Source organism: Acidovorax sp., assembly GCF_021287135.1.
GTDB lineage: Bacteria > Pseudomonadota > Gammaproteobacteria > Burkholderiales > Burkholderiaceae_C > Acidovorax.
Genome location: NZ_JAJTBB010000069.1, coordinates 1 through 55,362, shown reverse-complemented (window position 1 = coordinate 55,362; position 55,362 = coordinate 1). Strand labels below are relative to the sequence as shown.

Below are 55,362 nucleotides of genomic sequence, written 5' to 3'. Positions count from 1 at the left end.
CCGTGTCCAGCACTTTGCCCAGAAAGGGCCCTCCGTTCTTGACGGGGATCAATACGGAGGCGCGTATGTCAGTCATTGTCTAGTGGGTAGCCGCTGATCGTGCCGGGGAACTTCCCGAACTGTGAGCCCACGGCATCGCTGCGGTGCAGGGCTGCGGTTGATCTGCAAAACCAACCATTGTAATGTGAGCCCCTTTGCGGACCCCGCCCCGCAGCCCATACAGCCCTTCGCGGCAGCGATTATTTTGCTGCAGACTGTTTCGCAAACAGGGCACGGATGGCGGCACCGTCCAGTTCTACGCCATACTTTTTGAACAGATCTTCGCGAATTTTCCTGCTGGCTTCCTGCCGACAGAAGGTGACGGCCCGTGTCGGCACGGAGACCGCTGCAGCCTCCCATGTGAGTTGCTGCGCTTCGCGTTTTTCATTGACCTTGAAAAGGTACGCAAAATCCCCCTCGCGCAACGGGCCTACCATTTCACCTTCCTTAGCAGTAGCAAGCACGCGCAACACGCTAGCATCCTCCTCAAACAGCGTAATCCAGCCGAGGTCGCCCTGCGGGTCCAGCTTGTAGATCCCCTCGGCCTGCTTTGCCACCTCCTCGAAAGTGCTCTTGCCCGTGGCAACGGCTTGCACCTCCTTTAGCAGCCAAGCAGTTGCAGGCTCACCTTCAACGACTTCACTCGCCGGCAGGATGATGCGGCTCAGCCGGGCCATCGCAGGAACGCGAAATGCCCGAGGATGCTCCTCAAAGTACTTACGCGATTCAGCCTCGTCCGCGGGGGGCTTGCAAGCCGGTGCGAGCTTGGTGTAAACCGCTTGCGCATACACGTCGTCAAATCGTAGCTCACCCCTGCCCTCGTCACGGGGCACGCCGATGGCGGCCCCCTCCAGCATCAGCGCCCGAACCAGCGCCATTTCACGCAACGTCGTCTGCACTCCCCAGATGTTCCGGCCCGACGCCCGCAGATCTACCCGCCGCTCCAGATAAACAGAAAAGTCATCCTGGGTGATCGACTCGCCGTTGGACAGTTTGACCAAGGGTTCAGCCGCCGCAGTTACAGAAGCCATGGCCGAGAAAGCAACAGCCACTGCCATACGAAACAAAGTCCCATTCTGCAAAAGTTGACGCATAGAAGTATTGAAAAAGCAAGTAATCACAAACGTTGGACCGCGCGATCCCACAATGGGCCATAGATCACATCCACGACCGCATCCGCAGAGTTGAGCACGACCATGTCGCGCTCGCCATCCCCATCCAGATCGATCAGTTGCAGGCCCGTAGAAAAACCGCTGGTCTTTATCCATCGCGTCTCCAGCACCCTGCCCTCGGGATCCAGCCGCTGGAGGTACAACTTGCCGTCCTCGCCCCAGGCGACTAGATCGTCCGCGAGAGGTGCAACCGCGACGCTGCCCGTCAGAGGGGAAGCGATCCATTGGAGTTCCCCGGTTTGCATATGGATGCGCGCATTGCGCCCTCCCGTCTCAAGGGCTACGTACAGCCACTGACCTGAAGGCGATGGGCGCACCTGGCGCGCCACAGCATCAAAGCTGGCAAGCACGCGCGGAGCTGCCAAGGGGTCGGTTTCAGACACGGCCACCACCTTGCGATCGTCCAGGCACGCGGCCGCGGTCCCTCCTCCCGAGGCCCCCGGAAGCTGAATCACCCCGACCGGATGCCATGGCGCCTCGCACCAACGAGTCCTCTTTACAGAGGCGGCCTGACGGTTGTCTTCGTACCAGTCGACCCACGCGACGTCTTTACCGCTGTAGGGCGTAGCCAACAACTTGTAGTGCCCCTGTGATGCACTGACCAGGATGACATCGCGGGGCGCAAAACCTACGTGCGCTTGGTGGACTCGCACCATGCGGCCGTTTTCAATACGGAAAAAATCCAGACTTCCCGCATTTTCCACTGCAGCTACCACCAGATCGTCTGACAGCCATTTGGCAGAATCAGGATGGTAAGCCAGGGGCTGGCGGTCCAGTAGCCGCGAGCCCCGGCCCTCAAACTGGTGCAATGCCAATCGCCCTTCCTCATGCTCAACAAGAACCAACCTGCAGCCTGAGGCCACCGTGCACCAGGCCTGGCCTCCCCATGCCATAGGCGCATCAAGGCTGATTCGGGTAGGCCCACCAAAAGGCGCTTGGGCCGCTGGGGGTAATGAATTATTGACCGGCTCAGAAACCGGGAGTGCCTGACAAGCAGCCAGCACAGAGACTGCAAGCCCCCCCAACCAACCCAAGCGAACAGAACGGAACAACTGCATAACACCTCCAGAAACCAAAAAAAATGGCGCCAAGCGGCGCCATTCTTTTTCTAGACGATGCCCCTGAGGGCATTGTCAGATTGCATATTTTTCCTTCACACCGCTGCACCAAGGCGCAGCAGTGCAAGAGAAAAATTAGTTGTGCGAACCCAGGACGGACTGCACAGCACCGAAAGCAGGTGCGCTGATCAGGCTGTACGTGAACATCGAACCACCCACGTCGTACAGAGCACCGGAAGTAGGTGCGCCGACAGCACGGGCAGCAACAGGGCTCCATTCGATGAAGCCGTCGGTGAAGTTGGCAGGACGGCCAGGAATGGTTTCGGGGTTGAAGAACGACAGTTCGGCTTCAGCCAGCGAGAAGTTCACAGACTTGCGGTTCTGTGCAGCGTCGTACATGTTGACCGTGTGCGTGCCACGGTGGCTGCCGGTCGACCACACAACGATACGGGTTTCCAGGCCAGCGTCCAGGGCGCTGTCCACAGCGTAACGCATGCTGAAAGCAGGCGTAGCGGAAGGACCGACGGGCACAGTACGTGCACCAGCAACGCTCACCAGACTGTCAGGACCCAGGTTGGTCAGATCAGCACCGGTACCCGAGAACGTCAGGTTGCCATCGATCACGGGCACGAAAGCCACGTCTTGAGCAGCGGTGTTCACATGGAACGCGCTGCCGCTGATCAGGCCGGTAGAGCCGGTGGTACCCACAACAGCGTTGCTGGTTGCGCAAGCAGCAGCAGCGCTGGATGCAGCAGTGGTAGCGCCGACGGCGAACACCAGGTAGCCACGCGTGCCAGCCAGACCTTGGCCGGATTGTTGCGACCAGATGAAGGGCTCGTAGTCCTTGTTGGTCATTGCGAAGCAACCGTCGGTGACGTGGTTGGAGTTCGCATCGAAGAAGGTCCAGAACACGCCAACCGTGCCGCCGGATTGGTTGACGATACCCACAGCGGTGGTGTCGGTGTCGCCGTTGTGGATCACGTTAGGAACCACGAAACCATTGCTGAACGTACCCACGGTGTACGCCTGCGCCACACCAGCACTCAGCGCAGCGGCTGCAACGGCTGCCATTGCAAATTTTTTCATCTTCTCAGTCCTTAGATAATTGAAGGAAGCTTTCCCACCCTGTGCGGGATCTGCAACCCATCCGTACTCCGTTTGGGTTGGTGCAATCTTATACTGATACCTTCGATTTTTTCAACCAATTTCCGCCAGAAACCCAACGCATGCTTGTTTGTTGCACTCAAACAACGAAGTGTCACTCGGGTGTTGGAAAGAACGAACTACGGCGCTGCACATGGTGCCACACGCCACCGATCTTGCGCCACTCATCTTCGACGGTGGATTCCTGCCGCCGCACTCTCAGCAGGGGCAACGAGTAGCGAGCCCACACGTTGAGGATGGCGCGGTCACCTTCAATGCTTTTCACGCCACGCACTTCCACGGCGTCAAATGCAATCCCGCCGCGCTTGAGATACGCCTCCAGGGTAGCGCTGGGATCCTTGGAAAGCTCCTCGTAGGCCCAGGCCCCGACGCGGTCATTGCTGCGAATCAGCGCCCAGTAGGCTTTGGCGCGCTGGAGCAGCGCCGCTTCACTGCCTTCGCTCGAAGCGGCAACGCCGCCGGTGGCAGCGCAACCACCCAAGCCAGTCATCAGCACGGGTGCCGCCAGGATCAGATGACGGCGGCTGATAGTTGGTGTCATGTAATGGATCTCCTGGTTGACTATCGTTTATATATATGTGTGGAGTCGGAGCAACATGCTCCGGCCCCAACGTCCCGCTTCAACGCCACGGTTGCAGCGGGGTGTCTGCCGGCTTGATGCCCATGGGCTGGGCTTGCAAGGACAGAGAACGCATGCGCTCCCGCATTTCGGCACTGGCAGAACGCAGTTGATCGTCATCTTCCAAGACACGCGGCGTCATCAAAACCAGCAGTTCTGTGCGGTCTCGCGTGTTGGTCGTGGTCGAGAACAAGGCGCCCAGCAACGGGATATCTGCCAGCCCGGGCACGCCCGAACGAGATCCACTGTCGTTTTCGCGGATCAACCCACCCAACACGATGGGTTCGCCCGAGCGTACGGCGACACGGGTCTGAATTTGCCGTGTCTGGAAAAAACGTTGTTGTGTCGCGGTGTCTGTCTCACCCACGTCGGTCACCTGTTGAGAGATGTCCAACGTGATCAACCCCCCTGCATTGACCGAGGGCGTAACGGCAAGTACCACCCCAGTGTCTTTGTAGACGATGGACTCTGTGACCAGATTGCCAGTGGTGACAGAGGTCGACGATTTGATAGGCTGCTGCCGACCGACCTGAATGGTGGCACTGTGGTTGTTCAGAACCAATAACGACGGATTGGATAGCAGCCGCACCTGGGATTTGTCACTGAGCGCATTGAGGGTGGCACGCACCGCATTTGCCTTGTTGATGATGGTGTAGGAAAAGCCCGGCTGTTTGGCCGAGATATCGCCACTCTTATTCATGTTCAGCAATGCCCGCCCCTCGCGCCCATTGCTGAGGTCGTTTTGCAAGTACCACTCCAAACCGTAGGAAAGATTGCCCGTAAGGCTCACCTCCACAATGCTGGCTTCGATCAGGATCTGCATCGGCGCCTTGTCCAGTTCGCGCAACGCCTGCTCGATCCGGCGGTATTCGGTGCGCGGCGCACGAATCAGCAGCGCATTGCGCTTCTCGTCCGCAACCACGCGCACATTGCCTTCCAACTGGCTGGTTGACGTGAGCGATGTGTTGTTCGAGGCCGTCCTGTTGCCCGTCACGCCGAACGCGGTGCCCATGGAACTGGTGCCCGACCCTGTGCTGCCGCTGTTTCCGAGCGCACTGGTATTGCCCGTACCGAGACCGCCCCCAAGACCGACCCCTTGCCCAAACTGCGTTGGCGCCGCCCCGGCTGCCACCCCCCCAGAACGGGCTGCCCCCGACTGACCGCTGAACAGGCCGTTGAGCATTTCCGCCAGTTGCAGCGCCGATCCGTTCTGCACGGGATACACGAACAGCCCGGCCTCCATGGCATCGGTGGGGCGGTCCAGGCGCCGGATCCAGGTTTCCACCTGTGCCAACAGATGGCTGCGCGGCGTGACCACCACGATGGCGTTGAGGCGTTCCACCGGGAACAGGCGAATGAGCCCGCCCAGCGGGTTGGCGATCTGGGCGCCCATGCTGCTGGCCGCGCCCGCGCCTCCACTGCCGCCCGCAACGCCAGCGGCACCTGCGGGGGCTCCGCCTGAGGACGAAGCGCCTCCGCCGCCATAGGGGTCAGACGACTTGTCATTGCCCAGCATGGCCTGCAGTGCATCGCGCACCACGTTGACATTGGCGTTTTCCAGTACGAAGACGCCCAGGGACATGCCAGAGAGGAAGTCAACGTCGAAGGCTTCCACCATTTCAAGCCAGCCGCCCAGTTGCGCCTTGCTGCCCTGCAACACCAGCAGGTTGCGCATGGAGTCCACGTAGACAATGGCTTCCCGCGGCGCCAGGGGCGCGAGGATCTTGGCCATCTCGGCCGCGGCAATGTGGTTCAGCGGCACGATGACCGTGCCGGCGCCCGCGAGGTCTTTGAATTTGGAAGACCCCACCACCGGCCGCGCGCCGATGGTGACCGTGCGTTTGGTCACGTGGTACACGCCGGCGTTGTCGCGGACGATGGCCAAGTCGTGTGGCAGGAGGACGGCGTCCAGCACGTCCAGCACCTGGCTGCGCGCCAGCGGTTGCCGGGTGCTCAGGCTGACCACGGTTTCACCGCCTGCGTCGATGGTGTAGTTCAGCTTGAGCAGGTCGCCCAGCAAGGCCACAGCCAGATTGCTGACAGTGACGTTCTCGAAATTGAGGGAAACCTTGTCGCCGCGGGCCAGGACGGGGTCCACTTTCGGTGCTACATCACCCTTGACGAACTGGTCGTTGCCCGGGAACACCTTGCTGGTGGAAGTTGTCGGCTTTTTGGCTGGGTCCTTGGCCCCGTCTTTGGCGGCGGCATCTGCCGGCGCGGGATTAGGGACTGCAGGCGCTGCAGATGCTGGCGTCACGGGGGCGGGCACTGCCGCAGGCGCCGCAGTCTTGGTATCCGCGGGGGAGGACGGCGCAGCAGCTGGCCCACCTTGCGTGCTGGCACAGCCCGAAGCCAGCAGCGCCAGCAAAAGGATGGATGGCCGAATGTTCATAGAAATTGCTCCGAAAAGGTGTACCGCAAGGGCTTACCGATTGTTGGGTGCGGGGCGGCGTGGCCGCTCTCCGACGGGGCTGCCACCGGCTTTCGCGGGCGGCGGCGCGCTCCCGGCCTCCAGTGGGCGCTCCACCCGCTGATCGTCGGCCGAGATGAAAAGTGCCTTGCGGCCGTCAAAAGAATCGATGCGCCAAGGTTTGGTGTCCGCAGTGATCTTGAGCGTGCTGCCGTCGGCCCGTTGCAACACGGCGACGCGCTCCTTGCCCGACTCGAACACCGCCGTCAGACGGGACTGCATCAGTTCCGTCACCAAGCTGGTCTTCTTCTCTTCCACGGCCACGGGGCGCCGGGCGGACCACAGCACGGGCCGTTCCACAGCCTGCTTGGCGCGGACCTTGATCGCCTGCGGCATGGGCTCGACCTTTGGAAGATCGGGCTTGCGCGGGGCGGGCGGAGACCAGCGGTCTTTTTCGGCATTCCACCAATACGCGCTGGCAGCCAACGCTGCCACACCCACAACGGGGCCCAGGTACCAGGACTTGATCATGGCTTGGCCTTTTCTGGCGCCAGCGGGGCCTCCAGTTGCAACGTCAGCCGGGCGTTCTGCGGGCCCGGCCCGGCCGCGGTGCCCTCACGCGTGATATTGGCGGTGCGCACCCAGAACGGGGGGCGGTGCGTCTGCAGGCTTTCCATGAAGCCCACCAACTTGACCCACTCGCCACTGACCGTTGCCGTCAGGCGTATGCGCGCGAGCTTCCCGCCCTCCCCGGGCTCCAGTGCCACTTGCGAGGACACGAGGGTGCTACCGGAGGCGACGATCAATTGCCGCAGTTTCTGCTGCACGTCGTTTTGCGCGGTTTCGCCCGCTGGGTGCAGCATGGGCGCCACGGCGCCACTGGCGGCGCCGAGCAGCGTCTCGATCTCCTCGCCGGCATTCACGACCCCTTCCAGCCGCTCACTGCGGGGCTCCAGCTGTTGCAGCGCGTTGTCATAGCGGACCCAGAGGGTCCGGTAGACCAGTGCCGCGCCCGTCAGCACCCCGACCAACAGTACCAGCAACAGCACGATTGAGCGGCGGCGCCACACATTCATCTTCATGGTTTTGCTCCCTCGCCGCGCCACCGCATTTCAAAGGTGAAGCGCTCCTTGTTCAGGGTTGCGTCCCGCACGCTGGCACCCGTGGCACGCACGTCGGACAGACCGGGCTGGCGCCCCAGTTGCCCGATCAGTTCGGAGGCGTTGCCCGTGAGGCCCGTCACCCGGATTTCATTGCCGTTGACCTCGATGCGGTCCAGCCAGGCGTCGGAGGGAATGGCTGTGGACAATGCCTCAATCACGCTGGCCAGCGGCAAATCCGAGTTCACGCTCTTGCGCAATTCCTCCGCCAGTTCGGCCTGATGGCGCAGTTCATCCATCTTCTGGCGCAACGGGCCCGCTTTCGGCTCAAGCATGCTGACGTGCTCCACCGCGCGCACCACAGCCTGGCGCTTCAGCACCAGGGGCATCAGCGCCGGCAGCGAGAGCGCGGCCAGCACAAGCGCTACCAGCGCCATGCCGCCCCAGTCCATCCAGCGCTGGCGCGCGTCCAGCTTGCGCCATGCTGCTGCGCGCACAGGGTATGCCCGTCCTTGGCGCACCAGGTACACCGGGGCGCTCTCCGGCAGTCCTTGCTGCTCCACCTGCTGGGCCAGGGTGTTGCGTCGGCACATGCCCCACTCGACCGACCAGCCGCCTTGGGCCTGAGGCTCGGCATGCCAAGCCGCCACAATCTGCTCCGGCGGCATGGGAGACACCCGCCACAAGGCTTCCTCGATGCCGCCAGCCAGGGCGCGCCGCGGCATGTCGGGCAGCTGCAGCGTGCCCCAAAGGCAATCCGACTCGCCCACCAGCAGACAGGAGGCCTTGCCGCTACCCGACCGCGGACGGGCGCGGGTGCCTGTGACAGACCACCGTGTGCCATCCGTGGCCACGGCCGCTGCAGACATGGCGGGCCAGGCGCCATGTTCCATCAAAACCCGCTTGAAATCGCCAAAGCCCCAGGCCATGCGGTCCAGCATGGTCTGTGCGCGAAGAGAGAGCTGCCCCCAACCTGTCATGGCTTGAATTCCTGTTCCGACTTGTTTAAGCGGCGCGTCGGCTCCAACGAGAGCATCGTCCAAGGCGTCAATCCGCCAGGCCGTTCTCCGAGGTCAACCCATGCTTCCCTTTGCCACCATCGATCCCCCTCGGTCCGGACATACGCCTTGAGGCGCATCGTCTGGCCGCCGCTCGAGCGGGCAGGCGAAAAGAACTCGGCAGCGGCTCCGCTCAGAAGCACGCCAGCCCGGTTCTCGGGTGGGGAATGTTGAATGCGCGCCCCCAAGCCAGGTTGCCCTGTGAGGGCGTCGATCAAGGCGGGGGGAGCCGAATCGATCTCGATGCGTTGCTGCCCGTTGATACCCAAATGGGGGGCGATTATCTCATACAGCTCCGGGGTCATTCCCAGCACGGAGCGCAGCTCGGAGATGTCGTCCAAGGCCCCATTTCGCGGCAGAGTGGGCCAGCCGGCCGCACGGTATTGCGCCGCCTCCGCGCCGCCCACGCCCCCCGGCGCATCGTCCGGGTCGATGAAGTCGTGCACGCGCGAGGTCATGATGGCCGCTTCGCCAGCCGACAATCCGCCTGCCCTCTGGAAGAGGGCTTGCAGCAGAGGTTCGCTGGCCACGTTCACGTCCACAAGGCCGCCCGATGGGGTGACCTCGACCCACACCTCCACCCCCCCGAAGGACTGGCGCTGGATTCGATAGTGGCTCTCCGGCCCGCGCTCCACCATCATGCGCTGCGTCGTGAGCTGGATTGCGGCATCGAGCACGGACTCCGCCCGCAGCCGCTCCAGGTCCAGCCCGGCGCGCAGGGTCTGCTGGCGTATGCCCCGTGCGCTGGCCATGACGACCAGAGACAACGCTGCCACCAGCCACAGCACCAGGATCAATGCCGCCCCCCTGCTGCGCAGGGCTTGGTTGGGTGCGGTCATCATCGGGCCCTGATCAAAGGAAATATCAGGGGTGGCCAGTCCCCCTGCGCATCGCCAATGTCCAGGCGAATGCGTGCCGGGTACGCGGGCTTGGCAGCGTCCCACTGCTGCGTCCACTGACCCGTCTGCCCGTCTTGGTAGTGCCACTGCAAGGTGCGCACATCGGCCATCAGCGTTTCACGCAAGGCCTGCTTCCAGTCCAGGTCCATGAGGGCGCCGTCATACGGAACCGCCTCCACCGACAGGTCCACGCTGCCGTTGTCGTGGCGCAAGGGGTTCATGCGGAACACGTAAAGGCCGCCCGCCTCGCCCCGCTCCGGCAGCGGGGCCACCCACAGCAGGCCGGCGGCATTGCCGCTGAAAAAGTTAACAAAAGTGTTTTCATTGCGCCGGCTCAGCAGGCGCAGGGCATCAAATTTGCGCCCGAGCCACTGGCTGACCACCAGCATGCGTTCGGTGCGCTCGACCACGCGCTGGTTGCGCTCTTCGGTCCGCCCAATCACACCGACCCCGGCAAACATGAGCGCCACCACGGCCGACGTGACGGCCAGGCCGATCAGCAACTCCAGCAGGGTAAAGCCCCGGGACGAGGTACGCGCGGCCCGGGTCATGGCGCACCCCTGTAGGGTTTCCAGGTGGTCCAGGTGGACACCGGCACGCCGTCCTTGCGGACTTCCACCGTCACCCTGGCAGCCTGCAAGGGCCCGCCGGGTGCGGGGCGGCCATCTTCTTCCATCACCGGGACCTGCTCCGGCGCCACCTGGATATGCCATTGCCACGGGCCGGACTGGCCCGAGTCCTGTCGTATCAGGTCTTCCGCGAAGGTTCCCGCCGCCAGCGCCGACCGCGCGACCAAGGTGGCTTGCACGCGCGCCTCCACATCCACCACGTTCTTGGAACCTTGCCCCACGCTGCGGTAGAGACTGGCGAGCGCAATGGAGGCGATGGCCATCGCTACCAACGCTTCCAGCAGGCTGAAGCCCCGCACCCTGCGTGCAGAAGACAGCCGTGGTGCAAGAGGCGCCCGCCACGCGGAGCCAAGGGACAGCGCAACGTTGCTCATGACTGCGCCGCGGCTGCGGTTTGCTCCAGCGTTCCGAAAAGCCAGTTCACGCGGAACGCAGTGCCCAGGGCGCCCCGCAGCACAGCGATCCGGCCGCCCCGGGCGCCGCCGTCGGAATTGAAGACAAAGATGGGCTGCCCTGCCACTTCCGGCGCATTTTGGCGCGCGCGGGTACCGCGCTCAACGGCCTGCCATTGCACGGACAAAGGTTCCGGCACCTGCAAGGCGGGAGCACCATCCACCAGAAGCTGCCGGCTGCCCGGCTCGTAGCTGACCGTGACGGGACGCCCTTCCTGCACGCTGAGCGTGCGGGCCCTGTTGAGCTGGCTGGCCACGTCCCGAACGGTCTGGCTGTACCGCGCCCGGTCCAGGTAGGCCTGGCCGCTCAGGCCCGCCACCGTGGCCGCGATGGCGGCCACCACCAGCACGATCAACAGCTCCAGCAGCGTAAAGCCGGCGCCACGGCGCTGGGACGCCCGCAGCGACGGGCGCGCGCAAAACGGACCAGGAGGCCACAGCACAGAAAAATGGCAGGAAAGAAGACTCAGTTGTAGACGTCCGAGTTTTCGCCGTCGCCGCCCGGCTTGCCGTCGGCGCCCAGGGTGAACACGTCCGGTCCGCCATTGCGGCCGGGGTTCTTGTAAAGGTATGCGGCGCCCCAGGGATCCGGCGGCAGGCCCTTCTTCACGTAAGGGCCGTTCCAGCCCTGCGCCGTGCCGGGACGTTCGGCCAGGGCCCGCAGGCCCTCGGCGTCCGTGGGGTACCGGCCAACATCGAGCTTGAACAGGTCCAGGCTCTGCTCCAGCTCCGCGATCTGGACGCGCGCCGTCTTCGACTTGGCGCCGCCCAGCTGGTCCAGCACCTTGGGACCCACCAGCCCTGCCAGCAGCGTCAAGATGACCAACACCACCAGCAATTCGATCAGGGTGAAGCCGGAAGAACGACGCACCCGCGCCGCACCGAAGCGGCCCAAACTCTTCATATTCATATCAAACTTGCTCCGAACATCCAAAATCAAATGGTCTCATTAATGGACAGCACGCCGCCCAGGATCGCAATGATGATGAACGCCACCAGGGCGCCCAGCACAATGATGATCAGCGGCTCCATGGCAGCCAGCACGCGGCCCATGGTACGCCGGCCCTCTTCTTCGTAGCGGTCGGCAAGGCCCAGCAGGGTGATGTCGAGCTGGCCCGTCTCTTCCGCCACGCGGATGAGCTGCGGCGTGCTGGATTTGCCCAGGTACGGCGATGCGAACCCGGAGGACAGTCGCTTGCCCGCCTTCACGATGCCCACCAGCGGCTCGATATCCTTGCGCAACGCGGTGTTGGTCAACGTATCGATGGCAATGCGCAATGCATCGACCATCGGCACGCCCCGCTGCAGCAGGATACCGAAGGTGCGGAAGTAGATGGCGAATTGCAGATTGCTCAGCACCCTGCCCAGCAGGGGCAGGCCCAGCAGCGTCCCATCGAGCCGCAGCCGCCCGGCCGGTGTCGCCGCCCAGCGCGAGCCCAGGAACAGCACCACCGTCAGGCCCAGGAGGATCGCCATCCAGTGCGACCGGATGGTATCGCTGAGGTTGACCACCATCCGCGTGGAGTACGGCAGCTTGTCGCCCATGGAGTCAAAGATCCCGCGGAACTGGGGCACCACAAACGCCAGAAGCAGCGTCACGGACAGCACGGCCACGATCAGCAGGATGACCGGATAGGTCATGGACGAGATGACGTAATTGCGCAGCTTGTCCTCGGCCTCCAGCTGGACCGTCAGCTCCTTCAAGACCACATGGAGCGAACCGGAGGTCTCGCCGGCGCGTATCAGCACCAGGTACTGGCGGCCCAGGTCCTGCTCGAAAGGCAGCAGGGACTGGTAGAGGGACTTGCCCCCGCGCACGCCCTCTTCCACCTTGGCGATGAAGGCCTTCAGGCGCTCGGTGTCCGCAGTCTCCTTGAGCATGGCCAGCGCCTTGTCCAGCGGCATGTTGGCCTGCTTGAGGTGGGCCATCTCCCGGCTGAACAGAAGAATGTCGCTGCGCTTGAGCTTGGCACCGCGCCGCTGTGGCTCGGCCTCGGCGGCGCCAGCAGAGTCGTCGGAGATCCGCACGGGCGTCACACCTTGTCCGATCAGCCGCAACCGCGCGGTTTCCACGTTCGCGGCGCGCACCGTCCCCTGGCAGGATTTGCCATCGGACATCACACCTTCGTATCGGAATTCAATCATGTTGACGCGCAACGCGCAGCACTTCTTCGGCCGTGGTCAAACCCTGGAAAACCTTGGTGGCGCCATCCTGCAACAAGTTCCCCCCGGCATAGGCGCCGTCCCCGCTGCCCAAGGATGAGCCCCGTTCAAGCACCACCTTTTTTACATCTTCCGTCATGACCAGCAATTCGTGGACGGCAAGCCGGCCCCGGTAGCCCGTCCCGCGGCAGGCCGGGCAACCCACGGCGCGGTAGACCACCTGCCCTTCGGGCAGCGGCAGCCCCAGCGATGCAGCAGCCGCCTGCGCCTGGTCCGGCTGCAGTGGCACCTTGCATTCCTCGCACAGCTTGCGCACCAGGCGCTGCGCCAGCACGCCGATGACAGACGCCGTGATCAGGTACGGCTCCACGCCCATGTTGATCAACCGGACGATGGCCCCCAGCGCGCTGTTGGTGTGCAGCGTGGACATGACCAAGTGGCCGGTGAGCGCCGCCTGAACCGCGATTTCAGCGGTTTCGCCGTCGCGCATTTCGCCGATCATGATGACGTCCGGGTCCTGGCGCAGGAAGGAGCGCAGCACCTTGGCAAAGGTCAGGCCGATCTGGGGCTGCACCTGCACCTGGTTCAGCCATTGCAGCCGGTATTCCACCGGGTCTTCCACCGTCAGGATCTTGAGGTTCTCGCCCTCCAGCTCCTGCATGGACGCATACAGGGTGGTGGACTTGCCCGAGCCGGTCGGGCCGGTGACCAGAAAGATCCCGTGCGGCACGCTGAGGAGCTGCCGCATCGTCTTCAACGTGGGCGGCGTGAAGTGCAGGCTTTCCAGCGAAAGCAGGTCGAAATTCTTCTCCAGCAACCGCATGACGACCGATTCGCCAAACATGGTGGGAATGGTGGACACCCGGGAGTCCATTTCCTTGCCATGCACGCGCAGCTTGGTGCGCCCGTCCTGCGGCATGCGGCGCTCGGCGATGTCCAGCTGCGACAGGATCTTGATCCGGGAGACGACGGCGGGAGCGTCCTTGTTGTCGATCTCGTCGATGGGGTAGAGCTCTCCGTCCACCCGGATGCGGACCACCGACTTTTCTTCGTAGGTCTCGATGTGGATGTCCGAAGCCTGGGCCGCCACGGCCTGCGACAGGATCTGGCTCACGCGCTGGATGATGGGCGCCTCGGACGCCATGTCCCGCAGGTGCTCGATGAACTCCGTGGCCTCGAACTGGTCCGCGACCGCATCCCCTTCGGGCTCCGATTCCTGCACATACCAGGCGTTGAGCTGGCTGGAGATTTCGGTTTCCAGGCCGAAATACAGGTTCGGAACCTGGCCAAACACCAGCCGCAGCGCATCGCGCAGGGCCGGGCTGCGGGGGTCCACCGAAGCAAAGTCCGGCAGGGCCTCGGCGTCTTCGGCTTCGCCCAGCGGCAACAGGTTGTTGGCCAGCAAGAAGCTGGTGTTCAACCGGGCGGTGGGGGGCTTTTCCTTGGGAAAAGCGTCCTGGCGCACCAGCGGAAGGCCCGCCTGGCGGGAGAGCGCCGCGTACACATCGACCTCGGACACCAACCCCAGGCTGATCAACAGCCGGCCCAGGCGCCCTCCCATGGAGCGCTGGACCTCCAGCGCCCGCTCCAGATCGTTGCGCGAGAGCTTCGCGTCCGACAGCAGCATTTCGCCCAGTTTCCGGGGCTGGTCCTGTTCTTCCATCAATTCGTTGCCTTCAGCATGTTTGCAGCCGGGATTGTCCTTGGTTTACACGGAACCCGGCCGGACCTGGGTGCCACGCCTGCCCAGCATCCCGTGGAGCAGGCCCTTCATCCACATCTTGAAATACTTCCCGCGCCCGGGCACGAACACGGAAAAAACCACCAGCCGCTTGAGCTGCTGTATCGCGTGGTGCAATTTGGTCGGGACATTGGCACGGGTTGACCGCAGCATCAGAACGACGTTGCGGGACTGATAGTAATGCCGCCATGGCGCATGCAAGGGAACCTCGCGCCCCAGCACCCGGGCCACCTGGTCGCCCAGTCGGTGCTCCAGGTTTGCGGCGCACACGCCGTAAATTTTGAAGCCCTGGTCCCGGGCACGCAAGCACCATTCGACATCGACCCAGTCGATGAAGTAGTCCTCCTGCAGCAGACCCACTTGCCGCAGGGCGGGAGCGGGCATGAGACAGCCCGAGGCAATGACATGGTCCACCTCCCACACCCGGGCCGGGTCGTGGCAGTCGAGCCAGCGCAGCGACCAGCCTTCCATGCGGAAGAAGGGCGTGCGGTCGGATTGGCGGCGCGGGTCTGCATAGCGCGGTCCCACGGCTGCAGCGTCGGGGTGGTCGCGCAACGCGGCCATCAGCAAGCCCACCATGTCCGGCGCTGGCAGGCTGTCGTGGTCCATCAGCAGCACATGGGTGGCGCCCTGCTCCAGCGCCCATTCGATGCCGCGGTTCTGCGCGTACCCGATGCCCTGGTTCTGCGCCAGCCACAGCGGGTGCACCCGATCCGCGGGCCATTGGCGCAGCCAGGGCTGCAGATCCCCACCCGACCCGTTGTCCACCCACACAATGCGATCGACTTGGCGCAGCAACCGCTCGAACTGCACCGCCAGGCGGTCCCACTCGCAACGAAAGGTAACAACCACGGCAAAGATGCGCGTATCCCGGAGCGCCTCTGCCTGCGCGCGGGTGCTGTCGCTCATGCGGCCTCCCCTGCGCGGCCGAGACACTCGGCCCGCATCAGCGCTTCGTAGGCCGACGTCACGCCGTCCCAGGTGTAGCGGCGCGCGATGAGGTCCCGTGCGGCTTGGCTGAGCCGCGCGATGTCGTCTTGCGAGCGGGCTTGCAGCCGCTGCAGGCACGCAGCCAGTTCGGCGGGTGTGCCGAAATAGTCGGCCACGCCCTGCGCCACCTCGCGATTGAAGGGGTTGTCGTGGGCAATCACCAGGCTGCCGCAGGCCAGCGCCTCTAGCAGCGAGGGATTGGTGCCCCCCACGGAGTGGCCGTGCAGATAAGCCGCGGCATGCACGCGCAGGCTCTGCAGCCGCCGTGCGTCGTACACGCCGCCCACGAACCGCACACGCTCGCTGGCCAGCGACTGCAGCTGGCGCTGGTAGGGGGTGGCGTCGGTCACGCTGCCCACGACGATCAGGGGCAGCGCCCCGGCGTGGAGCAGGTAGCCTTGAATGATCTCCAGCACATGGTTCTCAGGCTCGGGCCGGGCCACCACCAGCAGGTAGCCGCCGGGCTTCAGCCCCCACGCGGACAACGCCTGGGGATCCACGTCCTGCGCGCGGACCTCCTGCGCACCGTAGGCGATGAAGCTGGTGGGCGCAGACCGGGGATACACCGACCGCACGCGCTGTGCAATGGCTTCGGCGTCGGCAATGAGGCGCGTGGCTGTCTTGGTGGCCAGCCATTCCATGCAGCGCAGGTAGGCGCGAGCTACCCGCCCCCACTTGCTGCGCGCCCACTCCAGGCCATCCACATTGATCCACACCGGCGTGCCAAAGAGGCGCGGCCACCAGCACGCCCAGGCGGCGCCATAGCCCAACATGTAGACCAGGTCGTAGCCACGGCGCGCATCCCACAGGCTGGCGCAGTCGTAGGCCAGCACGGACGCGGGGCCCCAGTGCGGGCGGCGCCGGTAGCGCACCCGCACGCCGTCGTGAAACTCGTCTGCGGGCGGCGGGCCATCCGCCTCGGCATAGACGGTGACTTGGTGGCCGCGTGCCACCAGCCGCGTGGAAAGCTGCTCGGCAAAGGTTTCGAACCCACCGTAGCGTGCCGGAATGCCCTGGGTCCCCAGGATGGCGACGCGCAGCGCAGGGGACGGCGCCGCCCCCTGCGGTCCCGTTTCAGACAGGCAGGACGTCAAAGATCCGCCTCGGCCAGCAAACGCCCTGCCTGGTCCTTGGCGGACAGCTGGATCGGCGACTCCACCGCCGGCCAGGCAATCGCCAGCTGCGGGTCGTCCCAGCGGATGCAGCGCTCGTGGGCCGGGCTGTAATAGTCGGTGGTCTTGTAAAGGAAGTCAGCGGATTCCGAAAGCACCAGGAAGCCGTGCGCCAGGCCGGGCGGCACCCACAGCTGGCGGTGGTTTTCTTCCGTCAGCAGGGCGCCCACCCATTGGCCGAACGTGGCAGAGCCCTTGCGGATGTCCACCGCCACGTCGAACACGGCGCCGCGCACCACGCGCACGAGCTTGCCCTGGGCCTTGGGCGGCAGCTGGTAGTGCAGGCCGCGCAGCACACCCCGGCTGCTGCGGCTGTGGTTGTCCTGCACAAAGTCGCAGCGCACGCCCGTGGCTTCCTGGAACGCCTGCTGGTTGTAGCTTTCGTAGAAGAAGCCGCGGCTGTCCCCGAACACCTTGGGCTCGATGAGGAACACGTCTGGAATGGATTGCGGGATGGCGTGCATGAAGAAGAGATCAATAGACTTTGTCGTTCAGCAGGCGCTGAAGGTACTGGCCATACCCGTTCTTGGCGAGCGGCTGGGCCAGCCGCTCCAGCTGGGCGCTGTCGATCCAGCGCGAGCGCCAGGCGATTTCTTCAGGGCAGGCGATCTTCAGGCCCTGGCGGTGTTCCAGCGTGGCGATGAACTGGCTGGCTTCCAGCAGGCTTTCGTGCGTGCCGGTGTCCAGCCAGGCGTAGCCACGGCCCATGATCTCGACCCCCAGCTGACCCTGGTCCAGGTACAGGCGGTTGAGGTCGGTGATCTCCAGCTCGCCCCGGGGCGAGGGCTTGAGCCCCTTGGCCAGCTGCACCACCTGGTCGTCGTAGAAATACAGGCCGGTGACGGCATAGCTGCTCTTGGGCTGCGCCGGCTTTTCCTCCAGCGACAGCACCCTGCCCTGGGTGTCGAATTCGGCCACGCCGTAGCGCTCGGGATCGTGCACGTGGTAGGCAAACACCGTGGCACCGGCCGCGCGCTGGTCCGCGTTGCCCAGCAGCTCATGGAAGTCATGGCCGTAGAAAATGTTGTCCCCCAGCACCAGCGCACTGGGCGCACCGTTCAAAAACGACTCGCCGATGAGGAAGGCCTGCGCCAGGCCGTCCGGGCTGGGCTGTACCGCGTACTGCAGGTTCAGCCCCCACTGGCTGCCATCGCCCAGCAGCTGGGTGAACCGGGGCGTGTCCTGCGGGGTGCTGATGATGAGAATGTCGCGGATACCCGCCAGCATCAACGTGCTCAGCGGGTAGTAGATCATGGGCTTGTCGTACACCGGCAGCAGTTGCTTGCTGATGGCCAGCGTGGCGGGATGCAGCCGGGTGCCGGAGCCTCCGGCCAGGATGATGCCTTTGCGTTGCGTCATGGTCTGTGGGTACGGTTCAGAGAATTTCCGCGAGCATGCGCGCCACGCCCTGCTGCCAGGCGGGCAGCCGAAGACCGAAGGTGGCCTGCAGCTTGCGGGTGTCCAGGCGCGAGTTGTGGGGCCGCACGGCGGGCGTCGGAAACGCGCTCGTGGGCACCGGCGCCACTTCATTTGCTATTATTTTTATAGCTGGTTGCGCTTGCTGCGCCTGCTCCAGAACGAATTTCGCGTAAGCATTCCAGTGCGTCTCGCCAGCGGCGACGCAGTGGTACAGGCCCGCGTCCTCCGGGCGCTGTTGCAGGTGGCGCAGGGCGTGGGCCGTCACATCGGCCAGCAGGTCCGCGCCCGTGGGTGCGCCCCACTGGTCGTCGATGACCGTCAGGCGCTCGCGCTCCTGCGCCAGCCGCAGCATGGTCTTGGCGAAGTTGCCGCCGCGCGCGGCATAGACCCAGCTGGTGCGCAGGATCAAGTGGCGCCCGCCGGCCTGGGCGATGAGCTGCTCGCCTTCCAGCTTGGTGCGCCCGTACACGCTCAACGGCGCCGGTGTATCCGTCTCCACCCAGGGACGGGTGCCGCTGCCGTCAAAAACGTAGTCGGTGCTGTAGTGCACCAGCCAGGCGCCCAGACGGGCGGCCTCGTGCGCAATGGCGCCGGGGGTGGTGGCATTGAGCGTGCGCGCGTAGTCCGGCTCGCTTTCGGCCTTGTCCACGGCCGTGTGGGCCGCCGCATTGACGATGACGTCCGGGCGCAGTGCGCGCACGGTGTCGGCCACGCCCGCCGGGTTGGCAAAGTCGCCGCAATGCCCGGTGCTGTCGTGGTCGAGGGCCGTGACCTCGCCCAGTACCGACAGGCTGCGCTGCAGCTCCCAGCCGACCTGCCCGCCCTTGCCGAACAGCAGGATCTTCATGCGCCAGCGCCCACGGCGGCGGCAGTGGCAGCGCTGGAGACTTCCTGCGCGTACTGGGTCTGCACCCATTCACGGTAGGCACCGGTCTGCACGCTGGCCACCCAGTCGGCGTGCTCCAGGTACCACTGCACGGTCTTGCGGATGCCGGTGTCGAAGGTTTCGGCAGGCTTCCAGCCCAGCTCGCGCTCGATCTTGCGCGCATCGATGGCGTAGCGGCGGTCGTGGCCCGGGCGGTCCTTCACGTAGGTGATCTGGGCCTTGTAGCTCTGGCCGTCGGCGCGGGGGCGCAGCTCGTCGAGCAGGCCGCAAACCATGTTCACGATCTCGATGTTGGGCTTTTCGTTCCAGCCGCCCACGTTGTAGGTCTGGCCGGGAGTGCCGGCCTCCAGCACGCGGCGGATGGCGCTGCAGTGGTCCTTCACGTACAGCCAGTCGCGCACCTGCATGCCGTCGCCATACACCGGCAGCGGCTTGCCGGCCAGGGCGTTGACGATCATCAGCGGGATCAGCTTCTCGGGGAAGTGATACGGCCCGTAGTTGTTGCTGCAGTTGGTGGTGAGCACCGGCAGGCCGTAGGTATGGTGCCAGGCGCGCACCAGATGGTCGCTGGCGGCCTTGCTGGCGCTGTAGGGGCTGTTCGGCTCGTAGCCGCGGGTTTCGGCAAAGGCCGGCTCGGCCGGCTCCAGCGAGCCATACACCTCGTCGGTGGAGACATGCAGGAAGCGGAAGGCGGCGCGCTCGCCCTCAGGCAGGCCGCTCCAGTAGCCGCGCACGGCCTCCAGCAGGCGGAACGAGCCCACGATGTTGGTCTGGATGAAGTCCTCGGGCCCGTGGATGGAGCGGTCCACGTGCGATTCGGCGGCGAAGTTGACCACGGCGCGGGGCCGGTGTTCGGCCAGCAGGCTCGACACCAGGGCCGCATCGCCAATGTCGCCCTGCACGAACACGTGCCGCGCCTCGCCCTGGAGGCTGTCCAGATTGTGCAGGTTGCCCGCGTAGGTGAGCTTGTCGAGGTTGACCACCGGCTCGCCAGAGGCGGCAAGCCAGTCGAGGACGAAGTTGGCGCCGATGAAACCCGCGCCGCCAGTAACCAGAATCATAGGGAGGGCTGTGTGTAATGCCAGCTCGGCAGAACCTGGGATTATCCCACCCTGCCCAGCCGTCCGGTAACAGAGTTCAACCCCAGGCCCCAGGGAAACCGGTCGCGGTCAGAAGTGGATGCCGCGCATCATCTGCTGCAGCGCCACCGCCTCGGCGGAGAGCTGGGGCTTGGCGTCCTTGCTGCCGCCTTTGGCCGCCGTGGAGTCCGGGAACATGCGGAAGCTGGTGTTCATGGTGATCTGCGCCACGCGCGGCACCAGCGCGTGCAGCAGCTGGCCCGTGATACCCAGCCGGGTGGCGATGCGCACCGGCTTGAAGATGCAGGCCTGGGCGATCATGTCGGCCGCCTCCTCGGGGCTGAGCGTGGGCACGTTGTTGTAGATCTTGGTAGGCGCGATCATGGGCGTGCGCACCAGCGGCATGTTGATGGTGGTGAAGGTGATGCCCTGGTCCGCAAACTCGCTGGAGGCGCAGCGCGTCCACGCATCCAGCGCCGCCTTGCTGGCCACATAGGCCGAGAAGCGCGGCGCGTTGGTCAGCACGCCGATGGAGCTGATGTTCACCACATGGCCCTTGCGCTTTTCCACCATGCCGGGCAGCAGGCCCATGGTCACGCGCAGGCAGCCAAAGTAGTTCAGCTGCATGGTGCGCTCGTAGTCGTGGAAGCGGTCGTAGCTCGACTCGATGGCGCGGCGGATGGAGCGGCCGGCGTTGTTGATCAAAAAGTCCACGCCGCCGTGGTTGTCGATGAGCAGCTGCACGAAGCGGTCGCAATCGGCCATGTCGGCGATGTCGGCTGGATAAGCAATGAACTGATAGCCCTTGGCCTTGGCCTCGGCACAGGCCTCGTCCAGCTTGTCCTGGTCGCGCCCGCAGATAAGGGTGGTGGCGCCCGCCTCGGCAAACTTGTGCGCCGCGGCCAGGCCGATGCCGGACGAGCCGCCCGTCACCAGCACCACCTTGCCCGCCACCGTGCCCTTGAGCGTGCGGTCGATGAACAGCTCGGGGTCCAGGTGGCGCTCCCAGTAGTCCCACAGGCGCCAGGCGTAGTCCTTGAGGTTGGGACACGCCACGCCCGAGCCCTTGAGCGCCGCCAGCGTTTCGCGGCAGTCGAAGCGCGTGGGGTAGTTCACGAAGGTGAGCATGTCCTCGGGCAGGCCCAGGTCCTTCATCACCGCATTGCGCACGCGGCGCACGGGCGCCAGCGCCATCAGGCTGCGTTTCACCCCCTTGGGGATGAAGCCCAGCAGCGCGGCATTCACAAACAGGTTCATCCGCGGCGCGTGGGCCGCGCGGCTGAAGATATCCAGCACATCGCCCACGCGGTAACCCACCGGGTCCACCAGGTGGTAGCACTTCTTGCCGATGTCCTTCTGGTGGCTGATGGCGTTGAGGGCGTTGACCACGAAGTCCACGGGCACGATGTTCACGCGCCCGCCCTCCAGGCCCACCGTAGGCATCCACGGCGGCAGCAGCTCGCGCAGGCGCTGGATGAGCTTGAAGAAGTAGTACGGCCCGTCGATCTTGTCCATCTCGCCGGTCTGGCTGTCGCCCACCACCATGGCGGGGCGGTAGACCGTCCAGGGCACCTTGCAGTCCTGGCGCACGATCTTTTCGCTCTCGTGCTTGGTCTGGAAGTAGGGGTGGTCCAGGCCCTCGGCCTCATCGAACATGTCTTCGCGGAACACGCCCTCGTAGAGGCCCGCCGCCGCGATGGACGAGACATGGTGGAAGTGGCCGGCCTCAATGGCCCGGGCTAGCTCCACCGTGTTGCGCGTGCCCTCGATGTTCACGGCCACCTGCGTTTCCTCGTCGGCGGCCAGGTCGTACACGGCGGCCAGGTGGTAGAAATGGTCGATCTTGCCCTTGAGCGCCTTGACGTCCTGCGCGGACACGCCCAGCTTCCTGGCCGTGAGGTCGCCATACACGGGCACCGCGCGCGCAGCGCCCACGCCCCAGTAGCTGCGCAGGCCGGCCACTTTGTCGGCGCTCTCCTGGCGGAGCAGGAAGTACACCACCGCCCCCTTGCGCTCCAGCAGCTTCTTGACCAGCCGCTTGCCGATGAAACCCGTAGCCCCCGTGACGAAATACTTCATGACGACTCCTCTGAGAACGGGCATTCTTGCCCAAGGCCCCGGAGCCCCGATTCAGCACAAACCCGCGCCGCACGCCGGTGGCCAAGCCGCCGCATAGACGGTACGCTCTAGGTTTTTAGAACCCTGCGCCTACACCCGCCGCTGCCCGCGTCGTACAGTGCAGGCCATGCGACCGGGGCGCCCACCCCGACACCTTCAACCACCCGTACGACGGAGGCCCCATGGTCAAGAAACTGCAGAAACTCAGCGCCGACAAGAAGAAGAGCAACGCCCAACTCTCCAGTACCGTCAAGGACTCCGCACAGCAGATCTGGCTGGCCGGCCTGGGTGCCTTTTCCAAGGCCCAGGAAGAAGGCGGCAAGGTGTTCGAGGCCCTGGTGAAGGAAGGCCTCTCCATCCAGCGCAAGACCCAGGCCGCTGCCGAAGAAAAGATCACCGAGGCCACCAGCCGCGTGACCAGCATGGCCAGCGACATCGGCTCGCGGGCCCAGGGCCAGTGGGACAAGCTGGAGAACATCTTTGAAGACCGCGTGGCCAAAGCGCTGTCGAAACTCGGCGTGCCCTCGGCCCACGATCTGCAGGCCCTGGCCGCACGCGTGGACGCGTTGAGCCAGGGCCCGAAGGCCGCTGCGACCAAGACTGCCGCGGCAAAGCCCGCAGCCAAGTCTGCCGCCGCCAAAAAGGCGCCCGCCAAGAAGGCGGCTCCAGCCAAAACCGCCGCCGCAGCCGTCAAACCAGCGGTCAAGCCGGCGGCCAAGAAGGCCGCTGCCAAGAAGTCCCCCGCGGGCTCCGGCAGCGCGAACTGACCGGAGCTTGCAGAGGTGCCGCGCTGCCCGCAGCGCGCAGCGCCCGCCAGTGGCCCGCACACCTCCGGTGTCCGGGCCTTTTCTTTGCGGGGTGCCGGCGCAGCAGCCTTGCGTGGCCTAGGAGTCTGCGCGGCAGAAGGCATCGAAGCGAAACGCGCGAAAACCGAGGATCGCGTGGTGCTACCGACAAGCCCAGGGTGCCCCCCCTGGGCGCAGGAGGTAGTACCACGCGAGACCGATTTATCGCGCGTTGCAGCCGATGCTCCTTTTGCCGCGCAGACTCCCAGGGCAGCGCCCGCCGGCTTTTTTGCGGCAGTGCAGCATCTGTGCGTGGGGTAGAGTAACCCCCGGAGACCAAAACAACCATTGAAGCGAAGGGGTCCGCACCCATGGTGAAGAAAGCGCCACGCCGCACCGCAGAACGCATCCTGGAGGTGACGCTGGACCTGTTCAACCGGTTTGGCGAGCCCAACGTCTCCACCACCCTCATCTCCGCCGAGCTGCGCATCAGCCCCGGCAATCTGTACTACCACTACCCAGCCAAGGACGAGCTGATCAACGCGCTGTTTGATCGCTACGAAAACGCCCTCACCGAACTGCTGGCCGCCAGCGACGGCGTGCGCAATGTGGAGGACGCCTGGTTCTTCATGCACACGCTCTTCGAGCTGATCTGGCAGTACCGCTTCCTGTACCGCGACCTGAACGACCTGCTGTCCAAGAACCGGCGGCTGGAGACGCACTTCCAGGCCATCCTGAAGAACAAGACCCGCGCCGTGCGGGCGCTGCTGGACGGCATGGGCCGCGCCGGTGCGCTGCACATGGACCTGCGCGACCAGGAGGCCACCGCGACCAGCATGGTGGTGGTGCTGACCTACTGGCTGAGTTTCGAATACGTGCGCGACCCGCGCCACGCGCTGGAGCCCGAGAGCGCCCAGGCCGCGCTGCTGCGGGGCGCGCACCATGTGCTGAACCTGCTGGTGCCCTACCTGGAGGGCAGCCAGCGGGCCCATCTGCTGGAACTGGTGGGCGCCTACACCCCCGCCCCGCCAGGGGGGTAAGCCCCGGTCCACTGCGCCCCGCCCCACCCCCATAAAAACTTTTTCGGAGACACACCATGGCCCAATGGACCCCTTTCCCCCACGCAGGCGACTACACGTTCGATGCCGCGAGCGTCAAGAAGCAATGGTCCCGGCTGCATGGCGGCGATGCCGAGCCCTGCCCCAAGGACGCCGCCGTGCTGCAGGCGTGGGCGCTGTTTCACAACGGCGACTTTGAGCAGGCCGCCGCCGCCGGGCTGGCCGCCGGCGGTGCAGGCATCACCGTGGCGAACAAGGCCGCGGCCATCTACGCCAATTACCTCGAACCCAGGGAAAAGAACCGGCTGGACCTGTTCCTGCAAGTGGCCGAGCGGGCCGAGGCGCAGGCCGCCAGCGAGCCCCGCAACGCCAACGCCTGGTACTGGCGGGCCTACGCGCTGGGCCGCTACAGCCAGGGCATCAGCGTGGCCAAGGCGCTGGCGCAGGGCCTGGGCGGCAGGGTGAAGGAGTCGCTGGAAAAGGCCATTGCGCTGTCGCCCCAGCACGCCGACGCGCGCATCGCGCTGGGCGCCTTCCACGCCGAGGTGATCGACAAGGTGGGCGCGCTGATCGGCGGCATGACCTATGGCGCCAAGAAGGACGCGGGGCTCAAGCTGTTCCAGGAAGCGCTCAAGCTCAACCCCGGCTCGGCCATCGGCATGATCGAGTACGCCAACGCGCTGGTCATGCTGGAGGGCGACAAGAAGATGAAAGAGGCCACGGCGCTGTACGAAAAGGCCGCGGCCTGCGAGCCCCTGGATGCCATGGAGCGCCTGGACGTGGAAATGGCGCGGGCGGAACTGGAGGAGGAGTAACTGCAGCCCTCAGCCCCCGAACCGCCGCGCGGCGATCTCCAGCAGGCCGTCAAAGATCAGGTTGTCCACCAACTCGAACGGGCGTGTCATGCTGGGGGCCATCTTCCAGCCGGCACCGCCGGTCATCACGCAGGCCGGCTCTTCGCCGCAGTGCTGGCGCAGGTGCTGGAACATGCGCTCCACCGCGCCGGCGATGGCATAGGTGCCGCCGCTGGTGAGGGCGTCGCTGGTGTTGGTGGGGAACAGGCGCACTTCGCCGGTGGGCACATGCAGCCCGGCGGTGCCGGACTCCAGCGCGCGCAGCATGATGCCGTGGCCGGGCAGGATCAAGCCGCCCAGGAAGCGGCCTTCCGCGTCGATGCACTCCACCGTCACGGCCGTGCCCACCATCACCACCACCAGGGGCCGCGCAGGGCCGCGGGCCAGAACGTGGTGGCGTGCGCCGACCATGGCCACCCAGCGGTCCGAGCCCAGGCGCGACGGGTGGTCGTAGCCATTGACCAGGCCGGCCTCCTCCGGGGACGAGACCACCCACGAAGGCGTGATGTCCCACAGCTCCATCTGCTCTTCCACGCGGCGCTTGACCGCATCGCCGGCCACCACGCAGCCCAGCATGCGCGCCGGGTGCGGCAGGCTCGCCCAGCTGGTCTCCCCCAGGCGGTCAATGTGGTCCAGGAACTCGGCGCCATGCGCCAGCAACGCCGACCCGGGGCGGGGACCGTCGTACAGAGCCCATTTGAGGCGGGTGTTGCCGACGTCGATGGCCAGAAAAGTCATGGCCGGATTATCCCGAGTTTTGCCCGACAGCCCCTGCCGCGCTGGCGTCAGCGCACCGCCGCGGGAATGTGAAAAATCGTCTAGCGCCCCCGTCCGACACCCCTGCGCCAGGCATTGCCGCTACAGTGGCCTTCCCTGTTTCAGCAACTCCAGGAGGTATCCCATGGGTCTTTTCAGTTTCATCAAGGAAGCCGGCGAAAAACTGTTTGGCGGCAAGGACGCCCAGGCGGCCACGGCCGCAGCGCCCTCGCAGGACGAACTCAACACCACGGCCGCTCGGGCCATCGAGACGTACATCGCATCGCAGAACCTGGGCGCCAGCGGCGTGCAGGTGGCCTTCGACGGCAGCCAGGGCAAGGTCACGGTGCAAGGCACCGCGCCGACGCAGGCCGTGAAGGAGAAAGTCACCCTGTGCTGCGGCAACGTGGCCAGCGTGACCAGCGTGGACAACCAGATGAGCGTGACCAACCCCGAGCCCGAAGCCCAGTACCACGACGTGGTGCGCGGCGACACGCTCAGCGCCATTGCCAAGAAGTTCTATGGCGACGCCAACAAGTACCCCGTGATCTTCGAGGCCAACAAGCCCATGCTGACCCACCCCGACAAGATCTACCCGGGCCAGAAGCTCCGCATCCCGGCGCTGAAGTAACTCCCCCTGAGTCGCCTGCGGCGCCTCGGTGCCGCCGCCGGCGCCAGCGGCCCTCAGTCCCCAAGGGGGACGCGGCCGGTGGCCCGGCAAAACCCGCTCCATGCGGCACTCGCTCAGGCCGCAGAGGCGCAGGCACCCGCCGTGCCGCAAAGACAGAGACGCGTGAATTGCGCGCCCCACTCCAGTATTTGGAAAATCAGCTGCCAGCGCTTATCCATAAAGCGCTGGCAGCTATTTTTTTGGGAGTATCAACCCTGTTTCCACGGCAGGCCGTGATAACGCCAGCCGCCGCGCTTGCCGCGCTGGCCTTGCGCGTCGGCGTCGCCCTCAAAGCCCTCCAGGATGTTGTAGGCCGTCAGGCCCAGCTCCGTGGCGCGGCGGGCGGCCGCAATGGAGCGCACGCCGCTGCGGCACAGCAGCACGGCGGGCGTGCCGGCCGGCACGGCCGCGCGGATCTGCGCGTCGAAATCCGCATTCATCGCCATGCCGGGCCACTGCTTCCAGGCCACGGCAGCGGCGCCGGGCACCTGGCCCACCCATTCGCGCTCGGCATCGCTGCGCACGTCCACCAGCACGGCTTGGCCGGCCTGGACCCATTGCCACGCTTGCTGGGGCGTCACGTCGCCCGCGTATCCCTCGGCGGGGGTTGCGGCAGGTGGTGTGGTCATCGGTTCAGTTCCTTCCTAAAAATCGGCACAACGTTCAAAGCAAGCCGGCCCTGGGGGAGGACGCCGCAAGGGCCTCCATTCCGGTGGCGCACCGAGGCACCGCGGGCAACCCAGGGACTTCACCACAACGGCGCCGGCTCGTCGCGCAGGTGGTCGCGCAGCGCCGCGTAGTCCGGCACCACGGTGGCCACCGTGTCCCAGAAGCGCGGGCTGTGGTCCATGACGCGCAGGTGGGCCAGTTCGTGCGCCACCACGTAGTCAATGATGGCCGGGGGGTAGTGCAGCAGGCGCCAGTTCAGGCGGATGGAGCCGTCGGCCTTGGCGCTGCCCCAGCGGGTGTTGGCGTTGGACAGGCGCAGGCTGGTCCAGCGCACGCCCAGCAGCGGCGCAAAATGCTCCAGCCGCGCGGTGAAGTGGCGGCGCGCATCGCGCATCAGCCAGGCCTGCACCGCATCGCGGATCTGCGCGGGGCCGGCGCTGCGCGGCAGGCCGATGTGCAGGCCCAGCCCAGTAGGGCCGGTGCTGCATCCGTCGCCCGCCCCCGCTGGGCCGGCCGCGGGCACCAGCGCCCCGCCCTTGCCGCTGAACCCGTGGCTGGGGTCCAGCACCACGCGCAGGGGCGCGCCCAGGTAGGGCAGCACGGCGCCGTCGGCCCAGGCGATGCGCCCGCCCTCCACGCGCTGCTGGCGCTCGCGCGCCTCGGAGAGCTTGCGCAGAATCCAGCCCGATTTCTCGCGCAGCGCCGCGTCCACGCCCGACAGCGTGACCCAGCTGGGCGCACGCACCGACAACCCGTCCGGCCCCACGGTAAAGCCGATGCTGCGCCGCCGCGCGCGCTGCAGTGCATAGGCCACGACGGCCTCGCCCAGCAGCACCTCGCGGTTGGCACGGGGGTGGCGGAACTCGGCGGGCGCCAGCAGTGACGGCAGAGGAACCGCCGGCGGCGCCGGAGCCGGCGGCACGGATGCTATCTTTTCAGGAGCTGCTTGCGCAGATCCAGCGGGCGCTGGAGGCTCATCGGGAGCAAAGACACCCGTTTGCGCAGGCTGCGGCGCGGCAGCGGGCGGGTCGAAGAAGTCCAGCGCCAGTTGCACCAGCTTGTGCACGTCCAGCCCCTTGCCTGCCATGGCGGTGCGCTTTCGCGGCGGTCAGTGGCCCGCGTCCGAAGGGGCCGGGGCCGCGGGCTGCGCAGCGGCCGCAGGATAGGCGCCGGGGTCCAGGCGGCGCATCTCGGCCTCGATCCACGCCTCCACCTCTTGCATCAGCTCGTCCGCGTGGCGGCCTGCGCTGGGAATCGGCTTTCCGATGGAGACGTCCACCACGCCAGGCCGCTTCACGAACGCCTTGCGCGGCCACACCTTGGCGGAGGTGACGGCAATCGGCACCACCGGCACGCCGGTGGCGATGGCCAGGCGCGTGCCGCCCGTCTTGTACTGCCCCTTCTGGCCGCGCGGAATTCGGGTGCCCTCGGGGAACATGATGACCCAGACGCCCTTGGCCAGCAGATCCCGGCCCTGCTGCACCACCTTGCGGAACGCCTGGGAACCCTGGCCGCGGTCGATGTGGATCATGTCCAGCCGGCCGATGGCCCAGCCGAAGAAGGGCACGTACAGCAGCTCCTTCTTGAACACATACGCCAGCGGGTGCGGCATGATCGACGGCATCAGGAAGGTCTCGAACGTGGACTGGTGCTTGACGAGCAGCACCGCCCCCTCGCTCTCGCCCTGGGGCAGGTGTTCCATGCCCGTGATCTCGACCCGGATGCCCAGGAGGGTGCGCGCGCTGCTGATGCACAGCGACAGCCAGGCCCGCGCGATGCGGTACAGGGGCATGCCGCGCACCCCCAGCAGCGTGCCCAGCATGATGGTCAGCGCATAGGGCACGACGGTGATGCCCATCCAGAGCATGTGAATGACGGAGCGAAGAAAGGCCATTGTGAGTCTTTTATGCCGCTAGCGCTTATCCAGCAAGCGCAAGTAGCTATCAATTAAGTAGCATCCAGAGAAATGCCACCTGCCAGCGGCGGCAGCGGCGTGGCCGCCAGTGGCGGCGCGGCGGCGGGCAGCAGCTGGTCCACGAAGTCGCCCAGGCTGGCATGTACCCGCGTGCCGGGCGGCATGTCGGCCGGCAGCGGCATGCCGGGGTGCAGGTGCGCAGACGGGCCGGTGCACACCAGGTGCAGCTGCGCCCCCAGGGCGGCGCCGGCCTGCAGGTGCGCGGCGCAGCTGCCCACCACCTGGACCTCCTGGCGCTCCACCCCATACCGGTCGCTGATCTGCTCCAGCAGGCCGGGCGCCGGCTTGCGGCAGGCGCATTCCTCGTCGGCCGGGTGGGGGCAATAGAAAACCGCGTCGATGCGCCCGCCCAGCGCCGCCACCTGCCGGTGCATCTTGGCGTGGATGGCGTTGAGCGCCATCACGTCGAACAGCCCCCGGCCCAGGCCCGGCTGGTTGGTGGCCACCACCACATGCCAGCCCGCGTGGTTCAGCCGGGCGATGGCCTCCAGCGCACCGGCCATGGGCGTCCACTCCTCGGGCGACGTGACGTAGCCGTCGCCCAGCGGATTGAGGGTGCCGTCGCGGTCGAGAATGGCGAGTTTCATGGAGGTCCCTTGTGCAGCCGCCAGACTAGCAGAAGGCGGCTGCGCCGCACCAGAGGCCGGGCTCCCGCGCGGGCGCCCCGGCGCGCAGCGCCACAGGGGAATGCATCACACCGCCAGGCGCGACAGGTCCGCCACGCGGTTCATGGCCTCGTGCAGCGTCTTGAGCAGGCCCTGGCGGTTCAGCCGCAGGTCCATCTGCTCGGCGTTGACCATCACGTCGTCAAAGAACGCATCCACTGGCGCGCGCAGCACGGCCAGGGTCTGCAGGCTGGCGGTGTAGTCGCCCGCGTCGAACTGGGCATTGGCCTCGGGCACAAAGCGCTGCAGCGCGGCAAACAGGTCCTGCTCGGCCTTTTCGCGCAGCAGCTCGGGGTTCACATGGGCATCCACGGGGCCTTCGACCTCGGCCTTTTTCAGGATGTTGCCCACGCGCTTGTTGGCCGCCGCCAGGGCGGGGGCTTCGGGCAGCGCAGCAAAGGCGCGCACGGCCGCCAGCTGCTTCTCGACCAGTGCCAGGCGCTGCGGGCGCAGGGCCAGCACGGCGTCCACTTCCTGCGCGCGGTAGCCCTGCTCGCGCAGGCTGCCGGCCAGTCGGTCGTAGATGAAGTCGGCGAGCTGCGCCGAGGCATCGGTGATCTTGTCGCCAAACGCGGGCACGGCCCCGGCCAGCAGCGCGTTCAGGTCCAGCGGCAGGTCCTTTTCGACCAGCATGCGGATCACGCCCAGCGCGTGGCGGCGCAGCGCGAACGGGTCGCGGTCGCCGGTGGGCAGGTTGCCAATGCCGAACATGCCCACCAGGGTTTCCAGCTTGTCGGCCAGGGCGACCACCACGCCCGCGGTGTTGCGCGGCAGCGCGTCGCCTGCGAAGCGGGGCTTGTAGTGGTCTTCAATGGCCTGCGCCACCGTTTCGCCCAGGCCGTCGTTCAGCGCGTAGTAGCCGCCCATGATGCCCTGCAGCTCAGGGAACTCCCCCACCATGTCGGTCACGAGGTCGGTCTTGGCCAGCAAAGCGGCTTGGTCAGCATCTGCTACCAGTTGCGCATCGCCCAACTGCTGGGCGATGGCCTTGGCAATGGCGCGCACACGCTCCACACGTTCGCCCTGCGTGCCCAGCTTGTTGTGATAGACCACCTTGCCCAGGCTTTCGACGCGCGAGGCCAGCGTCTTCTTGCGGTCCTGGTCAAAGAAGAACTTCGCATCGGCCAGGCGCGGGCGCACCACGCGCTCGTTGCCACCGGTCACAAAGCTCGTGTCTTCGGGGCGGATGTTGCTCACCACCAGGAACTTGTTGGTCAGCTTGCCCGCAGCGTCCAGCAGCGGGAAATACTTCTGGTTGGCCTTCATCGTGAGGATCAGGCACTCTTGGGGCACGCCCAGGAATTGCTCCTCAAACTGGCAAATGACCACGTTGGGGCGCTCGACCAGCGCGGTCACTTCGTCCAGCAGGGCGTCGTCTTCAATGGGGCGGGCGCCGTTGCCCACCTTGGCGGCGGCAGCGGCCAGTTGGCGGGCAATCTCGGCCTTGCGTTCGGCAAAGCTGGCGATCACCGCACCGTCTTGTTGCAGCGTGGCGGCGTAGCTGTCGGCATCCGCCAGCACCACGGGCGACACGGCGGCTTCAAAGCGGTGGCCCTGCGTGCGGTTGCCGGCCGTCAGGCCCAGCGCCTTGACGGGCACCACGGTGCTGCCGTGCAGCGCCACCAGGCCGTGGGCGGGGCGCACGAAGTGCACGCTGGTCCAGCCGGGCAGCTCGCAGTCGGTTTCGAGCTGGTAGCTCATCACCTTGGGGATGGGCAGCTTGGCAATGGACTCATGAAGCGCCTTTTGCAGGCCGTCCTGCAGGCTCGCGCCGGGCACCACGCTGTCGTAGAACAGGGCTTCGGCCTTGCCGTCCTGCGCGCGCTTCAAGGCGGCCACGGCGGCTGCGGGGTTGGACACATCGGCACCCAGCGCCTGCAGTTTTTTCAGCAGGGCCGGCGTGGCGTTGCCGCTGGCATCCAGGCCCACGGTCACGGGCATCAGCTTTTGCTGCACGGCCTTGTCGGCGGCCTTGCCGGCCACGGCGGTCACGTGGGCTGCGAGGCGGCGAGGCGATGCGTAAGGCGTGACCACCGAAGCGGCCGTCGCCAGGCCCTGGGCCTTGAGCTGGTCGCCCAGCACCGTGGCAAAGGCATCGCCCAGCTTTTGCAGCGCCTTGGGCGGCAGCTCTTCCACAAACAGTTCAACGAGGAGGTTTTGGGTAGTCATGGAATCCATCAGCTCAAAGACGGCGTCACCGCGCGGTAGTGCAGCACGGTGGGAAAGGGATCGTAGAAATGGTGCAGCAGCGCGCGCCACTCCTGGTATTGCGGGGAGCCTCGAAAGCCCTCGGTATGGTCTTGCAGCGTGGCCCAGCGCACCAGCAGCACGTACTGGTGGTCGTCTTCCACGCAGCGCTGCAGCTCGTGCCCGTGGTAGCCGGGCATGGACGCAATGATGCGCTGCGCCTGGGAAAACGCCTGTTCAAACGCGGCCGTCTGGCCGGGTTTGATCTGCAGCGTGGCCACCTCCAGGATCATCAGGCGGCCTTCTTGGGCATTTGCGCCACCCACTCGCGCGGCGCCATGGGGAAGCCCAGGCGCTCGCGGCTGTCGTAGTAGCTCTGCGCCACGCTGCGCGCCAGGTTGCGGATGCGGCCGATGTAGGCGGCGCGCTCGGTCACGCTGATGGCGCCGCGCGCGTCCAGCAGGTTGAAGCTGTGCGCGGCCTTGAGCACCTGCTCATAGGCGGGCAGCGCCAGCTGCTGCTCCATGAGGTACTTGGCCTGCTTCTCGTGCGCGTTGAAGGCGGTGAAGAGGAAGTCGGCGTCAGAGTGCTCGAAGTTGTAGGTGGACTGCTCCACTTCGTTCTGGTGGTACACGTCGCCGTATTTCAGGGTGTCGGTCCACTGCAGGTTGTAGACGTTGTCCACGCCTTGCAGGTACATGGCCAGGCGCTCCAGGCCGTAGGTGATCTCGCCCGTGGCAGGCTTGCAGTCGATGCCGCCGACCTGCTGGAAATAGGTGAACTGCGTGACCTCCATGCCGTTGAGCCAGACTTCCCAGCCCAGGCCCCAGGCGCCAAGCGTGGGGTTCTCCCAGTCGTCTTCCACAAAGCGGATGTCGTTCTTCTTGAGGTCAAAGCCCAGGGCTTCGAGCGAGCCCAGGTACAGCTCCAGGATGTTGGCCGGCGCGGGCTTCAGGACCACTTGGTACTGGTAGTAGTGCTGCAGGCGGTTGGGGTTCTCGCCGTAGCGGCCGTCCTTGGGGCGGCGGCTGGGCTGCACGTAGGCGGCCTTCCACGGCTCCGGCCCGATGGCGCGCAGAAAGGTGGCGGTGTGCGAGGTGCCTGCACCCACTTCCATGTCGTAGGGCTGCAAAAGCGCGCAACCCTGCGCGTCCCAGTAGGACTGCAGCTTCAAGATGATTTGCTGGAAGGTCAACATGAGGTCTTGGGCGCTGGCAGGGCCAGGGCCGGTAATGAGGGGAAGAACGAACGCCACGAACCAACCGTCCGCCGGCCGCAGCGCCCCGCGCAGGGCAAACCTCGCGCGCAAACCGGTGATTTTACGGCGCAGAGCCCCCGGCGAGGCCCGCCGCAGCGCCAGAGGCCCGCCCGCCCATGAAAAAAGGCCGGAGCCCTTTTGGAGCCCCAGCCTTCCCAACCAGCCACGCGCGTTATAAGCCGGTGCGTACCGGTAGCCGCCCTCGCGGGCCACTGTCAACGCACACGTAGTGCGCGAAGTTCTCTCATCCATTCACTGCCGGCCCGCCACCCCACCGCTTCCCGGGAGCGCGGCCTCCACCAGTGCACCCGTGGAACTGGCTTTGCCAGGCCACTGGGTGCGTCCCCCCTCCGGGGGGAAGGCGCGCAGCGCCTCAGGGGGAATTAATACTCCCAGAAAATCCGCTGCAGTTCCTTGCTGTCGTTGGTCTTGGTGAGGGCCACCATGGCCAGGATGCGGGCTTTTTGCGGGCGCAGGTCGTGGGCCACCACCCAGTCGTACTTGTCATCCGGCTGCTCGGCATTGCGCAGCACAAAGCCGTCGGGCACGCGGGCCGACCGGATGATCTGCACGCCCTGGCCGCGCAAGGCCTTGAGCGCATCGACCGCCTGGGCCGCCACCGAGCCGTTGCCCGTGCCGGCATGGACCAGTGCCTTCACGCCGGCCTTGCCGTACGCCTCGATGCCCGTGGTGTTCATGTTGCCGTAGCCGTAAACGATGTCCACGGCAGGCAGGGCCTTGATGTCGTCGATATTGAACTCGGACTGCAGGGTGTGGCGCTTGACGGGCGCGCGGAACCAGTAGTTCCTGCCCTCCACCACCATGCCCAGCGGGCCCCACTGGCTCTTGAAAGCCTCGGTCTTGATGTTGATGGTCTTGCTGACGTCGCGGCCACTGTGGATTTCGTCGTTCATCGTGACGAGCACACCCTTGCCGGCCGCGTCCTTGCTGGCGGCCACGCTCACGGCGTCATACAGGTTCAGCGCGCCATCGGCCGACAGGGCCGTGCCGGGGCGCATGGAGCCCACGACGACGATGGGCTTGCTGGTGTGCACCGTCAGATTCAGGAAGTACGCGGTCTCTTCCAGCGTGTCCGTGCCATGGGTGATGACGATGCCGTCCACGTCCGCCTGCTTGGACAGGGCGGAAACGCGCTGGCCCAGGCGCAGCAGGTGCTCGTTGGTGAAGCTTTCCGAGGCGATCTGGAACACCTGCTCGCCCGACACCTTGGCCACGTTGGCCAGTTCCGGCAGGCCGGCCAGCAGCTTGTCCACCGGCACCTTGGCAGCGGCATAGGTGGCGCTGTTGGCCGCCGAGGCGCCCGCGCCGGCAATGGTGCCGCCCGTGGCCAGCACCACCACGTTGGGCTTGGCCGCTTGGGCCAGGGCCACGGTGGACAGGGCCGTCAGCACCACGCCTGCAAGCCAGCGGCGCGTGGCGGAGGACGGGGAGGAAGCCAATGAGGAAAGGGGGGATTGGAAGGAAAGTCGCATGGGTGGTCTCCGGATCATTCTTCGGGCGCAGCCGGGGTGCTGCTGTCCGCCGCCGTCCGGCGCGGTGGGGGTGGCGGACGGTGCGGCATCCTATGAGAAATCCACGCACAGCCAAGTGGAATAATTGGCGTCACCCTGTGAATTGAATTCACACCCCCATTTCCGGTTTTTTGCCATGAACCTGCGCCAGCTTGAAGTGTTCCAGGCCGTCCTGCAGACCGGCAGCATGAGCGCCGCCGGCCGGCTGCTGTGCATCACGCCCTCGGCCGTGAGCAAGGCCGTGGCCCATGCCGAGCTGCAGCTGGGCTACCGGCTGTTCAACCGCACGCCCGCCGGCCTCACGCCCACGCCCGAGGCGCAGGTGCTGGCGGTGGAGTCCGGCAGCATCCACCGCCAGCTGGACGCCCTGCAACGCACGGCGCGCAACCTGGCGACCACCGAACTGGGCGATGTGCGGCTGGCCGCGATTCCCTCCATCACCCACGAGTTCCTGCCCTCGCTGCTGCACCGCCACGCCCAAAAGCACCCGCAGGTGGGTGTGGAGGTGCGCACCATCCACCAGGACCAGATGACGCAGGCGCTGCTCACGCGCAGCGTGGACTTCGGGCTGGGCTTTTTCGAGCACCCGCACCCGCAGGTCCACAGCGAGCTGCTGGTGAGCGGGCGCCTGTCGCTGGCCGTGGCCCGCACCGTGTGGGACCGGGCGCCGCGCGCCGCCAGCATGGCCGCACGGCTGGCGCAGGTGCCGGCCATCCGGCTGGTGGGGGACGACCCCATGCGCCAGTCCATCGACCACACGGCCGACCGCCTGGGCACGCCGGGCGGCCCCGGCATCCAGGTGCAGACCTCGCGCCTGGCGCTGGAACTGGTGCGGCTGGGCATGGGCTGGACGGTGGTGGACTTCCTCACGGCCATCCGGCTGGACCCGGCCCACATGGTGGCGGTGCCGCTGCCCGACCTGCCGCCCATGTCGCTGTACAGCTACCACGCGGGCAACCACCCGCCGGGCCTGCAGGCCACCCGCATGCTGGCCATGCTGCCGGGGGTGCTGCACGAGGTTCTGTCCGCGCGGAACGCCGCACCGCCCGCCCCCCGCTGACGGCTCGGGGGCCGGCCTCAGACGTTTTAAGCGCCGGCCCCTGCGGGCAGCATCCCCAGGAACTGGCGCAGCTCCGGGGTCTGCGGGTTGCCAAACAGCTGCTCGGGCGCGCCGGTTTCGTGCACCCGGCCCTGGTGCATGAAGACCACCCGGTCGCTCACCTTCCGGGCAAAGCCCATTTCATGGGTGACCATGATCAGCGTCATGCCCTGCTCGGCCAGGCTTTCCACCACCTGCAGCACCTCGCCCACCAGCTCCGGGTCGAGCGCGGAGGTCACCTCGTCGCACAGCAGGATCTCGGGATCCATGGCCAGCGCCCGCGCGATGGCCACGCGCTGCTGCTGGCCGCCCGAGAGCTGCTCGGGCATCGCATCGAACTTTTCCGCCAGGCCGACGCGGGCCAGCAGGCGCTGGGCGTTGTGGCGCGCCGCATCCTTGGGCTGGCGGGTGACCAGCGTGGGCGCCAGCATCACATTGCGCCCCACGCTGAGGTGGGGAAACAGGTTGAAGTTCTGGAAGATCATGCCCACGTTCTTGCGCAGTTCACGCAGGGCCTGCGCGCCGCCCGCGTTCACCTCCTGGCCGTGCACGCACAGCGCGCCGTCCTGGTACTGCTCCAGCCCGTTGATGCAGCGCAGCAGCGTGGATTTGCCCGAGCCACTCTTGCCGATGATGGAAATCACTTCGCCGCGCTGCACCTGCAGGTCCACGCCCTTGAGCACCTCGACATCGCCGTAGCGCTTGCGCAGGCCCTGGATGTGCACCAGGGGAACGGTGCCGGGCGCGGGGTGCGCGCTGGCAGCCGGTGTGGCGGAAGGACGGACATCGGTCGCTGAGTTCATGGCAGGCAGTCGAAAAGTGGGATCGGATCAGTGGGGTGGGCCCTTGCGCGGCGGTGCCTGGAGCGTTCAGCGCGCCGGGCGCAGCCGGCGTTCGAGGTGCTGGCTCCACAGCGACAGCGGGAAGCACAGCGCAAAGTACAGGGCCGCCACGCAGCCGTAGATCAGGAAGGGCTCGAACGTGGCATTGGCAATCAGCTGGCCGGCCTTGGTGATTTCGATAAAGCCGATCACGCTGGTGAGGGCCGTGGCCTTGATGATCTGCACGCTGAAGCCGGCCGTGGGGGCAATGCCCATGCGCAGCGCCTGCGGCAGGATCACGTGGCGCAACTGCTCGGTGAAGCCCATCGCCAGGCTGGCGGAGGCCTCCCACTGCCCCTTGGGAACCGCCTCGACGCAGCCGCGCCAGATCTCGCACAGGTAGGCGCTGGAATACAGGATGAGGCACACGCACGCGGCCAGCAGCGGCGAGGTGTCGATGCCCACCATGGCCAGGCCGAAATAGGTCAGAAAGAGCTGCATCAGCAGCGGCGTGCCCTGAAAGATCTGCACATGCGCGGCCACCAGGCGCTGGGCCCCGGGCACGCGGGCCAGCCGCAAGACCAGCAGGGCCAGGCCCAGCACGCTGCCGCCGGCAAACGCGATGAGCGACAGCCCCACCGTCCAGCGCAAGGCCAGCAGCAGTTGTTTGGCAATGTCCCAGAACGTGAAATCGGTCATCGTGGCCTCCCCTTCAGGCACGCCGGCCGAACACCCAGCGGGGGCCGGCCCAGTGGAGCAGCTGGCGCAGCGCAACCGCCAGGGCGAGGTAGACCGCCGTCACCAGGATGTAGGACTCGAAACTGCGGAAGGTGCGGCTCGAGATCAGGTTGGCGGCATAGGAGATCTCTTCGGTGGAGATCTGGCTGCACACCGAGGAACCCAGCATGACGATGACGGTCTGTCCCACCAGCGAAGGCCACACGCGGCCCAGCGACGGCGGCAGCACCACGCGGGTGAAGATGTGCCAGGGCGACAGCGCCAGACACTGCGCGGCCTCTATCTGCCCGCGCGGCGTGGCCTCGATGCCCGCGCGCACCTGCTCGCAGGCGTAGGCGCCCAGGTTCAGCACCATGGCCAGGACGCTGGCCACCTCGGGCGACAGCCGCAGCCCCAACGACGGCAGCCCGAAGAACAGGAAGAACAGCTGGATGATGAACGGCGTGTTGCGAAACACCTCGACATACGCCGCCACCCCCAAGCGCAGCGGCCCCACGCCGTACAGCCGGCACCAGGCGCACGCAATGCCCAGCACGATGCCCAGCGGAATGGCGACGCCCGTCAGCACCACCGTCAGCACCAGCCCGCGGGCCAGCATGGGCCATTGGCCCAGCACCGTTGCGAAATCCAAGGCCATGCGCGCCCTCCGACATCAGGAATCAAGAAAGATGGAAGCGGCCCGGCCCGGCGGCAGCGGCGCGAGCCAGCAGGCCCGCGCAGCGCCAGGCCCGGACGGGCTGCTGGCTCAGTCCGGCAGGTTGCCCATGCCGCGGCCCAGCCACTTCTGCGAATACGACTCCAGCGTGCCGTCCTTCTTGGCGGCGCGCAGGATCTCGTTGATCTTGTTGAGCAAGGCGGTCTCGCCCTTGCGCACACCCACGTAGTTGGGCGAATCCTTGATCAGCAGCTTGTACTCGGCCTGCACCTTGGGGTTCTTCTGCAGGGCCGCCGCGGCCACGGCAGCGCCCACGGCAACAAACTGGGTCTGCTGCGTCATGAAGGCCGCCATGGTGGCGTTGTCGTCCTCGAAGCGCTGGATCTTCAGGCTCTTGGGCGCCAGGCTCACCAGCGCATCGTCCTGGATGGTGCCGCGCGTCACGGCCAGGGTCTTGTCGGCCAGGTCTGCAAAGCTCTTGACTTCCAAGTTCTTCGGGCCGAACACGGCCTGGAAGAACGGCGCATAGGACACGGTGAAATCAATGACCTTCTGGCGCTCTTCGTTCTTGCCCAGCGCGGAGACGATGGCGTCGATCTTGCGCGACTGCAGGTAGGGAATGCGGTTGGGGGTGCTCACGGGCACCAGCTCGGCCTTGACGCCCAGCTTGTCGGCAATGAGCTGCGCCACGGCAACGTCCACGCCCGTGGGCTTGAAATCGGGGCCCATGTAGCCGTAAGGCGGGTAGTCGGTGGGGATGCCCAGCGCAATGCTGCCCTTGTCCTGCACGGCCTTGAGCGATCCGTCCTGCTGGGCACTGGCCCCCAGCGGCAAGGTGATGGCCAGGGCGGCGGCACCGGCGGCGAAAGCTCTGCGACTGAATTTCATGAGGCACTCCGAGAATGAAAAAGAGGTGCGACCCTTTGAGCACATTGCGTGCCAGGGCGTGAAACCGCTGTTGCAGCCTCCCCGCCGGGGCGGCGGCGGTTGTTTCATGCGGGGCGCAGAACCCCCTTGCGCAACAGGGCTCTGCACAGGGAATCCAGGCAGGCCCAGGGCCTCGTGGACAAGGACGCGGGCACCGTTCTTGCTCAACGGGGCGCGTGCCAGCGTGAAACGAACGTTTCTTTCACTTGAAAATCCGGCACACGTGTTTCACAACCGTGCACCGCTGCCCCAAGCTGGGGAGCGGCGCCCAATTCCGGGGAGCAACCGCCATGGCAGGGACCGACACCGCAGCAGCCGCATCGTCGCCGGAGGCGCGCGTGCGCCAGATGTATGGCGACCTCTCGGACGCCGAGCGAAAGCTCGCCGATGTGGTGCTCGCGCGCCATGACGCCCTGCTCGGCTACACCGCTACCGAACTGGCGCAGCTGGCGGGCACTTCCAAGTCCACGGCGGCGCGCTTCTTTCGCCGGGCGGGGTTTTCGGGGTTCGACGAGTTCCGCCAGCAGGTGCGTGCCCACCACACCCGCCAGTCGCCGCTGGCGCGCATGGCGCAGGTCCCGCGCAAGGACGGCCTGGGCCGGCAACTGCACGCCCACCTGCACCAGGACGCCCAGCGCCTGACCGACTGGGCCGACGCCCTGCCCGTGGCGCAGGTGCAGGCCGCCCTGGCGCTGCTGTCGCGGGCGCGCAAGGTCTGGGTCGTGGGCTACCGCCACAGCCAGGTGACGGCCGGGTACGCGCAGGCGCTGCTGGCCCAGGTGCGCAGCGACGTGGCCAGCCTCAACGATGCCAGCGGCCGGGAAGCGGAACTGCTGGCCGGCGCCAGCGACCGGGACGTGGTGCTGGCCGTGGACTTCCGCCGCCGCAGCACCCGGCTGCCCACCGTGCTGGCCGCCGCGCGCAGCATGGGCGCGCAAGTGCTGCTGCTGACCGATGCACCCGTGTCCGCCCTGGCCCTGCAGGCCCGTGTGGTCCTGCGCTGCGGTGCCAGCGACCCCGACGGACTGTTCGATTCCTATGTCTGCGCCATCAGCCTGATCAACTTTCTGGCGGCGGCGTTTGCCACGCAGGCCAAGACCGGCGCACGGGCGCGCCTGCAGCGCATCGAGCAACTGCACGCGGTGCTCGACGACCTGGAGCCGCAGGTGTAGCCGAAGCACCCGGATCCTGCGCGCCCTTCCTCCTCGGCCTCTTCCAGCCCCCTTTCCTTCTTTGCATCCATTCACCGAAAGCTCTTCATGCCTTCCCTTCCCGCCCTTGCCGCCGCATGTTTCCGCAACCCCGCCGCCGACCGGCAGGCGCCCTACGGCGCGCGCCGCAGCGCGATCCTGGGCGCCCCGGCGCTCGCGCAGGCCGAGCGCGACCTGACCCACTGGCAGGGCTACGCCGCCACGCCGCTGCAGCCCCTGCCCGCGCTGGCGCAGGCGCTGGGCGTGGCCGCCGCGCACTACAAGGACGAGAGCGGCCGCTTCGGCCTGGGCAGCTTCAAGGCCCTGGGCGGCGCCTATGCCGTGGCGCGCCTGCTGTGCCGCGAGCTGGGCGCCCGCCTGGGCCGCGCACTCACCACGCAAGACCTGCTGGCCCCCGACGTGCGCGCGCTGTGCGGCGAGCTGACGGTCACCTGTGCCACCGATGGCAACCACGGCCGCTCCGTGGCCTGGGGCGCGCAGCAGTTCGGCTGCCGCTGCGTGATCTACATCCACGCCACGGTGAGCGAGGGCCGCCGGGCCGCCATCGCCCGGTACGGCGCCGAGGTGGTGCGCACGGCCGGCAACTACGACGACGCCGTGCGCCAGGCCGACGCCGACGCCAAGCTGCACGGCCGCTTTGTGATCTCCGACACGTCCTACCCCGGCTACATGGACGTGCCGCGCGACGTGATGCAGGGCTACCAGGTGATGGTGGACGAGGCCGCGCGCCAGCTGGCCCAGCGCCCCACGCACGTCTTCGTGCAGGCCGGCGTGGGCGGCGTGGCGGCCTCGGCATGCGCCTATTTCTGGGAGCGCGACGGCGGCGCCCGCCCGGTGTTCGTGGTGGTGGAGCCCGACCGCGCCGACTGCCTGGCGCAAAGCGCGAAGGCCGGCCGGCTCACCGCCGTCACTGGCGACATCGACACGCTGATGGCCGGCCTGGCCTGCGGCGAAGTCTCGCACCTGGCCTGGGAGATCCTGGAGCACGGCACCGATGCCTTCTGCGTGATCAGCGACCCGGCCGCCATCGCGGCGATGCGGCTGCTGGCCCACCCGCTCGGCAGCGACCCGGTGATCGTGGCGGGCGAATCCGCCGTGGCCGGCGTGGCCGCTGCCGTGGCCGCCTGCCAGGACCCGGCCGCCCGGCAGGCCTTGGGGCTTACCGCGGAAAGCCGCCTGCTGTTTTTCGGCACCGAGGGCGCCACCGATCCGCAGCTGTACGAAGCCCTGGTGGGCGAGCCGGCCGAAGCCGTCGCCGCGCGTGCCGGGGCCCGCGCATGACCGGCGCGCCGCGCATCAACGGACCGCGGCTCCTGCAGCGGCTGGCCGACCTGGGCCGGTTCGGCGCCCTGCCGGGGGGCGGCACCAACCGCCTGGCCCTGTCGGACGCCGACCGCGCTGCGCGCGACTGGACGGTGCAGCAGATGCGTGCCCTGGACATGCACGTCGCCATCGACGCCATCGGCAACGTGCTGGCCACCTGTGCCGGCACTGCCGACCTGGCGCCCGTGGCCACCGGCAGCCACATCGACACCGTGCGCACGGGCGGCCTGTACGACGGCAACTACGGCGTCATGGCGGGGCTGGAAGTGGTGGCTGCGCTGCGGGACGCGGGCGTGCGCACGCGTCGGCCGTTGCAGGTGGCTTTCTTCACCAATGAGGAAGGCGCGCGCTTCCAGCCCGACATGCTGGGCAGCCTGGTGCATGTGGGCGGCATGCCGCTGGCGGACGCGCTGGCCGCCGTGGCCGTGGACGACGGCGCCACGCTGGGCGCCGAGCTGGCACGCATCGGCTATGCCGGGACGGCGCCCGTGGGCGCGCCGCGCGTGGACAGCTTTGTCGAGTTGCACATCGAGCAGGGCCCGGTGCTGGACCGCGAGGGCGTGGACATCGGCGTGGTCGAAGGCGTGCAGGGCATTTGCTGGATGGAGTTCAGCTTTGCCGGCCACAGCAACCACGCCGGCACCACGCCGATGGCGCTGCGGGCCGATGCCGGCATGGCGGCCCTGCGCTGCGCGGCCTTTGTGCACGAGCTGGTGGCACGCTACGGCGGACGCCAGCTGGGCACGGTGGGGGCGGTGACGTTCCAGCCCAACCTGATCAACGTGATTGCCGGGCGCGCCACGATGACGATCGATCTGCGCAACACCGACGGCACCTTGCTGCGGGCGGCGCAGGCCGAAGTCCTGGCCCACGCACGGCGTCTGGCCGCCGAGCACGGCGTGCAGTTCAGCCACCGCTCCCTGGCCGACTTTGCTCCGGTGCAGTTTGACGCCGCGCTGGTCGACAGCGTGGAGCGCCACGCCCGCGCGGCGGGCCTGTCCACGCTGCGCATGCCCAGCGGCGCCGGGCACGACGCGCAAATGCTGGCCCGCGTGTGCCCCACCGCCATGGTGTTCGTGCCCAGCGCCGGCGGGCTGAGCCACAACGTGCGCGAGCACACCGATGCCCGGCAGCTGGAGCAAGGCGCCAACGTGCTGCTGCAGGTGATGCTGGAGCGGGCCAACCGTGCGTGACGTCCGCCAAAATATGATTCAAATCAGCCTCTAGCGCCCGTGGAATAAGCGCTAGCAGCTATCAATTTTGAAGAAAGAACCTTCCCATGACCCGCACCGTCAACGTCGCCCTGGGCCAGCTGGGGCCCGTCCAGCGCGCCGACAACCGCACCGCCGTCGTCCGGCGCCTGTGCGCCATGATGCGCGAAGCCCACAGCCTGGGCGCGCACGTCATCGTCTACCCCGAACTGGCGCTGACCACCTTTTTCCCCCGCTGGTACCTGGAAGATCCCGAAGAGCTGCACCGCTATTTCGAGCGCAGCATGCCCAGCGCCGAAACCCAGCCGCTGTTCGACCTGGCGCGCGAGCTGGGCGTGGGCTTCTACCTGGGCTACGCCGAGCTGGCCGAGGAGGCAGGCCAGCTCACGCGGTACAACACCGCCATCCTGGTCGACCGCACGGGCCGCATCGTCGGCAAGTACCGCAAGATCCATGTGCCGGGCCATTTCGAGCACGAGCCCTGGCGCCGGTTCCAGCACCTGGAAAAGCGCTATTTCACGCCGGGCACCTCGTTCGGCGTGTACCAGGCCTTTGGCGGCACCGTGGGCATGGCGCTGTGCAATGACCGCCGGTGGGCCGAGACCTACCGCGTCATGGCGCTGCAGGGCGCGGAGATGATCTTCATTGGCTACAACACGCCGGTGCACAACGCGCCGGCGCCGCAGCACGACGACCTGTCACTGTTCCACAACCAGCTCTCCGTGCAGGCCGGCGCTTACCAGAACGGCTGCTGGGTGGCCAGCGTGGCCAAGGGCGGCATCGAGGAAGGCGTGGACAGCATCGCGGGCAGCCTGCTGGTGGCGCCCTCGGGCGAGGTGGTGGCGCGCTGCACCACCCGCGACGACGAGGTGGTGCTCGGCCGCTGCGACCTGGACTTTTGCGCCGTGTACAAGCGCACCACCTTCAACTTCGACCTGCACCGCCACCCCGAGTGCTACGGGCTGATCGTGCAAAAGAAGGGCGAGACGCTGGCCGCCGACGGCAGCCCCTGGCGGGGCTGACGGGGCGGGCGGAGAAAGGTGCTCAGGCGCCCCAGCGGCGCAGCACCAGGCTGGCGTTGGTGCCGCCAAAGCCGAAGCTGTTGGACAGCACCGTGGTCAGCTGGGCGTCGCGCGTCTGCGTGACCAGGGGCATGGAGCCCAAGGCCGGGTCGGGTGTCTCCACGTTGGCCGAACCGGCGATGAAGCCCTTGTTCAGCATGATCACGCAGTAGATGGCCTCCTGCACGCCCGTGGCGCCCAGCGAGTGGCCGGTGAGCGACTTGGTGGAGGAGAACGGCGGTACCTTGTCGCCGAACAGCGCCTGCATGGCGCGCACTTCCTGCATGTCGCCCACGGGCGTGGACGTGCCGTGCGTGTTGATGTAGTCGATGGGGGCGCCGAGGCCTTCCATCGCCTGCTTCATGCAGGCAATGGCGCCCTCGCCCGAGGGGGCCACCATGTCCTCGCCGTCGCTGGTGGCGCCAAAGCCCACCACTTCGGCCAGGATGGTCGCGCCGCGCGCCTGGGCATGTTCCAGGCTCTCCAGCACCACGGCACCGCCGCCGCCCGCGATCACGAAGCCGTCGCGGTTCGCGTCATAGGCGCGCGAGGCCTTTTCGGGCGTGTCGTTGTACTTGCTGGACATGGCGCCCATGCCGTCGAACAGCAGCGACATGCCCCAGCTCAGCTCTTCGCCGCCGCCCGCGAACATCACGTCCTGCATGCCCCAGGCGATCTGCTGCGCGGCCACGCCAATGCAGTGCGCCGACGTGGAGCAGGCCGAGGTGATGGAGTAGTTGATGCCCTTGACCTTGAAATTGGTGGCCAGGCACGCGGACACGGTGGAGCTCATGCAGCGCGTGACCTGGTAGGGCCCCACGCGGCGGATGCCTTTTTCGCGCAGCGTGTCGGCCGCCTCGATCTGATTGGCGGGCGAGCCGCCGCCCGAGCCCATGATGAGGCCGGTGCGCGGGTGGCTGACCTGCTCGGGCGTCAGGCCGGCCTGCGCGATCGCGTCTTCCAGCGCGATCTGCGCATAGGCCGCGGCATCGCCCATGAAGCGCAGCTGCTTGCGGTCGATGCGCGCCTCGATGTCGATCTCCGGCGCGCCGCCCACCTGGCTGCGCAGGCCCAGCTCCTTGAATTTTTCCACGGCCTTGATGCCGCTCTTGCCGGCCCGCAGCGAGGCTTCCACGGTGGCCAGGTCGTTGCCGATGCACGAGACGATGCCGGCACCGGTGATGACTACACGCTTCCTGGTGGTCATTGTGCTGCGTCCTTGTTGTCGCCCTCGCGCTTGAACAGGCCCACGCGCAGGTCGTTGGCTACATAGATCTCCTGGCCGTCGGCCAGCAGCCGAGCATCGCCGATGGCCATGACAAGTTTGCGTTTGATCACGCGCTTGATGTCGATTTCGTAGGTGACCAGCTTCACATCAGGCCCCACCTCGCCGGTGAACTTGACCTCGCCCGCGCCCAGGGCGCGGCCGCGGCCCGGCAGGCGCAGCCAGGTCAGGTAAAAGCCGATGAGCTGCCACATGGCATCCAGCCCCAGGCAGCCGGGCATCACCGGGTCGCCCTGGAAGTGGCAGGCAAAAAACCACAGGTCGGGCTTGACGTCCAGCTCGGCCCGAATCTTCCCCAGCCCGTGCGCGCCCCCATCGCTGTCGATGTGCGTGATGCGGTCGAACATCAGCATGGGTGGCAGCGGCAGGCGCCCGCTGTCAGCGCCGAACAGCCGCCCCTCGCCGGAGGCAATCAGTTGTTCGTACGAAAAGGAATCAGCCATCTTCAGTCGTGCTCCAGAACCGCGGTCTGCCCGCTTTCAAGTCATTGTTGTCGGCAATCAAGGCCCAGCCTGGGATGTTCTGCACGCATCGAGCGGAAAGTGCGCGCTGCGGATCGGGAGGGGCTGCAAGGCGCAAAACGCAGCAATAGCCGCAGCTATTGCGAGTATTTGCTTGCGCAGCAGACCACCCGAGACCGCAGATGCACACGGCGCGACGATTCGTGCAGAGGATCCCTTGAGGGGCTCCATTATCCAGGGTGCGGCGCCCCGCCCGGCGTTTGACCCAGGACCGGGGCAGGTCACCAGGCCCCGCACATTGACCTGGATCAGTTCCCGCGCGCCGTGCGCCGCCGCGCAGCCAGCGCCGCGCCAGCGGCTGCCAGCCCTGCGGCGAGCCACAGCGGCGCCAGCCCCCAGCGCGACACCCACCAGGCATAGGGCGTGATCTGCCAGCCGGTGCGCGCGTCCAGCCCCCGGCCCTGCACCTCGGCGCGCAGCACGCCGCGCGTAGCCCGGGCCAGCTGGTGGGTGACCTGGCCCCGGTGGTCGATGACCGCGGTGGCCCCCGTGTTGGTGGCGCGCACCATGGGCCGCTCCAGCTCCAGCGAGCGCATGCGGCTGATCTGCAGGTGCTGGTCGATGGCCACGGTATCGCCGAACCAGCCGATGTTGCTGAGGTTCACCAGCACCGTGGGCGCCTGCGCCGGGTCGATGAACCGCGCGCCCAGCTCCTCGCCAAACAGGTCTTCATAGCAGATGTTGGGCGCAATGCGCTGGCCCGCCCAGGCAAAGGAAGGCTGCCCGACCGCGCCCCGGTTGAAGTCGCCCAGCGGAATGTTCATCAGCGCCGTGAACCACTTGAAGAACGGCGGGACGAATTCGCCGAACGGCACCAGATGGTGCTTGTCGTAGCGGTAGGGCGCTGCCGCCGCGGCCGGCCCCAGGCCCAGCACCGAGTTGGTGTAGCCCTGCACTTCGTCGCCCAGCGGAATCCCCAGCAGCGCCGCCTGCTCCCCGCCCGCATAGCGCTGCTGCAGCCCTTCCAGATAGCCCGGAAGCAGCTGCTGGGGCAGCAGCGGAATGGCCGTCTCCGGCGCCACCACCAGCTGTGCCTGGGCGTTGCGCAGGGCCTCGGCATACCACTGCAGGGCCACGGGGACGCCGCTGCCGGGCTGGAACTTCTCGTCTTGCGGGATGTTGCCCTGCAGCAGCTCCAGGCTCAGGGCCGGGGGCCGGGGCTGGGCGGGCGTGTGGCACAGCTCGACCGCACAGAAGCGCTGGGCCGCAGCCCCGCCCCAGCAGGCGGCCAGCGCCAGCACCAGCGCCCAGGCCCACCCGTTGCGCAGATCCCGCCGGCGCGCCTGCACGGCCAGCATTGCCAGCAGCGCCGCCATCGCGCCCACGCCATAGACGCCGACATAACGCGCAAAGACGGCCAGCGGCCCGTCCACATGGGCATAGCCGCCGGCGCCCCAGGGAAAGCCCGTCCACAAGGTGCCGCGGGCCAGTTCGGCCAGCAGCCAGAGCGCTGCAAAAGTGATAGCTACCCCCGCACGGTGGACGGGCGCTAGATGGCAAAAAAGCCCCAAGGCCACGGCATAGTAGCTGCCCAGGAACAGGGCCAGGCCCAGCACCGCCGCAACCGCCAGCGGGGCCGCCAGGCCCCCATAGGTGTGCATGGAGATGAACAGCCACCAGAACGTGCCCACCAGCCAGGCCGTGGCGAACAGCCACCCCAGCACCGCGCCACGGCGCCAGGCCGGGCGCCCGGCCACACCGGGGCTCACCAGCCAGGCCAGCACGGCCATCGACAACCCCTGCAGCCACCACAGCGGCGCACCGCTGCCCGGCCACGCGAGCGAGGCGGCCTGCGCCGCCCCGGCCACGGCCGCGAGCAGCGCTTGCAACATCCACGGCAGGCCCCGTGTGGTGGCGGCCGGTCCCATCAGCCGCCGGCGCCAGCGGCTTCGGCGCGCGACACCTTGAACCAGCGCACCGCGCCGCCCTTGGTGTGCAGCACCACGAAGTGCAGGCCGCCCAGCTGCAGGTCCTCGCCACGCCGCGGAACATGCCCCATCTCATGCGCGATCAGGCCGCCGATGGTGTCAAAGCTGGCATGCGGGTCGCTGCCCTGCAGGTGGGTTTCAAACGCCTCGGCCACGCGCTCCACCGAGGTGTCGCCGCTCACGCGGTAGGTGCGGTCGGCCAGGCCGAAGATGTCGCCGTCTTCCTCGGGGATGTCGAACTCGTCCTCGATCTCGCCGACGATCTGTTCCAGCACGTCCTCGATGGTGACCAGCCCGGCCATGCGGCCGAACTCGTCGATGACGATGGCCAAATGGTTGCGGTTGCCACGGAACTCGCGCAGCAGGTCGTTCAGGCCCTTGCTCTCGGGCACGAACACGGCCGGGCGCAGCAGCGCGCGGATGTTGAGCTCGGGCGCCCGCTGCAGCTTGAGCAGGTCCTTGGCCAGCAGGATGCCGATGATGTTGTCGCGCCGCTCCTGGTAGACGGGGAAGCGGGAATGCGCGGTGTTGATGACGAGGTGCAGCAGCTCGTCATAGGGCGCATCGATGTTGATGAGGTCCATGCGCGGAGCCGCCACCATCACGTCGCCCGCGGTCATGTCGGCCATGCGGATGACGCGCTCGAGCATCACGCGCGACTCGGGCCCGATGACCTCGTTGTCCTCGGCCTCCGCCAGGGTCTCGATCAGCTCCTGCAGGGAATCGGGACCGGGGTGGATGAATTCGGCCACCTTCTGCAAGAAGGTGCGCTTGTCTTCCTTTTCGGGCGGACGCCCGGGGTGGGGATCGGACACTGTCGTGTGCGGTAGTGAACAGGCCCCTAGGATAGCGGATTGTCATGACGGGCCGCCGCCCGCGCGGCGGGCGGCCCCGGCGGCCCGGCCGGTGGGCCGCTATTCCGCCGACTGGTGGCGCGCGTCCTGCACGCCGCTGCGCACTTCCTGCACGCTGGCCAGGAAATCCCAGAACTGCTTGGCCTGCTTCTTGATCTGGTAGTCCACCTCGGCAAACTGCTGCTCCACGATCTCGGCCATGCGGCTGTCCAGGCTGCCCGGAACAATTTGCAGGTAGGCCTCGGATTCCGAGCCGTCGCGGCGCACGGTGGCACCGGCGTTGCGGGCGATCCTGAGCATCGCCGTGTTCTCCGACAGCGCGTGGATGAACACCATGTTGACGCCCTCGTTGCGGGCATGCATCACGGCGCGCTCGAACAGCCGGGCGCCAAAGCCCCGGCCGCGCGCCTTCTTGAGCACCGACACGCCGAACTCCGCGCAGTGCTGGTATTCCGGGTGCTCCGAGAAGGCCAGGTGGGCCACCGCGATCAGCTCCAGGCGGCGGTTGTAGATGCCGAAGATCTCGTCCCGGTCAAAGTCCAGCTGCTCCACGTAGCGGCGGATCTGCTCGTCGTTGGCGGCATAGCCAAAGCGCAGGTAGCGGTCGGCGGGCTCCAGCTGCAGCAGGTGCTGCGCGATCCGCTCGCGGTAAGAGGGGCCCAAAGCCCGAATTGGAACCATCACGGGGACCTCCTGCTTGGTGCGGATGGGATCGGCAGCCGGGCCGCCCGCGACAGGGCGCAGCATGTCCCGGCCCGCGAGCCAGGATGCCTTGAGCCAGTCTTTCGTTGCATACATGCCGGGAAATATAAGGGTTTTCCCTGATCATTTCCAGCAAAAATGCTGCGGCGCAACAAATTAGAGAGCGGCGTCTGGAATACCGTGCCTTTTGCTTTTGTTTGCTTTTGGTGTGGGAGACGCAGCGTATAGCGGGCCCTCCTGCGGGGCAAGCCCCCCGGTGTCGCCGGGGCGGCGGTGGGCGGCGCCGCGGGGGCGCGCAGCCCCGGCCGTCTACACCGGCACGGCCGTGGTCGCCTTCACCCGGTCGAGCACGAAGCTGGTCTTGCAGTCCTGCACGCTGGGGTGCTTGAGGAGCGTGTCCATGATGAAGCGGCTGTAGTGGGCCATGTCGGCCACCACCACGCGCAGCAGGTAGTCCATCTCGCCGGTGAGGGACGCGCACTCCACCACCTCGGGCCAGGTCTGCACGCTCGCGCGGAACAGGTCCATGGGGTTGCGCTTGTGGCTTTCGGTGTGCTTTTCCAGCCGCACGTTCAGGTACGCCGTGAGCCCCAGCCCGACGGCTTCGGGCCGCACCAGCGCCACATAGCGGTCGATGACGCCCGACTCCTCCAGCCGCTTGACCCGCCGCAGCACCGCGCTGGGCGACAGCCCGATCTGCGCGCCGATGACGTCGTAGGTCTCCCGGCCGTTCTCTTGCAGACGGCGCAAGATTGCGACATCAAGCTTGTCAAGTGCGCTTTCAGGGCTCATGGCGCAATATTTTACGAAAAGCCGGCGCCATCCGGACCGCCCTGGGCAGGACAGGGTATGTCCCGATAGTGACAGCTACTAATCCTCCCTAACAATTCTCCTTGCAAAAAAGAACGACCGTTCTTTTTTGTGAGTACAACGACAACACACCGGAGACAACCCATGAACGCATCCCTGCGCCGCCTGTGGCGGCAATTCGTCTTGGTCCTGTGCTGCCTTGCAGCGGCGGGCGCGGCCCACGCGCAAAGCGGATACACCCAGACCCGCTACCCCATCGTGCTGGTCCACGGGCTGTTCGGCTTCGATTCCCTGCTGGGCGTGGACTACTTCTACGGCGTGCCCGACGCGCTGCGCCAAGGCGGCGCCAAGGTCTATGTGGCCCAGGTGTCGGCCGCCAACAGCACCGAAGTGCGCGGCGAACAGCTGCTGGCGCAGGTCAAGACCATCCTGGCGCTGACGGGTGCGTCCAAGGTCAACCTGATCGGCCATTCGCATGGCGGCCCCACCATCCGCTACGTGGCCGGCGTGGCACCGCAGCTGGTGGCCTCGGCCACCTCGGTGGCAGGGGTGAACCGCGGCTCGCGCGTGGCCGACATCGTGCGCGGCGTGGCCCCGGCCGGCTCCGTCAGCGAGGCCGTGGCCAACGCGGCCGCCACCGCGCTGGTGGGCATGATCAACCTGCTGTCCGGGGGCACAGGCCTGCCGCAGATGCCCACGGCCGCGCTGGACTCCCTCACCACCGCCGGCGCCGCCAAGTTCAACCAGAGCTTTCCGCAGGGCCTGCCCAGCGGCTGCGGCAGCGGCCCCGAGCTGGTGAACGGCGTGCGCTACTACTCCTGGACGGGCACCCGCACCGCCACCAACCTGCTGGACCCCACCGACGCCTTCCTCGTCCCCCTGGGATGGGTGTTTGGCGAGGCCAACGACGGACTGGTTTCGGCATGCTCGTCGCGCCTGGGCACCCACCTGGGCGACTACAGCCAGAACCACCTGGATGAGGTCAACCAGATGGTGGGCCTGCGCGACTGGTTCTCGGCCGACCCGGTGGCGCTGTACCGCCAGCACGCCAACCGGCTCCAGAAGGCCGGGCTGTGATGACGCGGACCGGCCTGCGCGCCGCGGCCCGCGCGCGGTGGGTCCTCGCCGCCGGGGTGCTGGCCGCGGTGGGCCTGACCGCGTGGTGGCTGGGCCGCACACCGGCCCCCAGCGGGCAAGACCCGGCCACCGCCGCCGGGGCCCGGCCCGCGCTCCACGCCACCCTGCCCGGCACCGGGGCGGGTCGCGCCAACCCGGCCGGCGCCTCGGCGGTAGCCGGCACCGAGGCCCGGGGGGCGGCGGCGGACCCGCTGCTCACCCCCGACCTGCGCGCCCGCCTGGAAGCCCTGCTGCTGGAGGCGGGCGATGCCGCCACGCCCGAAGCCCTCAAACAGCGGCTGGAAGCCCTGGTCGCCAAGCACTTTCCGCCGCCGCTGACCACCCGCGCCCTGGCGTTGGCCCAGCGCTACGTGGACTACCGCGTGGCCCTGGGTGAACTGCCGGGAGCGGGGCCGGACGATCCGCGCGCCTTGCGCCGGGTGCTGGACGCCCGGCGCAGCGTGCGCGAACGCCACTTTGCCCCTGAGGAATACGACGCCCTGTTTGCCCGCGAAGACCCGTTGGACCACTACACCCTGGCCCGCCTGGAAGTGCTGCACAACCCCGACCTGGGCAGCGCCCAGAAACAGCGCGCCCTGAAGGACGCCGAGGAAACCCTGCTCCCCCCCGAGCAACGGGCGCAGCGCCGCGAGGCCACCGAGCACCTGGTGGCCGCCGCGCAGACCCAGGCCTTCGAGCAGCAGGGGCTGGATGTTTACACCCGCCACGCGGCACGGGCGGCCGCCTACGGCAACGATGCCGCGCTGGCCCTGGCGCAGCTGGACCGCGACGAGCAGGCCTGGCAGCAGCGCGTGGGCCAGTACGCGCAGGCCCAGGCCGAGGGACGCGACCCGGCGCAACTCGGCGCCCTGCGCGATCAGCTGTTCAGCCCCCAGGAGCAGCTGCGCCTGAACGCCGCCCTCGCCCTGCGCACGGCTGCAGCGCGGTAGCCGCCCGGCACCTGCAAGCCGGGGCAAACCGCCCAGAATACGACGGCACCGCGCGCCATACCTTGACGGCGCGCAAATTTCCTGCGCATAGCGGCCATTCCGGGACGCACTACGCCGAAATCATGAGGGTGTGCGCGCCTACAGTGCGTTGTTCTACAACCACTTTTCCGGAGACGCCCCCATGAACGCCGCCCTGCCCTCAGCTGCCCTGCAAGAAGTTTCCGCCTGGGAGAACCCGATGGGGCTGATGGGGTTCGAGTTTGTCGAATTCACCTCGCCCACGCCCGGCCTGCTGGAAGACGTGTTCGAAAAACTGGGCTTCACGCTCGTGGCCAAGCACCGCTCCAAGGACGTGGTGTTGTACCGCCAGAACGGCATCAACTTCATCCTGAACCGCGAGCCGAACAGCCAGGCCGCCTACTTTGGCGCCGAGCACGGCCCGTCGGCCTGCGGGCTGGCGTTCCGCGTGAAGGACGCTCACAAGGCCTACAACCGCGCGCTGGCCCTGGGCGCCCAGCCCATCGAGATCCCCACCGGCCCCATGGAGCTGCGGTTGCCCGCCATCAAGGGCATTGGCGGCGCGCCGCTGTACCTGATCGACCGCTTCGAGGACGGCAAGTCCATCTACGACATTGACTTCGAGTTCGTGGACGGCGTGGACCGCCGCCCCGTAGGCCACGGCCTGAACGAGATCGACCACCTCACGCACAACGTGTACCGGGGCCGCATGGGCTTTTGGGCCGGCTTTTATGAAAAGCTGTTCAACTTCCGCGAACTGCGCTACTTCGACATCAAGGGCGAGTACACCGGCCTCACCTCCAAGGCCATGACGGCGCCGGACGGCAAGATCCGCATCCCGCTGAACGAAGAGTCCAAGCAGGGCGGCGGCCAGATCGAGGAGTTCCTGATGCAGTTCAACGGCGAGGGCATCCAGCACATCGCGCTGATCTGCGACAACCTGGCCGAGGTGGTGGACAAGCTGGGCCTGGCCGGCGTGCCGCTGGCCACCGCGCCCAACGATGTCTATTACGAAATGCTGGACACCCGCCTGCCGGGGCACGGCACCGACGTGGCGGCGCTGCAGTCGCGCGGCATCCTGCTGGACGGCACCACGGCCGACGGCACGCCCCGCCTGCTGCTGCAGATCTTCTCCACCCCCATGCTGGGCCCGGTGTTCTTCGAGTTCATCGAACGCCGCGGCGACTACCGCGAGGGCTTCGGCGAAGGCAACTTCAAGGCGCTGTTCGAATCGCTGGAGCGCGACCAGATCCGCCGCGGCGTCCTGAACCAGAACGCCTGAGAACGCCAGACCCTACAAGGTCAAGGGATAACCCTGCCCCGGTGCCTATACTGCGCGCTCCCTGGAACTCACAAGGATTCCCGATGTCGTTGCGCAGCCTCCTGTTCGGTGTTGGCCTGGCCTGCCTGGCCGCCTCTGCCCTGGCCCAGAACCCCTCTGCCCCGCTCACGCTGGTGGTCCCGTATCCCGCAGGCGGGCCGCTGGACACCTCGGCGCGCATCCTGGCCGAAGGCGCCGCGGCCCAGCTGGGCGCCATCACCGTGGAGAACAAGCCCGGGGCCGGTGGCAACACCGGCGCCGACCAGGTGGCCAAGGCCTCCAAGACCAGCAATCAGGTGCTGATGGGCGCGGTGGCCACGCATGCGGTCAATCCCTGGCTGTACAAGAACTTCCCCTACAACCCGCTCAAGGACTTCAAGCCGCTGGTGCTGGTGGCGCGCACGCCCAACGTGCTGGTGGTCAACGCCGAGCAAGCCGGCAAGCTGGGCATCAAGACGACGCCCGACCTGGTGCAGTACCTCAAGAAGAACCCCGACCAGCTCAAGTACGGCTCGGGCGGCAACGGAAGCATCGGCCACATCTCGGCCGAGATGTTCAAGTCGCTCACCAACACCAAGATGGGGCACACCCCCTTCCAGGGCTCCAAGCCCGCGCTGGCCGCGCTGGAGTCGGGCCAGGTGCTGCTGGTGTTCGACAACCTGGCGTCGGCCCTGCCGCAGATCCAGTCCGGCAAGCTGCTGGCCCTGGGCGTGACCACGCTCAGCCGCAACGAGGCCCTGCCCAACGTTCCCAGCATCAACGAGAGCGTGCAGGGCTTCAACGTGTCGACCTGGTTCGGCCTGTTTGCGCCAGCCGCGCTGCCGGACGCGGACGCGCGGCGCTATGCCACGGCGTTCCTGAACGCTATGCAGTCCCCGGCCGGCAAGGAGAAGTTCAAGAAGATGGGTATCGCGCCCGAAGAGCTCACGCTCGACGGGTTTGCGCAGTTTGTGCGCTCGGAAAACAGCAAGTACGAATTCCTGATCCGGGCCGCAAAGATCAAGATCGATTAGCCGCCGCACGGGCAGGAGCGCGCCGCTGCGGCGCGCGGCCACGGCGGCACAGGAGTACCAACATGGGACAAGCCCCCGTCGTCTATGGCCAATCCAACCGCCCGCCCCGTGGCGACTACTCGCGCGCCAGCGCGGACTACACCTGCCCGCAGAACTACGCGAGCTACACCGAGGCGGACCACGACACCTACCGCAGGCTCTACGAGCGCCAGTGCGCGCTGCTGCCCGGCCTGGCGAGCCAGGCCTTCATCGACGCCCTGCCCCTGCTGGGCGCCCGCGACCGCATTCCGCGGTTCGAGGAAGTCAACGAACGGCTGTACCAAGCCACCGGCTGGGAGCTGGTGGGCGTGCCGGGGCTGATCCCCGAAGTGCCCTTCTTCACGCTGCTGGCAAACCGCAAGTTCCCGGTGACGGACTGGATCCGCAAGCCCGAGGAGTTCGAGTACATCGTCGAGCCCGACATCTTCCACGACCTGTTCGGCCATGTGCCGCTCTTGTTCAACCCGGTGTTTGCCGACTACGTGCAGCGCTACGGCCAGGGCGGCCTCAAGGCCGAGGGCCTGGGCGCCTGCGAGATGCTCAGCCGCCTGTACTGGTACACCATCGAGTTCGGCCTCATCCGCGAGCCTGCCGGCCTGCGGGCCTACGGCGCGGGCATCCTCAGCTCGTCCGGGGAACTGGCGCACTCGGTGCGCAGCCCCGAGCCCCAGCGCCTGCCGCTGCAGCTGGAGCGCACCATGCGCACGCGCTACAAGATCGACACCTACCAGCAGACGTATTTTGTGATCGACAGCTTTGAGCAGTTGTTTGACATGACGGCGGCGGACTTTGCGCCGATCTACGAGCGGCTGCGGGGCTTGCCGGAGTTTGCAGCGGATGAGCGGGACGCTGTGGCGGCCTGATTTTTTATCAAAAGGGCTTCTAGCGCTTATGTGGAAAGCGCTGACAGCTATTGATTTCGTAGTCCCTGGCTTTTCGCCAACCGTTCGGACTGAGCTTGTCGAAGCCGGGGCATGAACGCTCGCTCGCCCATCTGCGCAGCATGCCTTTGCCGAGGGCGGGAGCCGGGAGTCGCCCGGCGGCGAGTCCCTTTCTTTCGCGTCGCCGAAAGAAAGGAACCAAAGGTCGCGAAGCGGGACTCCACTCACTTCGCGCAGCGAAGTTATGTGGAGGCCAAAGGGCGACCCTACAGGCTGCGTCCCTCCGCTCTGCTGCGGGCAA

At 67.0% G+C, this 55,362-nt stretch carries 56 protein-coding genes (1 of these 56 only partly in view); 14 read left to right on the top strand and 42 right to left on the bottom strand.

Annotated features, from left to right (window positions below; genetic code table 11):
- The 23 genes from LWW96_RS16170 to LWW96_RS16060 all read right to left on the bottom strand — a co-directional run.
- Window positions 1-76, bottom strand: the start of a protein-coding gene (locus LWW96_RS16170) for a glycosyltransferase family A protein (protein ID WP_291488762.1). The gene continues 902 nt to the left of window position 1, outside the view; 76 of the gene's 978 nt are visible here — the first part of the coding sequence; the start codon lies at window positions 74-76; its stop codon lies beyond the left edge, outside the window.
- 163 nt (window positions 77-239) lie between these two features.
- Complete coding sequence (locus LWW96_RS16165) at window positions 240-1,133, bottom strand: peptidyl-prolyl cis-trans isomerase (RefSeq protein ID WP_291488760.1); 894 nt, start codon at window positions 1,131-1,133, stop codon at window positions 240-242.
- 23 nt (window positions 1,134-1,156) lie between these two features.
- On the bottom strand, window positions 1,157-2,026 hold the full coding sequence (locus tag LWW96_RS16160) for a VCBS repeat-containing protein (protein ID WP_291488758.1): 870 nt from the start codon (window positions 2,024-2,026) through the stop codon (window positions 1,157-1,159).
- Between the two features lie 378 nt (window positions 2,027-2,404).
- Entirely contained in the window at window positions 2,405-3,355 is a 951-nt protein-coding gene (locus LWW96_RS16155; protein WP_291488756.1) for a hypothetical protein, read from the bottom strand.
- A gap of 172 nt (window positions 3,356-3,527) precedes the next feature.
- A complete protein-coding gene (locus LWW96_RS16150) occupies window positions 3,528-3,974 on the bottom strand; it encodes a hypothetical protein (protein ID WP_291488754.1) in 447 nt (148 codons plus the stop codon).
- A gap of 79 nt (window positions 3,975-4,053) precedes the next feature.
- Window positions 4,054-6,444, bottom strand: a complete 2,391-nt coding sequence (gene gspD, locus LWW96_RS16145; protein WP_291488752.1) for a type II secretion system secretin GspD — start codon at window positions 6,442-6,444, stop codon at window positions 4,054-4,056.
- 33 nt (window positions 6,445-6,477) lie between these two features.
- Window positions 6,478-6,993: a hypothetical protein gene (locus LWW96_RS16140; RefSeq protein WP_291488750.1), complete on the bottom strand. Its 516-nt coding sequence runs from the start codon at window positions 6,991-6,993 to the stop codon at window positions 6,478-6,480.
- On the bottom strand, window positions 6,990-7,544 hold the full coding sequence (gene gspM, locus LWW96_RS16135) for a type II secretion system protein GspM (RefSeq protein WP_291488748.1): 555 nt from the start codon (window positions 7,542-7,544) through the stop codon (window positions 6,990-6,992). The genes LWW96_RS16140 and gspM overlap by 4 nt, the downstream gene beginning before the upstream one ends.
- Window positions 7,541-8,542, bottom strand: a complete 1,002-nt coding sequence (locus tag LWW96_RS16130; protein ID WP_291488746.1) for a PilN domain-containing protein — start codon at window positions 8,540-8,542, stop codon at window positions 7,541-7,543. Before LWW96_RS16130 ends, gspM begins: the two co-directional genes overlap by 4 nt.
- On the bottom strand, window positions 8,539-9,459 hold the full coding sequence (locus tag LWW96_RS16125; protein ID WP_291488745.1) for a type II secretion system protein GspK: 921 nt from the start codon (window positions 9,457-9,459) through the stop codon (window positions 8,539-8,541). The genes LWW96_RS16130 and LWW96_RS16125 overlap by 4 nt, the downstream gene beginning before the upstream one ends.
- The gene (locus LWW96_RS16120) at window positions 9,459-10,070 is read right to left on the bottom strand and encodes a prepilin-type N-terminal cleavage/methylation domain-containing protein (protein ID WP_291488744.1); all 612 of its coding nucleotides are present in this window, start codon (window positions 10,068-10,070) and stop codon (window positions 9,459-9,461) included. The genes LWW96_RS16125 and LWW96_RS16120 overlap by 1 nt, the downstream gene beginning before the upstream one ends.
- Window positions 10,067-10,447: a prepilin-type N-terminal cleavage/methylation domain-containing protein gene (locus LWW96_RS16115; RefSeq protein ID WP_291488799.1), complete on the bottom strand. Its 381-nt coding sequence runs from the start codon at window positions 10,445-10,447 to the stop codon at window positions 10,067-10,069. Before LWW96_RS16115 ends, LWW96_RS16120 begins: the two co-directional genes overlap by 4 nt.
- 71 nt (window positions 10,448-10,518) lie before the next feature.
- A complete protein-coding gene (locus tag LWW96_RS16110; protein ID WP_291488743.1) occupies window positions 10,519-11,043 on the bottom strand; it encodes a GspH/FimT family pseudopilin in 525 nt (174 codons plus the stop codon).
- 23 nt (window positions 11,044-11,066) lie between these two features.
- Window positions 11,067-11,504: a type II secretion system major pseudopilin GspG gene (gene gspG / locus LWW96_RS16105; protein WP_291488742.1), complete on the bottom strand. Its 438-nt coding sequence runs from the start codon at window positions 11,502-11,504 to the stop codon at window positions 11,067-11,069.
- Between the two features lie 32 nt (window positions 11,505-11,536).
- A complete protein-coding gene (locus LWW96_RS16100; protein WP_291488741.1) occupies window positions 11,537-12,745 on the bottom strand; it encodes a type II secretion system F family protein in 1,209 nt (402 codons plus the stop codon).
- Window positions 12,738-14,426: an ATPase, T2SS/T4P/T4SS family gene (locus tag LWW96_RS16095; protein WP_291488740.1), complete on the bottom strand. Its 1,689-nt coding sequence runs from the start codon at window positions 14,424-14,426 to the stop codon at window positions 12,738-12,740. Before LWW96_RS16095 ends, LWW96_RS16100 begins: the two co-directional genes overlap by 8 nt.
- A gap of 45 nt (window positions 14,427-14,471) precedes the next feature.
- The gene (locus tag LWW96_RS16090) at window positions 14,472-15,413 is read right to left on the bottom strand and encodes a glycosyltransferase family 2 protein (RefSeq protein WP_291488739.1); all 942 of its coding nucleotides are present in this window, start codon (window positions 15,411-15,413) and stop codon (window positions 14,472-14,474) included.
- Entirely contained in the window at window positions 15,410-16,588 is a 1,179-nt protein-coding gene (locus tag LWW96_RS16085; protein WP_291488738.1) for a DUF1972 domain-containing protein, read from the bottom strand. Before LWW96_RS16085 ends, LWW96_RS16090 begins: the two co-directional genes overlap by 4 nt.
- The gene (rfbC, locus tag LWW96_RS16080) at window positions 16,585-17,130 is read right to left on the bottom strand and encodes a dTDP-4-dehydrorhamnose 3,5-epimerase (protein WP_291488737.1); all 546 of its coding nucleotides are present in this window, start codon (window positions 17,128-17,130) and stop codon (window positions 16,585-16,587) included. Before rfbC ends, LWW96_RS16085 begins: the two co-directional genes overlap by 4 nt.
- A gap of 10 nt (window positions 17,131-17,140) precedes the next feature.
- Window positions 17,141-18,025: a glucose-1-phosphate thymidylyltransferase RfbA gene (rfbA, locus tag LWW96_RS16075; protein WP_291488736.1), complete on the bottom strand. Its 885-nt coding sequence runs from the start codon at window positions 18,023-18,025 to the stop codon at window positions 17,141-17,143.
- A gap of 16 nt (window positions 18,026-18,041) precedes the next feature.
- Window positions 18,042-18,932 carry a dTDP-4-dehydrorhamnose reductase gene (rfbD, locus tag LWW96_RS16070; RefSeq protein WP_291488735.1) on the bottom strand — a complete coding sequence of 297 codons (891 nt, stop codon included), beginning with the start codon at window positions 18,930-18,932 and terminating at the stop codon, window positions 18,042-18,044.
- Complete coding sequence (rfbB, locus tag LWW96_RS16065; RefSeq protein ID WP_291488734.1) at window positions 18,929-20,032, bottom strand: dTDP-glucose 4,6-dehydratase; 1,104 nt, start codon at window positions 20,030-20,032, stop codon at window positions 18,929-18,931. Before rfbB ends, rfbD begins: the two co-directional genes overlap by 4 nt.
- Window positions 20,033-20,140: 108 nt before the next feature.
- The gene (locus LWW96_RS16060; protein WP_291488733.1) at window positions 20,141-22,129 is read right to left on the bottom strand and encodes an SDR family oxidoreductase; all 1,989 of its coding nucleotides are present in this window, start codon (window positions 22,127-22,129) and stop codon (window positions 20,141-20,143) included.
- 221 nt (window positions 22,130-22,350) lie between these two features.
- Here LWW96_RS16060 and LWW96_RS16055 point away from each other — a divergent pair, with 221 nt between their 5' ends.
- The 3 genes from LWW96_RS16055 (at window position 22,351) to LWW96_RS16045 (ending at window position 24,826) form a co-directional block, all read left to right on the top strand.
- Window positions 22,351-22,935, top strand: coding sequence for a phasin family protein (locus LWW96_RS16055; protein ID WP_291488732.1), 585 nt, complete (start codon window positions 22,351-22,353; stop codon window positions 22,933-22,935).
- A gap of 389 nt (window positions 22,936-23,324) precedes the next feature.
- On the top strand, window positions 23,325-23,993 hold the full coding sequence (locus tag LWW96_RS16050; RefSeq protein ID WP_291488731.1) for a TetR/AcrR family transcriptional regulator: 669 nt from the start codon (window positions 23,325-23,327) through the stop codon (window positions 23,991-23,993).
- A 56-nt stretch (window positions 23,994-24,049) separates the two neighbouring features.
- Window positions 24,050-24,826, top strand: coding sequence for a hypothetical protein (locus LWW96_RS16045; protein ID WP_291488730.1), 777 nt, complete (start codon window positions 24,050-24,052; stop codon window positions 24,824-24,826).
- Between the two features lie 9 nt (window positions 24,827-24,835).
- Here LWW96_RS16045 and LWW96_RS16040 read toward each other — a convergent pair whose 3' ends face one another.
- Complete coding sequence (locus LWW96_RS16040; RefSeq protein WP_291488729.1) at window positions 24,836-25,603, bottom strand: type III pantothenate kinase; 768 nt, start codon at window positions 25,601-25,603, stop codon at window positions 24,836-24,838.
- A gap of 163 nt (window positions 25,604-25,766) precedes the next feature.
- Between LWW96_RS16040 and lysM the strand changes: the two genes are divergently transcribed.
- Window positions 25,767-26,252 carry a peptidoglycan-binding protein LysM gene (gene lysM / locus LWW96_RS16035; protein ID WP_291488727.1) on the top strand — a complete coding sequence of 162 codons (486 nt, stop codon included), beginning with the start codon at window positions 25,767-25,769 and terminating at the stop codon, window positions 26,250-26,252.
- A gap of 248 nt (window positions 26,253-26,500) precedes the next feature.
- Here lysM and LWW96_RS16030 read toward each other — a convergent pair whose 3' ends face one another.
- The 8 genes from LWW96_RS16030 to LWW96_RS15995 form a co-directional block, all read right to left on the bottom strand.
- The gene (locus LWW96_RS16030; protein ID WP_291488725.1) at window positions 26,501-26,920 is read right to left on the bottom strand and encodes a rhodanese-like domain-containing protein; all 420 of its coding nucleotides are present in this window, start codon (window positions 26,918-26,920) and stop codon (window positions 26,501-26,503) included.
- A 119-nt stretch (window positions 26,921-27,039) separates the two neighbouring features.
- On the bottom strand, window positions 27,040-28,047 hold the full coding sequence (locus LWW96_RS16025; protein WP_291488723.1) for a SprT family zinc-dependent metalloprotease: 1,008 nt from the start codon (window positions 28,045-28,047) through the stop codon (window positions 27,040-27,042).
- Window positions 28,048-28,068: 21 nt separating this feature from the next.
- Window positions 28,069-28,854, bottom strand: coding sequence for a lysophospholipid acyltransferase family protein (locus LWW96_RS16020; protein ID WP_291488721.1), 786 nt, complete (start codon window positions 28,852-28,854; stop codon window positions 28,069-28,071).
- Between the two features lie 53 nt (window positions 28,855-28,907).
- A complete protein-coding gene (gmhB, locus tag LWW96_RS16015) occupies window positions 28,908-29,522 on the bottom strand; it encodes a D-glycero-beta-D-manno-heptose 1,7-bisphosphate 7-phosphatase (RefSeq protein ID WP_291488719.1) in 615 nt (204 codons plus the stop codon).
- A gap of 105 nt (window positions 29,523-29,627) precedes the next feature.
- Window positions 29,628-31,769 (bottom strand): glycine--tRNA ligase subunit beta, encoded by a 2,142-nt coding sequence (gene glyS, locus LWW96_RS16010; protein WP_291488717.1) that lies wholly within the window; start codon window positions 31,767-31,769, stop codon window positions 29,628-29,630.
- 8 nt (window positions 31,770-31,777) lie between these two features.
- Window positions 31,778-32,080 carry an antibiotic biosynthesis monooxygenase gene (locus LWW96_RS16005; RefSeq protein ID WP_291488715.1) on the bottom strand — a complete coding sequence of 101 codons (303 nt, stop codon included), beginning with the start codon at window positions 32,078-32,080 and terminating at the stop codon, window positions 31,778-31,780.
- Window positions 32,080-32,985 carry a glycine--tRNA ligase subunit alpha gene (gene glyQ, locus LWW96_RS16000; RefSeq protein WP_291488713.1) on the bottom strand — a complete coding sequence of 302 codons (906 nt, stop codon included), beginning with the start codon at window positions 32,983-32,985 and terminating at the stop codon, window positions 32,080-32,082. Before glyQ ends, LWW96_RS16005 begins: the two co-directional genes overlap by 1 nt.
- A gap of 443 nt (window positions 32,986-33,428) precedes the next feature.
- Entirely contained in the window at window positions 33,429-34,538 is a 1,110-nt protein-coding gene (locus LWW96_RS15995) for an asparaginase (RefSeq protein ID WP_291488711.1), read from the bottom strand.
- 175 nt (window positions 34,539-34,713) lie between these two features.
- On the opposite strand from LWW96_RS15995, the gene LWW96_RS15990 reads away from it, so the two are divergent.
- Window positions 34,714-35,637: a LysR family transcriptional regulator gene (locus tag LWW96_RS15990; protein WP_291488709.1), complete on the top strand. Its 924-nt coding sequence runs from the start codon at window positions 34,714-34,716 to the stop codon at window positions 35,635-35,637.
- A gap of 26 nt (window positions 35,638-35,663) precedes the next feature.
- Here LWW96_RS15990 and LWW96_RS15985 read toward each other — a convergent pair whose 3' ends face one another.
- From LWW96_RS15985 to LWW96_RS15970, 4 genes are all read right to left on the bottom strand, one after another.
- The gene (locus LWW96_RS15985; RefSeq protein WP_291488706.1) at window positions 35,664-36,479 is read right to left on the bottom strand and encodes an amino acid ABC transporter ATP-binding protein; all 816 of its coding nucleotides are present in this window, start codon (window positions 36,477-36,479) and stop codon (window positions 35,664-35,666) included.
- Window positions 36,480-36,545: 66 nt separating this feature from the next.
- A complete protein-coding gene (locus tag LWW96_RS15980) occupies window positions 36,546-37,196 on the bottom strand; it encodes an amino acid ABC transporter permease (RefSeq protein ID WP_291488704.1) in 651 nt (216 codons plus the stop codon).
- Between the two features lie 13 nt (window positions 37,197-37,209).
- On the bottom strand, window positions 37,210-37,872 hold the full coding sequence (locus LWW96_RS15975) for an amino acid ABC transporter permease (protein WP_291488702.1): 663 nt from the start codon (window positions 37,870-37,872) through the stop codon (window positions 37,210-37,212).
- Window positions 37,873-37,980: 108 nt separating this feature from the next.
- The gene (locus LWW96_RS15970; RefSeq protein WP_291488700.1) at window positions 37,981-38,778 is read right to left on the bottom strand and encodes a transporter substrate-binding domain-containing protein; all 798 of its coding nucleotides are present in this window, start codon (window positions 38,776-38,778) and stop codon (window positions 37,981-37,983) included.
- A gap of 329 nt (window positions 38,779-39,107) precedes the next feature.
- Between LWW96_RS15970 and LWW96_RS15965 the strand changes: the two genes are divergently transcribed.
- The 4 genes from LWW96_RS15965 (at window position 39,108) to LWW96_RS15950 (ending at window position 43,584) form a co-directional block, all read left to right on the top strand.
- Complete coding sequence (locus tag LWW96_RS15965) at window positions 39,108-39,989, top strand: MurR/RpiR family transcriptional regulator (RefSeq protein WP_291488698.1); 882 nt, start codon at window positions 39,108-39,110, stop codon at window positions 39,987-39,989.
- A gap of 87 nt (window positions 39,990-40,076) precedes the next feature.
- Window positions 40,077-41,309: a diaminopropionate ammonia-lyase gene (locus tag LWW96_RS15960; protein ID WP_291488696.1), complete on the top strand. Its 1,233-nt coding sequence runs from the start codon at window positions 40,077-40,079 to the stop codon at window positions 41,307-41,309.
- Window positions 41,306-42,544, top strand: coding sequence for a Zn-dependent hydrolase (locus tag LWW96_RS15955; RefSeq protein ID WP_291488694.1), 1,239 nt, complete (start codon window positions 41,306-41,308; stop codon window positions 42,542-42,544). Before LWW96_RS15960 ends, LWW96_RS15955 begins: the two co-directional genes overlap by 4 nt.
- Window positions 42,545-42,630: 86 nt before the next feature.
- Entirely contained in the window at window positions 42,631-43,584 is a 954-nt protein-coding gene (locus tag LWW96_RS15950) for an N-carbamoyl-D-amino-acid hydrolase (protein WP_291488692.1), read from the top strand.
- Between the two features lie 22 nt (window positions 43,585-43,606).
- Here LWW96_RS15950 and fabB read toward each other — a convergent pair whose 3' ends face one another.
- From fabB to LWW96_RS15920, 6 genes are all read right to left on the bottom strand, one after another.
- The gene (gene fabB / locus LWW96_RS15945; RefSeq protein WP_291488690.1) at window positions 43,607-44,830 is read right to left on the bottom strand and encodes a beta-ketoacyl-ACP synthase I; all 1,224 of its coding nucleotides are present in this window, start codon (window positions 44,828-44,830) and stop codon (window positions 43,607-43,609) included.
- Window positions 44,827-45,351, bottom strand: a complete 525-nt coding sequence (gene fabA / locus LWW96_RS15940) for a 3-hydroxyacyl-[acyl-carrier-protein] dehydratase FabA (RefSeq protein WP_291488688.1) — start codon at window positions 45,349-45,351, stop codon at window positions 44,827-44,829. Before fabA ends, fabB begins: the two co-directional genes overlap by 4 nt.
- Before the next feature lie 326 nt (window positions 45,352-45,677).
- A complete protein-coding gene (gene lnt / locus LWW96_RS15935; protein ID WP_291488687.1) occupies window positions 45,678-47,297 on the bottom strand; it encodes an apolipoprotein N-acyltransferase in 1,620 nt (539 codons plus the stop codon).
- Window positions 47,297-48,172: a transporter associated domain-containing protein gene (locus LWW96_RS15930; protein WP_291488685.1), complete on the bottom strand. Its 876-nt coding sequence runs from the start codon at window positions 48,170-48,172 to the stop codon at window positions 47,297-47,299. Before LWW96_RS15930 ends, lnt begins: the two co-directional genes overlap by 1 nt.
- 99 nt (window positions 48,173-48,271) lie before the next feature.
- Window positions 48,272-49,009, bottom strand: coding sequence for a GNAT family N-acetyltransferase (locus LWW96_RS15925; protein ID WP_291488683.1), 738 nt, complete (start codon window positions 49,007-49,009; stop codon window positions 48,272-48,274).
- A 213-nt stretch (window positions 49,010-49,222) separates the two neighbouring features.
- On the bottom strand, window positions 49,223-49,705 hold the full coding sequence (locus tag LWW96_RS15920; protein ID WP_291488682.1) for an Lrp/AsnC family transcriptional regulator: 483 nt from the start codon (window positions 49,703-49,705) through the stop codon (window positions 49,223-49,225).
- A gap of 162 nt (window positions 49,706-49,867) precedes the next feature.
- Here LWW96_RS15920 and LWW96_RS15915 point away from each other — a divergent pair, with 162 nt between their 5' ends.
- The 5 genes from LWW96_RS15915 (at window position 49,868) to phhA (ending at window position 55,043) form a co-directional block, all read left to right on the top strand.
- Window positions 49,868-50,800 carry a triacylglycerol lipase gene (locus tag LWW96_RS15915; protein WP_291488680.1) on the top strand — a complete coding sequence of 311 codons (933 nt, stop codon included), beginning with the start codon at window positions 49,868-49,870 and terminating at the stop codon, window positions 50,798-50,800.
- Window positions 50,800-51,789 (top strand): lipase secretion chaperone, encoded by a 990-nt coding sequence (locus LWW96_RS15910; protein ID WP_291488678.1) that lies wholly within the window; start codon window positions 50,800-50,802, stop codon window positions 51,787-51,789. The genes LWW96_RS15915 and LWW96_RS15910 overlap by 1 nt, the downstream gene beginning before the upstream one ends.
- Before the next feature lie 181 nt (window positions 51,790-51,970).
- Window positions 51,971-53,089 carry a 4-hydroxyphenylpyruvate dioxygenase gene (gene hppD / locus LWW96_RS15905; RefSeq protein ID WP_291488676.1) on the top strand — a complete coding sequence of 373 codons (1,119 nt, stop codon included), beginning with the start codon at window positions 51,971-51,973 and terminating at the stop codon, window positions 53,087-53,089.
- A gap of 83 nt (window positions 53,090-53,172) precedes the next feature.
- Window positions 53,173-54,141, top strand: a complete 969-nt coding sequence (locus LWW96_RS15900) for a tripartite tricarboxylate transporter substrate binding protein (protein ID WP_291488674.1) — start codon at window positions 53,173-53,175, stop codon at window positions 54,139-54,141.
- A 62-nt stretch (window positions 54,142-54,203) separates the two neighbouring features.
- Window positions 54,204-55,043 (top strand): phenylalanine 4-monooxygenase, encoded by an 840-nt coding sequence (gene phhA, locus LWW96_RS15895; protein ID WP_291488672.1) that lies wholly within the window; start codon window positions 54,204-54,206, stop codon window positions 55,041-55,043.
- The last annotated feature ends 319 nt before the right edge of the window (window positions 55,044-55,362 follow it).

Bases quoted from the DNA above. Each gene is read 5' to 3' on its own strand.
- LWW96_RS16165 (WP_291488760.1), bottom strand. From the start codon at position 1,133: ATGCGTCAACTTTTGCAGAATGGGACTTTGTTTCGTATGGCAGTGGCT.
- LWW96_RS16155 (WP_291488756.1), bottom strand. From the start codon at position 3,355: ATGAAAAAATTTGCAATGGCAGCCGTTGCAGCCGCTGCGCTGAGTGCT.
- LWW96_RS16150 (WP_291488754.1), bottom strand. From the start codon at position 3,974: ATGACACCAACTATCAGCCGCCGTCATCTGATCCTGGCGGCACCCGTG.
- gspD (WP_291488752.1), bottom strand. From the start codon at position 6,444: ATGAACATTCGGCCATCCATCCTTTTGCTGGCGCTGCTGGCTTCGGGC.
- LWW96_RS16140 (WP_291488750.1), bottom strand. From the start codon at position 6,993: ATGATCAAGTCCTGGTACCTGGGCCCCGTTGTGGGTGTGGCAGCGTTG.
- gspM (WP_291488748.1), bottom strand. From the start codon at position 7,544: ATGAAGATGAATGTGTGGCGCCGCCGCTCAATCGTGCTGTTGCTGGTA.
- LWW96_RS16130 (WP_291488746.1), bottom strand. From the start codon at position 8,542: ATGACAGGTTGGGGGCAGCTCTCTCTTCGCGCACAGACCATGCTGGAC.
- LWW96_RS16125 (WP_291488745.1), bottom strand. From the start codon at position 9,459: ATGACCGCACCCAACCAAGCCCTGCGCAGCAGGGGGGCGGCATTGATC.
- LWW96_RS16120 (WP_291488744.1), bottom strand. From the start codon at position 10,070: ATGACCCGGGCCGCGCGTACCTCGTCCCGGGGCTTTACCCTGCTGGAG.
- gspG (WP_291488742.1), bottom strand. From the start codon at position 11,504: ATGAAGAGTTTGGGCCGCTTCGGTGCGGCGCGGGTGCGTCGTTCTTCC.
- LWW96_RS16100 (WP_291488741.1), bottom strand. From the start codon at position 12,745: ATGATTGAATTCCGATACGAAGGTGTGATGTCCGATGGCAAATCCTGC.
- LWW96_RS16095 (WP_291488740.1), bottom strand. From the start codon at position 14,426: ATGGAAGAACAGGACCAGCCCCGGAAACTGGGCGAAATGCTGCTGTCG.
- LWW96_RS16090 (WP_291488739.1), bottom strand. From the start codon at position 15,413: ATGAGCGACAGCACCCGCGCGCAGGCAGAGGCGCTCCGGGATACGCGC.
- rfbC (WP_291488737.1), bottom strand. From the start codon at position 17,130: ATGCACGCCATCCCGCAATCCATTCCAGACGTGTTCCTCATCGAGCCC.
- rfbA (WP_291488736.1), bottom strand. From the start codon at position 18,025: ATGACGCAACGCAAAGGCATCATCCTGGCCGGAGGCTCCGGCACCCGG.
- rfbD (WP_291488735.1), bottom strand. From the start codon at position 18,932: ATGAAGATCCTGCTGTTCGGCAAGGGCGGGCAGGTCGGCTGGGAGCTG.
- rfbB (WP_291488734.1), bottom strand. From the start codon at position 20,032: ATGATTCTGGTTACTGGCGGCGCGGGTTTCATCGGCGCCAACTTCGTC.
- LWW96_RS16060 (WP_291488733.1), bottom strand. From the start codon at position 22,129: ATGAAGTATTTCGTCACGGGGGCTACGGGTTTCATCGGCAAGCGGCTG.
- LWW96_RS16055 (WP_291488732.1), top strand. From the start codon at position 22,351: ATGGTCAAGAAACTGCAGAAACTCAGCGCCGACAAGAAGAAGAGCAAC.
- LWW96_RS16050 (WP_291488731.1), top strand. From the start codon at position 23,325: ATGGTGAAGAAAGCGCCACGCCGCACCGCAGAACGCATCCTGGAGGTG.
- LWW96_RS16045 (WP_291488730.1), top strand. From the start codon at position 24,050: ATGGCCCAATGGACCCCTTTCCCCCACGCAGGCGACTACACGTTCGAT.
- LWW96_RS16040 (WP_291488729.1), bottom strand. From the start codon at position 25,603: ATGACTTTTCTGGCCATCGACGTCGGCAACACCCGCCTCAAATGGGCT.
- lysM (WP_291488727.1), top strand. From the start codon at position 25,767: ATGGGTCTTTTCAGTTTCATCAAGGAAGCCGGCGAAAAACTGTTTGGC.
- LWW96_RS16030 (WP_291488725.1), bottom strand. From the start codon at position 26,920: ATGACCACACCACCTGCCGCAACCCCCGCCGAGGGATACGCGGGCGAC.
- LWW96_RS16025 (WP_291488723.1), bottom strand. From the start codon at position 28,047: ATGGCAGGCAAGGGGCTGGACGTGCACAAGCTGGTGCAACTGGCGCTG.
- LWW96_RS16020 (WP_291488721.1), bottom strand. From the start codon at position 28,854: ATGGCCTTTCTTCGCTCCGTCATTCACATGCTCTGGATGGGCATCACC.
- gmhB (WP_291488719.1), bottom strand. From the start codon at position 29,522: ATGAAACTCGCCATTCTCGACCGCGACGGCACCCTCAATCCGCTGGGC.
- glyS (WP_291488717.1), bottom strand. From the start codon at position 31,769: ATGACTACCCAAAACCTCCTCGTTGAACTGTTTGTGGAAGAGCTGCCG.
- LWW96_RS16005 (WP_291488715.1), bottom strand. From the start codon at position 32,080: ATGATCCTGGAGGTGGCCACGCTGCAGATCAAACCCGGCCAGACGGCC.
- glyQ (WP_291488713.1), bottom strand. From the start codon at position 32,985: ATGTTGACCTTCCAGCAAATCATCTTGAAGCTGCAGTCCTACTGGGAC.
- LWW96_RS15995 (WP_291488711.1), bottom strand. From the start codon at position 34,538: ATGCGACTTTCCTTCCAATCCCCCCTTTCCTCATTGGCTTCCTCCCCG.
- LWW96_RS15990 (WP_291488709.1), top strand. From the start codon at position 34,714: ATGAACCTGCGCCAGCTTGAAGTGTTCCAGGCCGTCCTGCAGACCGGC.
- LWW96_RS15985 (WP_291488706.1), bottom strand. From the start codon at position 36,479: ATGAACTCAGCGACCGATGTCCGTCCTTCCGCCACACCGGCTGCCAGC.
- LWW96_RS15980 (WP_291488704.1), bottom strand. From the start codon at position 37,196: ATGACCGATTTCACGTTCTGGGACATTGCCAAACAACTGCTGCTGGCC.
- LWW96_RS15975 (WP_291488702.1), bottom strand. From the start codon at position 37,872: ATGGCCTTGGATTTCGCAACGGTGCTGGGCCAATGGCCCATGCTGGCC.
- LWW96_RS15970 (WP_291488700.1), bottom strand. From the start codon at position 38,778: ATGAAATTCAGTCGCAGAGCTTTCGCCGCCGGTGCCGCCGCCCTGGCC.
- LWW96_RS15965 (WP_291488698.1), top strand. From the start codon at position 39,108: ATGGCAGGGACCGACACCGCAGCAGCCGCATCGTCGCCGGAGGCGCGC.
- LWW96_RS15960 (WP_291488696.1), top strand. From the start codon at position 40,077: ATGCCTTCCCTTCCCGCCCTTGCCGCCGCATGTTTCCGCAACCCCGCC.
- LWW96_RS15955 (WP_291488694.1), top strand. From the start codon at position 41,306: ATGACCGGCGCGCCGCGCATCAACGGACCGCGGCTCCTGCAGCGGCTG.
- LWW96_RS15950 (WP_291488692.1), top strand. From the start codon at position 42,631: ATGACCCGCACCGTCAACGTCGCCCTGGGCCAGCTGGGGCCCGTCCAG.
- fabB (WP_291488690.1), bottom strand. From the start codon at position 44,830: ATGACCACCAGGAAGCGTGTAGTCATCACCGGTGCCGGCATCGTCTCG.
- fabA (WP_291488688.1), bottom strand. From the start codon at position 45,351: ATGGCTGATTCCTTTTCGTACGAACAACTGATTGCCTCCGGCGAGGGG.
- lnt (WP_291488687.1), bottom strand. From the start codon at position 47,297: ATGGGACCGGCCGCCACCACACGGGGCCTGCCGTGGATGTTGCAAGCG.
- LWW96_RS15925 (WP_291488683.1), bottom strand. From the start codon at position 49,009: ATGTATGCAACGAAAGACTGGCTCAAGGCATCCTGGCTCGCGGGCCGG.
- LWW96_RS15920 (WP_291488682.1), bottom strand. From the start codon at position 49,705: ATGAGCCCTGAAAGCGCACTTGACAAGCTTGATGTCGCAATCTTGCGC.
- LWW96_RS15915 (WP_291488680.1), top strand. From the start codon at position 49,868: ATGAACGCATCCCTGCGCCGCCTGTGGCGGCAATTCGTCTTGGTCCTG.
- LWW96_RS15910 (WP_291488678.1), top strand. From the start codon at position 50,800: ATGACGCGGACCGGCCTGCGCGCCGCGGCCCGCGCGCGGTGGGTCCTC.
- hppD (WP_291488676.1), top strand. From the start codon at position 51,971: ATGAACGCCGCCCTGCCCTCAGCTGCCCTGCAAGAAGTTTCCGCCTGG.
- LWW96_RS15900 (WP_291488674.1), top strand. From the start codon at position 53,173: ATGTCGTTGCGCAGCCTCCTGTTCGGTGTTGGCCTGGCCTGCCTGGCC.
- phhA (WP_291488672.1), top strand. From the start codon at position 54,204: ATGGGACAAGCCCCCGTCGTCTATGGCCAATCCAACCGCCCGCCCCGT.